Annotated in this window: 48 protein-coding genes (2 of these 48 running past the window's edge); 12 read left to right on the top strand and 36 right to left on the bottom strand. The window is 67.0% G+C overall.

Annotated elements, in window-relative coordinates; all coding sequences use genetic code 11:
• From ACY48M_RS08270 to ACY48M_RS08255, 4 genes are all read right to left on the bottom strand, one after another.
• A protein-coding gene (locus ACY48M_RS08270) for a HelD family protein (RefSeq protein ID WP_462819790.1) crosses the window boundary here: on the bottom strand, window positions 1-475 show its start. It extends 1,781 nt beyond the left edge of the window; the window shows 475 of its 2,256 coding nt (coding positions 1-475); the start codon lies at window positions 473-475; its stop codon lies beyond the left edge, outside the window.
• A gap of 120 nt (window positions 476-595) precedes the next feature.
• Entirely contained in the window at window positions 596-1,795 is a 1,200-nt protein-coding gene (locus ACY48M_RS08265; protein ID WP_462819789.1) for a PrsW family intramembrane metalloprotease, read from the bottom strand.
• Window positions 1,792-2,592: a hypothetical protein gene (locus tag ACY48M_RS08260; protein ID WP_462819788.1), complete on the bottom strand. Its 801-nt coding sequence runs from the start codon at window positions 2,590-2,592 to the stop codon at window positions 1,792-1,794. The genes ACY48M_RS08265 and ACY48M_RS08260 overlap by 4 nt, the downstream gene beginning before the upstream one ends.
• 67 nt (window positions 2,593-2,659) lie before the next feature.
• Window positions 2,660-4,171 carry an aspartate ammonia-lyase gene (locus tag ACY48M_RS08255; RefSeq protein ID WP_462819787.1) on the bottom strand — a complete coding sequence of 504 codons (1,512 nt, stop codon included), beginning with the start codon at window positions 4,169-4,171 and terminating at the stop codon, window positions 2,660-2,662.
• 421 nt (window positions 4,172-4,592) lie between these two features.
• On the opposite strand from ACY48M_RS08255, the gene ACY48M_RS08250 reads away from it, so the two are divergent.
• Entirely contained in the window at window positions 4,593-5,975 is a 1,383-nt protein-coding gene (locus ACY48M_RS08250) for a DUF2510 domain-containing protein (protein WP_462819786.1), read from the top strand.
• A 596-nt stretch (window positions 5,976-6,571) separates the two neighbouring features.
• Here ACY48M_RS08250 and ACY48M_RS08245 read toward each other — a convergent pair.
• From ACY48M_RS08245 to ACY48M_RS08235, 3 genes are all read right to left on the bottom strand, one after another.
• Complete coding sequence (locus ACY48M_RS08245; RefSeq protein ID WP_462819785.1) at window positions 6,572-8,737, bottom strand: DEAD/DEAH box helicase; 2,166 nt, start codon at window positions 8,735-8,737, stop codon at window positions 6,572-6,574.
• Between the two features lie 192 nt (window positions 8,738-8,929).
• Window positions 8,930-10,420, bottom strand: a complete 1,491-nt coding sequence (locus tag ACY48M_RS08240; protein WP_462819784.1) for an FAD-dependent oxidoreductase — start codon at window positions 10,418-10,420, stop codon at window positions 8,930-8,932.
• Between the two features lie 50 nt (window positions 10,421-10,470).
• Window positions 10,471-10,815 (bottom strand): DUF6804 family protein, encoded by a 345-nt coding sequence (locus ACY48M_RS08235; RefSeq protein WP_462819783.1) that lies wholly within the window; start codon window positions 10,813-10,815, stop codon window positions 10,471-10,473.
• A 39-nt stretch (window positions 10,816-10,854) separates the two neighbouring features.
• On the opposite strand from ACY48M_RS08235, the gene ACY48M_RS08230 reads away from it, so the two are divergent.
• Window positions 10,855-12,210, top strand: a complete 1,356-nt coding sequence (locus ACY48M_RS08230; protein WP_462819782.1) for a M20/M25/M40 family metallo-hydrolase — start codon at window positions 10,855-10,857, stop codon at window positions 12,208-12,210.
• 79 nt (window positions 12,211-12,289) lie between these two features.
• On the opposite strand, the gene ACY48M_RS08225 is transcribed toward ACY48M_RS08230, so the two are convergent.
• From ACY48M_RS08225 to ACY48M_RS08195, 7 genes are all read right to left on the bottom strand, one after another.
• Window positions 12,290-12,883, bottom strand: coding sequence for a GDSL-type esterase/lipase family protein (locus ACY48M_RS08225; RefSeq protein ID WP_462819781.1), 594 nt, complete (start codon window positions 12,881-12,883; stop codon window positions 12,290-12,292).
• 109 nt (window positions 12,884-12,992) lie between these two features.
• A complete protein-coding gene (locus ACY48M_RS08220; RefSeq protein ID WP_462819780.1) occupies window positions 12,993-13,901 on the bottom strand; it encodes a glycerophosphodiester phosphodiesterase in 909 nt (302 codons plus the stop codon).
• Window positions 13,902-13,994: 93 nt separating this feature from the next.
• A complete protein-coding gene (locus tag ACY48M_RS08215; protein ID WP_462819779.1) occupies window positions 13,995-14,819 on the bottom strand; it encodes a CAP domain-containing protein in 825 nt (274 codons plus the stop codon).
• 103 nt (window positions 14,820-14,922) lie between these two features.
• A complete protein-coding gene (locus ACY48M_RS08210; RefSeq protein WP_462819778.1) occupies window positions 14,923-15,777 on the bottom strand; it encodes an aldehyde dehydrogenase family protein in 855 nt (284 codons plus the stop codon).
• On the bottom strand, window positions 15,777-17,288 hold the full coding sequence (locus ACY48M_RS08205) for an aldehyde dehydrogenase family protein (protein ID WP_462819777.1): 1,512 nt from the start codon (window positions 17,286-17,288) through the stop codon (window positions 15,777-15,779). The genes ACY48M_RS08210 and ACY48M_RS08205 overlap by 1 nt, the downstream gene beginning before the upstream one ends.
• A 60-nt stretch (window positions 17,289-17,348) precedes the next feature.
• Window positions 17,349-18,377 (bottom strand): deoxyribose-phosphate aldolase, encoded by a 1,029-nt coding sequence (gene deoC / locus ACY48M_RS08200; RefSeq protein ID WP_462819776.1) that lies wholly within the window; start codon window positions 18,375-18,377, stop codon window positions 17,349-17,351.
• On the bottom strand, window positions 18,367-19,362 hold the full coding sequence (locus tag ACY48M_RS08195; protein WP_462819775.1) for a sugar-binding transcriptional regulator: 996 nt from the start codon (window positions 19,360-19,362) through the stop codon (window positions 18,367-18,369). The genes deoC and ACY48M_RS08195 overlap by 11 nt, the downstream gene beginning before the upstream one ends.
• A 152-nt stretch (window positions 19,363-19,514) precedes the next feature.
• Here ACY48M_RS08195 and ACY48M_RS08190 point away from each other — a divergent pair, with 152 nt between their 5' ends.
• Complete coding sequence (locus tag ACY48M_RS08190; protein ID WP_462819774.1) at window positions 19,515-20,429, top strand: ROK family protein; 915 nt, start codon at window positions 19,515-19,517, stop codon at window positions 20,427-20,429.
• Here the strand turns inward: ACY48M_RS08190 and ACY48M_RS08185 are convergent.
• The 5 genes from ACY48M_RS08185 to truB are packed head-to-tail and all read right to left on the bottom strand — an operon-like array spanning window position 20,370 to window position 24,381.
• Window positions 20,370-21,674 (bottom strand): MFS transporter, encoded by a 1,305-nt coding sequence (locus ACY48M_RS08185; RefSeq protein WP_462819773.1) that lies wholly within the window; start codon window positions 21,672-21,674, stop codon window positions 20,370-20,372. The two genes, ACY48M_RS08190 and ACY48M_RS08185, sit on opposite strands and share 60 nt — an antisense overlap.
• Window positions 21,671-22,615, bottom strand: coding sequence for a bifunctional riboflavin kinase/FAD synthetase (locus ACY48M_RS08180; protein WP_462819772.1), 945 nt, complete (start codon window positions 22,613-22,615; stop codon window positions 21,671-21,673). The genes ACY48M_RS08185 and ACY48M_RS08180 overlap by 4 nt, the downstream gene beginning before the upstream one ends.
• A gap of 2 nt (window positions 22,616-22,617) precedes the next feature.
• Window positions 22,618-23,055, bottom strand: coding sequence for a hypothetical protein (locus tag ACY48M_RS08175; protein WP_462819771.1), 438 nt, complete (start codon window positions 23,053-23,055; stop codon window positions 22,618-22,620).
• A gap of 23 nt (window positions 23,056-23,078) precedes the next feature.
• Entirely contained in the window at window positions 23,079-23,447 is a 369-nt protein-coding gene (locus ACY48M_RS08170; protein WP_462819770.1) for a hypothetical protein, read from the bottom strand.
• Window positions 23,448-23,460: 13 nt separating this feature from the next.
• The gene (truB, locus tag ACY48M_RS08165) at window positions 23,461-24,381 is read right to left on the bottom strand and encodes a tRNA pseudouridine(55) synthase TruB (RefSeq protein ID WP_462819769.1); all 921 of its coding nucleotides are present in this window, start codon (window positions 24,379-24,381) and stop codon (window positions 23,461-23,463) included.
• Window positions 24,382-24,423: 42 nt separating this feature from the next.
• Here truB and ACY48M_RS08160 point away from each other — a divergent pair, with 42 nt between their 5' ends.
• Complete coding sequence (locus ACY48M_RS08160; protein ID WP_462819768.1) at window positions 24,424-25,476, top strand: ketopantoate reductase family protein; 1,053 nt, start codon at window positions 24,424-24,426, stop codon at window positions 25,474-25,476.
• A 2-nt stretch (window positions 25,477-25,478) separates the two neighbouring features.
• Here ACY48M_RS08160 and glsA read toward each other — a convergent pair whose 3' ends face one another.
• Window positions 25,479-26,429, bottom strand: a complete 951-nt coding sequence (gene glsA / locus ACY48M_RS08155) for a glutaminase A (protein WP_462819767.1) — start codon at window positions 26,427-26,429, stop codon at window positions 25,479-25,481.
• A gap of 115 nt (window positions 26,430-26,544) precedes the next feature.
• Between glsA and ACY48M_RS08150 the strand changes: the two genes are divergently transcribed.
• On the top strand, window positions 26,545-27,411 hold the full coding sequence (locus ACY48M_RS08150) for an HhH-GPD family protein (protein ID WP_462819766.1): 867 nt from the start codon (window positions 26,545-26,547) through the stop codon (window positions 27,409-27,411).
• 8 nt (window positions 27,412-27,419) lie between these two features.
• Here the strand turns inward: ACY48M_RS08150 and rbfA are convergent, their stop codons facing one another.
• The 4 genes from rbfA to nusA all read right to left on the bottom strand — a co-directional run bounded on the left by rbfA (window position 27,420) and on the right by nusA (window position 32,311).
• A complete protein-coding gene (gene rbfA, locus ACY48M_RS08145) occupies window positions 27,420-27,860 on the bottom strand; it encodes a 30S ribosome-binding factor RbfA (protein WP_462819765.1) in 441 nt (146 codons plus the stop codon).
• A gap of 82 nt (window positions 27,861-27,942) precedes the next feature.
• Window positions 27,943-30,639: a translation initiation factor IF-2 gene (infB, locus tag ACY48M_RS08140; protein WP_462819764.1), complete on the bottom strand. Its 2,697-nt coding sequence runs from the start codon at window positions 30,637-30,639 to the stop codon at window positions 27,943-27,945.
• Window positions 30,640-30,760: 121 nt separating this feature from the next.
• Complete coding sequence (locus tag ACY48M_RS08135; protein ID WP_462819763.1) at window positions 30,761-31,039, bottom strand: YlxR family protein; 279 nt, start codon at window positions 31,037-31,039, stop codon at window positions 30,761-30,763.
• Between the two features lie 243 nt (window positions 31,040-31,282).
• Complete coding sequence (gene nusA / locus ACY48M_RS08130) at window positions 31,283-32,311, bottom strand: transcription termination factor NusA (protein ID WP_462819762.1); 1,029 nt, start codon at window positions 32,309-32,311, stop codon at window positions 31,283-31,285.
• 142 nt (window positions 32,312-32,453) lie between these two features.
• On the opposite strand from nusA, the gene ACY48M_RS08125 reads away from it, so the two are divergent.
• The 3 genes from ACY48M_RS08125 (at window position 32,454) to ACY48M_RS08115 (ending at window position 35,833) form a co-directional block, all read left to right on the top strand.
• Window positions 32,454-33,917, top strand: a complete 1,464-nt coding sequence (locus ACY48M_RS08125) for an alanine/glycine:cation symporter family protein (protein WP_462819761.1) — start codon at window positions 32,454-32,456, stop codon at window positions 33,915-33,917.
• A gap of 96 nt (window positions 33,918-34,013) precedes the next feature.
• Window positions 34,014-34,736: a glycosyltransferase family 2 protein gene (locus ACY48M_RS08120; RefSeq protein ID WP_462819760.1), complete on the top strand. Its 723-nt coding sequence runs from the start codon at window positions 34,014-34,016 to the stop codon at window positions 34,734-34,736.
• A gap of 17 nt (window positions 34,737-34,753) precedes the next feature.
• Complete coding sequence (locus ACY48M_RS08115; RefSeq protein ID WP_462819759.1) at window positions 34,754-35,833, top strand: lysylphosphatidylglycerol synthase transmembrane domain-containing protein; 1,080 nt, start codon at window positions 34,754-34,756, stop codon at window positions 35,831-35,833.
• On the opposite strand, the gene ACY48M_RS08110 is transcribed toward ACY48M_RS08115, so the two are convergent.
• The 5 genes from ACY48M_RS08110 to ispG all read right to left on the bottom strand — a co-directional run bounded on the left by ACY48M_RS08110 (window position 35,830) and on the right by ispG (window position 43,617).
• The gene (locus ACY48M_RS08110; RefSeq protein WP_462819758.1) at window positions 35,830-37,602 is read right to left on the bottom strand and encodes a proline--tRNA ligase; all 1,773 of its coding nucleotides are present in this window, start codon (window positions 37,600-37,602) and stop codon (window positions 35,830-35,832) included. The two genes, ACY48M_RS08115 and ACY48M_RS08110, sit on opposite strands and share 4 nt — an antisense overlap.
• Before the next feature lie 10 nt (window positions 37,603-37,612).
• A complete protein-coding gene (locus ACY48M_RS08105; RefSeq protein WP_462819757.1) occupies window positions 37,613-38,593 on the bottom strand; it encodes an NAD-dependent epimerase/dehydratase family protein in 981 nt (326 codons plus the stop codon).
• Window positions 38,590-41,319: an alpha/beta fold hydrolase gene (locus ACY48M_RS08100; protein WP_462819895.1), complete on the bottom strand. Its 2,730-nt coding sequence runs from the start codon at window positions 41,317-41,319 to the stop codon at window positions 38,590-38,592. The genes ACY48M_RS08105 and ACY48M_RS08100 overlap by 4 nt, the downstream gene beginning before the upstream one ends.
• 20 nt (window positions 41,320-41,339) lie before the next feature.
• Entirely contained in the window at window positions 41,340-42,302 is a 963-nt protein-coding gene (locus tag ACY48M_RS08095) for a 3-oxoacyl-ACP synthase III (RefSeq protein ID WP_462819894.1), read from the bottom strand.
• Window positions 42,303-42,468: 166 nt separating this feature from the next.
• Window positions 42,469-43,617, bottom strand: a complete 1,149-nt coding sequence (gene ispG / locus ACY48M_RS08090; RefSeq protein WP_462819756.1) for a flavodoxin-dependent (E)-4-hydroxy-3-methylbut-2-enyl-diphosphate synthase — start codon at window positions 43,615-43,617, stop codon at window positions 42,469-42,471.
• Window positions 43,618-43,753: 136 nt separating this feature from the next.
• On the opposite strand from ispG, the gene ACY48M_RS08085 reads away from it, so the two are divergent.
• Complete coding sequence (locus ACY48M_RS08085) at window positions 43,754-44,839, top strand: class I SAM-dependent methyltransferase (protein WP_462819755.1); 1,086 nt, start codon at window positions 43,754-43,756, stop codon at window positions 44,837-44,839.
• A 65-nt stretch (window positions 44,840-44,904) separates the two neighbouring features.
• The gene (locus tag ACY48M_RS08080; RefSeq protein ID WP_462819754.1) at window positions 44,905-46,086 is read left to right on the top strand and encodes an acetyl-CoA C-acetyltransferase; all 1,182 of its coding nucleotides are present in this window, start codon (window positions 44,905-44,907) and stop codon (window positions 46,084-46,086) included.
• A 17-nt stretch (window positions 46,087-46,103) separates the two neighbouring features.
• Here the strand turns inward: ACY48M_RS08080 and ACY48M_RS08075 are convergent, their stop codons facing one another.
• A complete protein-coding gene (locus ACY48M_RS08075; RefSeq protein WP_462819753.1) occupies window positions 46,104-47,432 on the bottom strand; it encodes a M50 family metallopeptidase in 1,329 nt (442 codons plus the stop codon).
• Window positions 47,433-47,561: 129 nt separating this feature from the next.
• Between ACY48M_RS08075 and ACY48M_RS08070 the strand changes: the two genes are divergently transcribed.
• A complete protein-coding gene (locus ACY48M_RS08070) occupies window positions 47,562-48,839 on the top strand; it encodes a serine/threonine-protein kinase (protein ID WP_462819752.1) in 1,278 nt (425 codons plus the stop codon).
• A complete protein-coding gene (locus ACY48M_RS08065) occupies window positions 48,836-49,291 on the top strand; it encodes a hypothetical protein (protein WP_462819751.1) in 456 nt (151 codons plus the stop codon). Before ACY48M_RS08070 ends, ACY48M_RS08065 begins: the two co-directional genes overlap by 4 nt.
• On the opposite strand, the gene ACY48M_RS08060 is transcribed toward ACY48M_RS08065, so the two are convergent.
• From ACY48M_RS08060 to ACY48M_RS08035, 6 genes are all read right to left on the bottom strand, one after another.
• Window positions 49,288-50,364 carry a 1-deoxy-D-xylulose-5-phosphate reductoisomerase gene (locus ACY48M_RS08060; protein WP_462819750.1) on the bottom strand — a complete coding sequence of 359 codons (1,077 nt, stop codon included), beginning with the start codon at window positions 50,362-50,364 and terminating at the stop codon, window positions 49,288-49,290. The two genes, ACY48M_RS08065 and ACY48M_RS08060, sit on opposite strands and share 4 nt — an antisense overlap.
• Before the next feature lie 46 nt (window positions 50,365-50,410).
• The gene (locus ACY48M_RS08055) at window positions 50,411-51,385 is read right to left on the bottom strand and encodes an FKBP-type peptidyl-prolyl cis-trans isomerase (protein ID WP_462819749.1); all 975 of its coding nucleotides are present in this window, start codon (window positions 51,383-51,385) and stop codon (window positions 50,411-50,413) included.
• Entirely contained in the window at window positions 51,382-51,858 is a 477-nt protein-coding gene (locus ACY48M_RS08050; protein WP_462819748.1) for an OsmC family protein, read from the bottom strand. Before ACY48M_RS08050 ends, ACY48M_RS08055 begins: the two co-directional genes overlap by 4 nt.
• A 44-nt stretch (window positions 51,859-51,902) precedes the next feature.
• Window positions 51,903-53,489, bottom strand: coding sequence for an o-succinylbenzoate--CoA ligase (menE, locus tag ACY48M_RS08045; protein ID WP_462819747.1), 1,587 nt, complete (start codon window positions 53,487-53,489; stop codon window positions 51,903-51,905).
• Between the two features lie 98 nt (window positions 53,490-53,587).
• The gene (locus ACY48M_RS08040) at window positions 53,588-56,683 is read right to left on the bottom strand and encodes an FtsK/SpoIIIE domain-containing protein (RefSeq protein WP_462819746.1); all 3,096 of its coding nucleotides are present in this window, start codon (window positions 56,681-56,683) and stop codon (window positions 53,588-53,590) included.
• Between the two features lie 90 nt (window positions 56,684-56,773).
• On the bottom strand, window positions 56,774-57,671 hold the 3' portion of the coding sequence (locus ACY48M_RS08035) for an FHA domain-containing protein (RefSeq protein ID WP_462819745.1). It continues 98 nt past the right edge of the window; the window shows 898 of its 996 coding nt (coding positions 99-996); the start codon falls outside the window, past its right edge — the gene reads right to left on this strand; the stop codon is at window positions 56,774-56,776.

Here is a 57,671-nt window from a genome sequence, read left to right as displayed (position 1 = left end):
GATTCCGATCGGCAGTGAGCAACTCCGGGTCGAAGATCTCGTCCTCAACCTTGACGACTTCACGGCCACGCGAGATGAGATGTCGCCTCGCCCGAGCTCCCAGCGGCGTCGCAGCGGTCGCCTGATAGAACGCGCTCGCCTGCGGAACACGCCAGTCGAGCAAGATCGGCCGCTGGTCTTCATCGCGGAGGCCGATGCGGCCGATGTACCGATCGCTCGGCTCATCAACGTCGTCGGATGCCACAACCTGCAGTCGGCCGAAGGCGAGGCGTTCGGTCACATCGCGGAGTTGAGCAATGCGATCTTCGTACAGGCGCGCGAAGGTATCGCGCTCGGTTCGGCTCTGGTGGGTGCCCCCACCGCCCTGGGCACGTACCGCGGCGAGCTGGCGCTCGGCGTCCGCTTTGAGGGCATCGAGGCGCGCGTACAGGCCAGCAACGTAGTCGCGCTCATGGTCAAGACCGTGTTCGATCACTCAGAAGCCCCTCAAAAAATCCGGCCCCTAGTCTATGTCACCGCGACTGCACGCCCCTGTCGTCCACATGCCAGTGGTGCTCTGCAGGCAGCGGGCCCGGTCTCAGCGGCGCTCGCGGCCTCAGCGAGCGGCGGGGGCTTCCATCCGGCGGCGCGCTGCGACGATACGCTCGAGGAGCACGCCCTCGTCATAGTTCGCGGCGGCCCTGTCACGACCGAGCACGATGCGGTGGCGCGCGAACGCGAGTCGGGTGGCGCTGCGAGCGAAGTCGTCGAAAACGTCACCGATGCCGTGGCTCTTTGCCCAGGCCAACGCTGCTCGACGCCCCTGGCCGGTCGAAAGGAAGGCGACCTCCTGCTGGGTGAACCATCCGGCATCCGAATACTCCTGCAGGTGGCGCCGCGTGAGGGTGCGCTCCTGCTTGCGCAGGAAGTACACGATGAAGAAGCCGATCACAAACAGTGGCACCTGTACGACGAAGTAGTAGGCGGTGAAGTCGGTGACGAAGAGGGCGGAGCCGTTCCAGAACGCGTGCAGGAGAATCGCCGGAATGAGGCCGAGCAGCAGCCAGCCGATCATGCCAAAGGCCGATGTGCGCCGCGAAGCGAACCCCATGACGATGCCGATGCAGGCCGTGAACATGACGTGGGCAAACGGCGACATGAGCCCGCGCATGACAAAGATTTCGCCCACGTCGCCCGGACCTTGGGCTTCGCCGATCGCGAGCCCGAAGTATTGAATGTTCTCGGTGAAGGCGAAGCCGACGGCAATCATCGCCCCATAGACGATGCCATCGACAGGCCCGTCGAACTGTCGCCTGATGACCCAAAACAGCAGCAACAGGCCGAACCCCTTGCCCACCTCTTCGACGATCGGCGCCTGCACGACAAGACTGAGAAAGAGTGTCCAAAATCCGTCGCCGGCTCCGACGACAGCGGCGATGAGCTGCACACCCAGGTCGAAGAGCAGCGCGATGGCGACGGATGCCGCGGCTCCCCACAGGAACGCGAAAACGAGAGCACCCTTTGGTTCGGGCTCCCAGCGATCGATCCACGAGATGCCGATGAGCACAATGACAAGCGGCACGATCGCGAGGATGCCCGCCACGATAAAGGTGACCGGCCCGAGGAACGACAGCAGATACACCATGACAGCGAGGGCGATGAGGGAGAGCACGGCGTAGCCGATGACCGCAAGCACGAAGACGGTGTTGTCACGTCGACCACGGCTCGATGCAACAGGCTCGGTCGTGTGCCGAACCGGGGTCGGGTTCTCAGCCGGCTGGGCAGTCGATCTGGGCGCACCGCCGTGCAAGGTCACAGTTGCTGCTCGCGAAGGATGTGCAGAGCCCGGTTGACGCGATCGCTCAGGCCGGCCACCCCGCGATTGGTGCGGCGCTCAAGCTCGTCGATTGTTTGCACGAGTTCTTCACGCTGTCGCCCGTTCACGAGCGCCCACGCCGCCCGCGCCCTGAGCGAGAGCCGGGCCCCGCGAGCGGCCAGCACAATGCTCACAACGGGTGGCACAACCGCGATCACAGCGATGACCGGCCATCCCGCCACGGCGAAGTCTTGCGCGATCGCACCCCAGATGGCGACGAGCGAAAGCGACCCGAGAGCGATGGGGATGATGCGCAACCACCGTGCGATGTCTTCGTGACGCAGCGCCTCTCGGCGATCGATCTCGTCGAGCTCTGCGCGCCAGCGCGCGACATCGTCTTTTGACACCTTGCGCGCCTTTGCATCACTCACACGAAGTCGAAGCACGGCATAACCCTGCACATCGCGCGTGAGGATGCGCACGAGACCGATCACAAGCCCCGTCGCGACCACGATGATGACAGCGAGTGAGAGGAGCACTCCCCCGGCAAGCTGCCAGCCGCTGTCGAGCACCATGCCGGCGCCAACCGCGATACCGAAGGCGGGGATGAGGGCCGAAAGCGCGGCGACCGGGACGACCCAGAAGATTTCGTGAGTGCGGCGGCGCGCAAATTGCACGTTCCGCACGCGCGCCGATCGAACGTCGTACCACGCCGTGCCGGTGTCGGCGATCTGGAACACGAGCGCACTCGACCACAAGACCAACAGCCAGAGCGCCGCATCCCACCACATGTTCACTTCGACAAGCTACCGGGCGGGCGTCACCAAGTCGAGACGGCGCACCGTCAGTGCAGTGCCGCGACCGTCAGCTCCTGGGTGGCTCTGCCTGGCCGCCGCCGAGGTCGGAACGAACAATGATCGGTATAGCCGAGGTCGTTGGCACGAGCCCACTGAGCCGTTCTGGGCTCAGCACGCGTCGCACCTCCTCCTCTGTCATATAGCCGTTCTCGATCACGAGGTCGGCAATCGATGACGTCGTAGTGAGCGCGATGTGCGCGAGCGACGCCGACGCCGCGTAGCCGATGTACGGCGTGAGCGCGGTGACGACGCTCACCGACGTTTCCATCTCCGCGGCGAGACGCTGCACGTTCGGCGTGATGCCGTCGATGCAATTGATACGGAGCGTGCGGCATCCATTGGTAAGCCACGCGAGCGACTGAAGGATGCTGTGGGCAATAACTGGTTCGAACGCGTTGAGTTGGAGTTGGCCTGCCTCCGACGCCGCCGTGACCGTGGCATCCGCACCAACAATGCTGAATGCGATCTGGTTGACCACCTCCGGGATCACCGGATTGACCTTGCCGGGCATGATCGACGACCCGGCCTGGCGCGCTGGCAAGAAGATCTCACCGAGCCCGGACTGCGGCCCAGAGCTGAGGAGCCGAAGGTCGTTGCAGATCTTTGAGAGTTTCACTGCGGCGCGCTTGAGCGTGCCGCTCACGGTCATGAAGACCCCGGTGTCACTCGTGGCCTCGATGAGATCCATCGCGGTGACGGTGTCGATGCCGGAGACCTCCGCGAGATGCCGGCAGACCGCTTCGGTGTAGCGGGGGTGAGAAGTGATGCCGGTGCCGATCGCTGTCGCCCCCATGTTGATCTCGCTCAACAGCGGGATGGTTTCGCGCAGACGGTCGTGGTCTTCGACCAGGGTGTTGGAAAAGCCGGTGAACTCCTGACCGAGCGTCATCGGCACCGCATCCTGGAGCTGTGTGCGGCCCACCTTGACGATGTCGGAGAACTCGATGCCTTTGCGCGCGAATGCGGCCGCGAGCAGGCGGTGCTCGTCGAGCAGGCGCCGGATGCCGAAGACGAGTGAGAGCTTGACGGCGGTCGGATAGACATCGTTCGTGCTCTGGCTGCGATTGACATCGTCAATCGGGTGAAGGAACTGGTATTCACCGCGACCGTGACCCATAAGCTCCAGGGCGCGATTGGCGATGACCTCGTTGGCGTTCATGTTCGTCGAGGTGCCGGCGCCACCCTGAATGACGCCGACCACGAACTGGTCGTGGAGTGCTCCGCCGACGATCTCTTCGCACACCCGGTCAATGACGTCGGCCTTGGCTGCATCGAGCACGCCGATCTCGACGTTCGCGCGGGCTGCTGCCTGCTTCACCCTGGCGATCGCCCTGATCAGGTCGGGGTACACCGAAATGGGGCGCCGAGTGATGGGGAAGTTCTCGAGGGCCCGCGCGGTGTGAACACCCCAATACACCCCGACTGGCACCTCCATGGCACCGAGGGAGTCCCGATCAGTGCGTGTTGGCCCCTCAAAGGGGGGCACTGGGGTTCCCCCAATAGGGGTGACAGACCCCATATTTAGTGGTGTCCCTGCGGCGTCTGCACCATTCACGGTATTCGGCTCCCTCGTCGCCAGCGACTCGGTGCCGGCGCCGCCCTCGAGCCTACCAATCCGGGGTGTTGCAGGGCCATGGCCTCCGGAGCTCGGGTAAGCCGAAACGCGATCTGGCCCTAGGAATCTGCTGACAGAGGATCATGACACCCCCGCCACAGCCCCCGAAAGCGGGGGCTCACGGGCGAAATTGACAGTGTCGCTGAGCCTGCGCTTCCCAGTACTATTCCAGGAGGCACCAAGATTAGTCTTTCTCACACTCCTCATTCACCGTCGCTGGGGAGGGTGGGAACCGTGCCCAAGCAGATTTTCTGGGGGACAGCGGCACACTCCGACCGGAGCGTGCCACAACGAGAGGGTTAGCGCCTTGCTAGATGATGACGTTGTGACCGTACCGGCTGGGTGGTACCCGGATCCGATGGGGCTTCCGCAGCTTCGCTGGTGGGACAACCACTCGTGGACCGAATTCACCTCGGCCGCACGCACGCCGCTGATCGTGCAGGACGAGCCGCGGCTCGCCTACGCCGACGACGACCTGCCATCGCGCCGTTCGCAGCGCGAACAGCGCACGGCGACCGGTGGCGCCCAGCAGGCTCCCATGTCCAAGGCCGAGCTCATGTCGACACTCCGCGAGCTTGAGCCGCCGAAGCCGCAGCAGATCGAGCGCAGTCAGCCTGCGCCGAGCTTCGCGTCATCAGAGAGCGACGAAGCCGAAGCAGCGAGGCTCCGCGCCGAGCAGGAGCACGCCGCCGAGCAGGCCGCCCAGCGCCAGGCCCAGCAGCGCGCCGCCGAACAGCAGGCCGCGCAGCAGCGCGCAGCGCAGCAGCAGGCTTACCAGGCCCAGCAGCGCGCTGCACAACAGGCCGCCCAGGAGCAGGCCTACCAGGCACAGCAGGGCTTCCAGGCCCCGCCGCAGCAGGGCTTCCAGTCTCCGCCGCAGCAGGGCTTTCAGGGCGCACCACAGGCCGACCCCTTCGCTGATTTCATTCGCCCCACCGAGAACCCGCGCCCCGCGAGTTCCTCGGTGAACTATGGCGACGTTCCCGGCTACCAGCAGGCACCAGATGCCGGCCAGTACGCCTACACCGACCCCGCTGCTCAGCACGCCTACGCCCGCGACTACTCGCGTTCGGCACAGCGGCGACTCGACCGGTCGCAGATCATCTACACGCCGCTTGTGTGGTCGCTCGCGATGATCCCGATGGTGCAGATGGTCCTCGTGCTGCTCGCGGTCTCGTCGGGTGCGCAGACGGTGCCGATGGCCCTGCTCATTGCCATCCAGGTGGTTCCGTACCTTGCAGCGGTCGTCATCGCGTTCTTCGACCGTCGCGCACTCTTCGCCGCTGGGCACACCAAGCCCGCGCACTGGGCGCTCGCCTTCCTCACCACACCGATCTATCTCATCGCCAGGTCTGTCGCGACGAATCGTGAGTTTGGCAAGGGCCTCTCGCCGGTGCTCGTCTGGGTCTCGCTCAGTGTGCTCCAGCTTCTCTCGATCATCGCGGTCCCCGGAATCCTCATCGCGGCGATGCCGCAGCTGTTCCAGGAGCAGGTCGAGCAGGCAATCGCCGACGATGCCGCGATCGTCGGCACGGCCCTCGATGTCAGCTGCCCGAGCCCGGCGGTGCAGATCGGAGTGCAGTTCACCTGTATCGGCACAACTGAGACCGGCAACACGGTTGAGGTCAACGTGAGCCTGCAGCGCAGCAACGGCTGGATCGACTGGCGGGTCGACTCGCAGATCTGGCAGTCTGGCGCACTCAACTAACCGAGTTCGCCACCACAGCAGTCCACAATGGGGCCGCACCCACAAGGGTGTGGCCCCATTGTCATGTCCGTCTGGGGCGGTACGGCCGCCTGGGCTGTGTAGGCTGCGTGGGCCGGTGATGCTGGCTGCAGAACGGATGCGGCGGCTGCAGAACGGGTGCACACCGGCTCTGCCCACCCTCGGTTGACAGCGAGCTGATGCCAGCGGGATCGGCCCTCTAGGGCGCGTCTCCCCCGTGTGGCGGCGCTGTCACGCTCGTTGGGGGATCGTGGCGGTTGCCCGCCACGATCACCGCTCCAACGAGACGGCAAGAATCCCGTGCAGAATCCTTCGGATTAGCGGGCCTCTGTCCCTACTGCACGCGCAACGGAGGTTGGGTAGGGGGGCCTTGCTGGTGCCTGTCTGAAATCTGCGGCGAATACCCCCGTATTCCGCAGACCGACCGGCACCGGCCCCCGCTACCCGGATTGCCCCGTGTTGCGTTGTTGCAACTGTAGAGCGCGAGATGCTATGGCGTATGCCCCCACTTCGGGGTGCCCCCGAAGGGGAGTCCGCATTAAGGAGGACACCGCTGATCGGGGGTTTTGTGGTCGGCCTTAGCGGCCGAGGGCCTCGCGAAGGAGCGCGACGAGCGCCTCCACCTGGATCTCAGACGCATCAACGATGGCCTCGTCGCTGCCGTCGAGCGCACGTGCCGCGAGTCCAGCTTTGCTGTCGATGAGGTCGGCGATCTTGGAGTCGATCGTCTGGGCTGCGATGATTCGCCAGGCCGTCACGGGTTCTTCTTGCCCGATGCGATGCACGCGGTCAATCGCCTGGGTTTGCTCGGCCGAAGTCCAACTCAGCTCGGCGAGCACGACGTTCGACGCTGCCTGCAGGTTCAGCCCGACACCCGCGGCGGTGAGTGACGCAACCACAACCGAGACCTCGGGGTCGGTATTGAAGGCGTCAACCTGGGCTTGACGGTATGCGGCGGTCTGATCGCCGCGGATCGACACGGTCTTGAGCCCGCGGCGCGCGAATGTTTCTTCCGCCGTGTCCATGACGTCGATGTGCTTGGCAAAGAAGACGACCTTGCCGACAGACCGCGCCAGTTGCGCTGTGTAGTCCGCAGCGAGCACCGCCTTCGCTTGGCCGATTCGGCGCACCATGGTGAAGACGTTCTCTCCCGACTTCGAGGACTTCGACTCTTCAAGCTCTGCCCGTGCGACCATTCGCATGAGCTCCTCGCTCGGGGTGTCGTGGTCGCTGCCGGCGCGCGACGACACCAAGGACATGAAGCGCGCTCTGAGTCGCTGGCCGAGCTCGCGCTCCGCCTCACGGATGCCGCGGCCGAGATCGTCGTCAAGCTCAACGGGAAGGTCGGCGATGCGCTTCGATGGCAGGTTCGACGCGACGTCGAGCTTCTTGCGCCGCACGATCCCCATGTCGATGACCGACTGACGGGCCTCGGCAAAGAAGCCGAAGTCGGCTGGAGTGAGCCCAGCATCCTCGAGTTTGGCCATGAGTTCGGCCGTTGGCTTCTCCCCGTCGATCCAGCCAAGGAACTGCCAGATGGCCCTGAAGTCTTCGATCGTGTTGATGAGGGGCGTGCCGGTGAGGGCGATCATGAGCGCCTTCGGCCGGAGCGTTCTGATGCTCTCGGCGAGCGAGAGCACGTGCTTTGAGCGCTGCGACTCCCGATTCTTGATGAAGTGTGCCTCGTCGACGACCATGCCCTGGAATCCGAGCGTGCGCAGCCAACCGACGTGCCGATCGAGCACGTCGTAGTTCACGATGACGACATCGGCGTACGCGTCGAGATCTTCACCAGAACCGTGGATAACGGTCGCTGAGCGGTTCGGGGTCCAACGCTCGACCTCACGCGCCCAGTTCATCTTCACCACGTTGGGCACGACGACGAGCAGCGGGTAGGAATTGGTGGCGGATGCCGCAAGCAGCGCCTGCGCCGTCTTGCCGAGTCCCGGCTCGTCGGCGAGCAGATACGTGCGATGCCCCGTGCGGGCACTCGCGACAAACTCGGCCTGATGGTGGAAGAGCTCGAGGCCGCCCGGAACGCGACGGTCGGCGGCTGCAGGCTCGGGAAGGTCCATGCTCGCGACATTGCCGCCCGAGCCATACTCGAACGCCCGGTAGAGGGGCTCGAGGAGCTCCCAGTTCGCGAGACGGCGGGACTGCGGGACGGCTTTCGGTGCCGCGGAGAAATCCGGGGCAAGGAACGGGTTGCTGAGCTGACGGGAAATGACCGACTTTGGCACCACCTGTTTCTCGGCTGCCGGAACCGAAATCGGCGTTTCGGCGGCGATGATGAGCTCGTCGGGGCTGAGCTCGGCACCCGACGCCATGAGCATGTCCCTGCGAAGTTTGCGGGCGGCATCAGAGACGGGGGCATCTTCGGCAAGGAGGGAGATGAGCGAGGTGTCGCGCGCTGCCGACTTCGCGAGAATGGTGGCGACACCGTCGAGCCGCTTCAGCAGTTCAGCGCGGTCGGCATCGCTCGTTTCGGTGTCGTGCTTCGCGCGCGCGCGCTCCTCGCGCATGAGCAACGCGATGACCTGAAACTTCGTGCGATTCGATGGCGACACCTTGCCGCGCTCGGCAGCACCCTCGATCTCCCGAACGGCTCGCGCAAGCACGGGGATGAGGCCTGCGTCGTCGCCTGGCCTGACGCGTCGCTGCGGACTCCGCCTGGCGGAGCCGCGACCGGCGCCGCGCGCCTTGCCGTTGATGGTGTTGCCTTCCGAGCGACCGGAGCGGGCCATGATCCTCCTGAATGTGCGGAGCTGTGGTGTTCGCGCCGGGCGTTCGGAACCCGGCAGCACCGCACCATCCTGGTGCGCCCTTCGAGTCGCTGCGAAGCGGGATCAGCGTCGCCCTCGGGGCAGCGATTCCAGACTCAAGCAACGTGCGGACACGGTCGAGACGGTGAACGGAATCGTCAGCGCATCGCCAGTTTACTGCATCCGACGCAGGTCTCGCACTGCTGGACCTTCGAGTCGCGTGCCATCGGGCGCAAACCTCGAACCGTGCAGCGGGCAATCCCAGCTCAGGTCGGCGGTGTTCCACTTCAACACGCCCCCAAGATGCGGGCACACGACATCGACCCTGGAGACGGATCCGTTGACCATGCAGACCCCGTGCGGTCGGACGCCGGAACCGCGCCCCACCACGCCCTCGCCCTCGCTCGGCGGAGCAAGTGGCGTGCGCCACGCCGTGATCCACCCCCGCGCAAGGTGCCACGCGACCGCGGCGCCAGCGCCCATCACGGCTCCGACGTCGGCGACACTGACGCCGTGGCGATACAGCCGGTGCGCCCACGGCATGTGACCGCCGAGCACGAGTTCAGCGAGCCCGAGGGCTGCCGCGACGGCGTTGGTCATGCCCCACTTGTCATATCCGGTCGCGACGAACACGCGGCCGCGACCGCCGGGCATCGGCCCTACATAGGGAACGCCGCTCACGGACTCATAATCCTGCGCAGACCAGACGTGGGTGCGTTCAGCCCCTGGGAAGTACCGCTGGGTCCACGCCTCAAGGTCTTCCACGCGCTCGCGCTCTGAGGAGGCACGACCGACCGTGTGACCGTTGCCCCCCACAAGGAGAAGCTCGTCGTCTCCGACAGGCGCTGTGCGGAGCGACCGGGTGGAATCATCAAGCGAGAGGTACATCGCGGTAGGGATCGGACCAGGAACCCGATAGGCAAGTGCATATGACCGCAGCGGCGTGAGCTTGGCGAAATGCAGCCCACGATCGAATATCGGGCTGCCGGTGGCGACAATAACGCGACCGGCGCCGACCGCGCCGGTGCTTGTCTCGAGCACTACACCGTCTCGAGTCGAGAGGCCTGTCACCCGCACACCCTCGTGGATGACGCCGCCGTGCGCACGCACGTCTGCTGCGAGCTCAAGCAGCACCCGCACAGGATCGAACTGCGCCTGGTCGGCGAGTCGCATGACGGCGGTGGTGGCAAAGGGAAGCTCCTCTCCCCCATCAGAGGTGACGGGGAGCCCGAGGCTCAACGCGGCCCGGAACTCGCGGCGCACCCGCGCAGCGCCGCGCTCGGTCGTCGCGTAGGTGATGGCATCACGTCGCTGCACCGGCACTCCGTGGTCATGGCAATACCTCAGCAGCCAGTCGCGGCCCTCGCAGTTTGCATCGACATACGCCTGTGCCTGGTCGACGCTGCGGTGTCTGAGCACGGTCGAGAGACGCCGACCCTGCAGGAGCGAGAGTTTGGCCGTCGTGTTGCCGGTCGCGACGGCACCGATCGATCGTGCTTCGAGCACGCCGACCGACAGCCCAGCGCGCGCGAACAGCAGCGCTGCCGTCAGCCCGGTGAGCCCGGCGCCGACAACGACGACGTCGTAGCGCGCGCCAGAGGGCACTGGCGTCGGCTGTGCTGGGTCAGTCCGTGAGCGAGCTTCGTCGTTCCAAAGGGATTCCATGCTGCCTCCGCGCCGTCAAGGGTGTCAGTTGCAGGCTTAGCACGAGCCCCTCACGCTTCGCTGGGCTTCGCACGAACGAGGATGCCAGCGCCGATGAACACCAGCGCGGCGACAAACTGCGCAGCGACCCAACCCTGCCCGTGCCAGTCGATGACCCAGGCTGGATTCCACAGCACGATGACGGGCACAAGCCCGAGCAGCCACCACCAGTGGCCGGCCTGGACGGCAAACACGGCGACAATAGCCGCGAGGATGCAGACCCCGAACCTGATGAAGAGAAACGCGTCGCTCTCGAGGAGCGCGAGGCCGGCAAGCAGCACTATGGCGCCGAGCAGCGCCGGCGCAAAGGCGGGACGCAGTGCAGGAACGGGCTCGGCTGAAGATGGTGTGGGCATGAGTCCCAGGCTACCCGGCGAGGCAATAGAGTCAGATTCGTGACCGCCGACACTGACGCCATCGAGAGCAATCCGGGGCCAGTCGGTCGCCTCCAAACCCTCATCCGCATCCCCACCGTCTCCCGCGTCGACGAATCGGTCACGGAGTGGCACCACTTCACACGGCTCATCGAAATACTCCCGACGCTCTACCCCCTCGTGCACGAGCACCTCGATCGTGAGCTCGTCGCCGGGTACGCCATGCTGTATCGCTGGGCTGGCAGCGAAGACGGCGATCCCGCCGTGCTCATGGCGCACTACGACGTTGTTGCTGCGAGTGACGAGGGGTGGCAGCATCCGCCGTTCTCGGGCGAACTCGTGGGAGACGGCGACGAGCAGCTCATCTGGGGCCGAGGCACGCTCGACGACAAGGGCAGCATGGTCGCAATACTCGAAGCGGTCGAAGGCGCGATAGCGGCCGGAGTGCGGCCACGCCACGACATCTATCTCTCGTTCGGCCACAACGAAGAGACTGCGGGCGACGGAGCGGGCGCCGTCGTCGATCTGCTTGCCTCACGCGGCGTGCACCCCGCCCTCGTGAGCGATGAGGGCGGCGCGATTGTCGAGGGGATTTTTCCGGGAGTCGACGCGCCCATCGCGGTCGTCGGGGTCGCCGAAAAAGGCATCATGACCCTCACCATGACGGTTGAGCAGCAGGGCGGGCACGCCTCCACGCCCCCTCGGCTCGCCGCGCCCGTGCGACTCGCCAAAGCGATCATCGCACTCAACCGCAGGCCGTTTCGGGCCGGCTTCACGGCGACCAACCTTGAGATGATCCGGACGCTGGGGGCGCAGGCCCGCCAACCGCTCAGGAGTGTCTTCACAACCCTCTGGCTCACAAAGCCACTCCTGCTCGCCCTCTTTCGCCGCCTGAGCGATGAGACCGCCGCCATCACCCGCACCACGCAGGTCGTGACCCAGCTCGACGGGGCTCTGGCGGCGAATGCGCTTGCCGAACGCGCCGTCGCAACCGTGAACATCCGCGTTGCCGTCGGCTCATCGATCGCCGAAGCGGTCGAGCACGTGCGTCGCGCCGTCGCCGACCCCCTCGTGCGCATCGACGTGTTCCACCCCTCGGAGCCTTCGCCCGTGTCGCCAACCACTGGCGACGCCTGGGATGCCGTGAAGACTTCGATCGAGCTGACCTACCCCGGCACAATCGTGACGCCGTACATCATGCTTGGGGCGAGCGACAGTCGGCACTTCACGCGCATCAGCGAGAACGTCTACCGCTTTAGCCCGTTCGAGATGTCGCGCGAGGAGCGCGGCACACTGCACGCAAAAGACGAGCGGATTCGCGTCGCCACGTTCGTGCGGGGCATCGAGTTCTACCGGCGGCTCATCGAGCGCCTCTAAGCACGGCGACACTCAGCACGGCGACACTCAGCACGGCGACTCTCAGCTCAGCAGCTCAGGCCGTCGTCACGGGGCGAGGCTACGCCGGCTCCTCGGTCGGGATGATGCGCACTGGCCGGCTCATGGGAGGCAGCCCACGCAGACGCTCCACCCCCGGATGCAGCTCGTCAAGCCACACCTCATAGCCGCTCGCGTTGAGATGCAGGCCGTCATCGGTGAGTTCGGGGCGCAGCGCGCCATCGTTCGTCGCCATGCTCGGCCAGAGGTCGAGGTAGTTCGCCCGCACGGTCGCGCAGAACTGACGGAGGTGAATGTTGGCATTCTGGATCGACGGGGCGAACTCGACGCCACGCGGCAGGATTGACTGCAGCAGCACGCGGACACCGGGGAGTTCGCGACGGAGGTGCACGAGCACGACCTCGATGTTGCGCACGAGGTGCTCGACCGAGCGCCGCAGACCGAGGTCATTCGTGCCGATGAGGATGTAGATTTCGTCAGGGTCGGACGCCACAATGTCGTCGACTATGGCAAGCACATCGTCGGTCGTGTAGCCGGGCACACCGAAATTCTTGACCTCAGAGTCGGGAAACCAGGTCTCCCAGTCACCATTCGCGGTAATGCTGTCCCCGATGAACGCCACCCTCTGCACGTCGTCCTCCTGTCGCTCGCCCAAGGCTGATTCTTCGACGGTACGCCCTGGCGCCCCTGCCCGCATCACTCTCGCCAACCTTCGAGCCCATCCTGCCCGTGATCGCTGAGAGAATGCAGGTTGCGTGCCGCGCTCAGGTGCCGGGTGCCGTGTCGGCGAGCCATCCGTCAAGCGAGCTCGGGGTGTCGGTGATGATGCCGTCGACCCCCTTCGCGAGCGCTTCAGACCAGCTCTCCTCCTCATTGAGCGTATAGAGCAGGATGCCGAGACCCGCGTTGTGCATCAGGTCAACCGTCTCCGGTGTCTCGGCGAGCGCTGCGGGGTTTGTGACAATGGCGATCGCCTGGTGTGTGTGCACGTCGGCGACGGGGTCGTCGGACAGGGCGCGCGCCAGGACAAGACGCGGGACATCCGGAGCCGCCTCCAGAAGGGCCTGCAGCGTCTCCTCTTCGAAGCTAGCGGCGACGAGCTGGTGCAGCACCCCGTGCTCCGGGACGAGCGCCGCGATCGCCGCCACCTCGTCGGCGCTCCACACCCCCTTGAGCTCGATCATCGCCTTCTTGCGGGAGTCGGCGAGGAGGGCGAAAAACTCCGCGAGGGTCGGGACCCTCGCCCCCGCGTGGGCCGCCGAATACCAGGATCCTGCGTCGAGCGCCTTGAGCTGCGCGAGGGTGAGCTCGTCGACTCTCCCAGAACCGTTGGTCGTGCGATCCACTGTTGCATCGTGCATAAGCACCGGCACGCCATCGGCGCTGAGTCGCACATCGACCTCGACGAACGTCATGGTGCCGCCGAGGGCAAACTCGACGGCAGCGATCGTGTTCTCCGGCGCCTGCGACCGGTCACCCCGGTGACCGGCGATGAAGGCCGCCTCCCCTGGTGCCCGAAGACTTCCGAACATTGAGGCAGCGTGCGTGCGGGTTGCGGCTGGCCCGAGCACGAGTACGAGTACAAGGCCGACCGTGATCGCTGCTGCGAAGAGCCCCCGCCGGCTCTGCGACGTGAGCAGGGGTCGTTCAAGCAAACGGAGGTGTGTCGACATTGACGTCGCTCCTGGATCGGTTCGCCTCGACGGGTCGCGAGGTGCTCCCCACCCTAGCGCGGGTCGTTACCGTTTCGTTATATTGCAGTGCCCCTATTCGGGGGTACCTGCGGCGTCGTCGGAAACCCGAGTGCGAACGAACCACAGCGCGGTCAGCACGGCCGTGAGCGTCACGACACCACCGGCGATTGCGAGCTGCGGCGCGCCGGCCGCTGCGGGCGAACTGGATGCCGACGGGGCGTCGGCCGACACACGCTCGAATGCCGTTGGCGCCTCGTCAAGGCTTCGGCCGTCACGATCGGATGCCAGCTGCAGCGCCGCCGAGGCGTCGCGCTCCCCCGATGCAGCATCAGCTACAGCGTCAGCCGTCGGCGCCGCAGGCTCGGGGGCCGGGGCAGCAGCGGGGGCTGGTGCCGGCTCGGGGGCGGGCGCTGCGGGGGCGGGCTGAGGCGCCGGCGCGGGAGTGCTCGCATACTTCGCGAACACCTGTACAGACCACGTCGTGCCGCCGGCAGAAATATGTGCGATGCCGACATCCGTGAAGTCGCCAAGGATGTTGGCGCGGTGCCCTGGCGAGTTCATCCACCCGCTGTGCACCGCCGCACCGCTCGCATAGCCCTGTGCAACGTTCTCCCCTGCGGCCTGCCAGCCTGCCGGAATCTGCGCAGAGTACGAGGGGTTGTGCGATAACGTGCCGTTGGCCGCCATCTGCTGCGCCCAGGCGAGTGCGACCGCCGAAAGCGAGCCGTTGAGCGACAGCGGGGCGAGCCCGGCCGCAGCCCGACTCTCATTGGCCAGAGCGTGGATCGTTCCCTCTTCAGCGGCATGCGCCGGAAGGGCGAATCCGACCCCACAGAGCACGCACACGAGCGCGGCAAAGACACTTGCCAGGATGCGTGCGAAGACTCCGCGCATCATGCCCCCTCCACATAGGTGCCCCAAGACCGTTGAACGGGAAACGACCTTACTCGACCGATCGGCACGCTGTCTGTGTATTGCCCGAAGTCGCGCGGCCTCCCGGTCAGATGAGCGACTTCGTATGCCAGACCGTCTTCGTCTCCGTGAAGAAGACAACCCGCTCGAGCGCGGGCGCAGGAATCCCATTCTCAGGCCGTCGCACCCGCTTGAGGGTATCGGCCGCGGCGATCTCAAGATCAACCCAATCGAGGCTGCCCGCGCCGGCAAGATCAATCGCATTGACGTCGGCGTGACTCGCGAGCCACGGTGCAACCTCGGCCGCTGAACCGGTGAGCACATTGACGACACCGCCGGAAACGTCGCTCGTCGCGAGCACCTCGGCGAGGCTGATCGCACTCATGGGGTGACGCTCGCTCGCGAGCACGACGACAGCGTTGCCAGCGACGAGCGCGGGGGCCACGACACTCGCGAGACCGAGCAACGACGACTCCTGCGGCGCGACGATCGCAACGACGCCCGTGGGTTCGGGCACGGAGAGGTTGAAGTACGGGCCACTCACGGCGTTGCCGTTGCCCGCGACCTGGCCATACTTGTCGGCCCACCCCGCGTACCAGACCCAGACGTCGATCGCGGCATCGACCTGACGCCCGGCATCCGCCGTCGACGCACCCTCCGACCGCACGATCTCGTCGACGAACTGCGCGCGGCGGCCCTCGAGGAGTTCGGCGATGCGGTAGAGCACCTGACCGCGGTTGTACCCGGTCGCACCGGCCCAGCCGTCGTGCGCCTTGCGGGCTGCCACGACGGCGTCGCGCGCATCCTTGCGGGATGCCTTCGCGGCGTTCGCGAGGAACTCACCCTTCGCGGTCTCGACGGCGTAGGTGCGCCCGGACTCACTCCGCGGGAACTTGCCGCCGATGTAGAGCTTGTAGGTCTTGGGAATGCTGAGGTGCGACATCACTTGACGCCCTTCCTGGTCGACTTCTTCGAGGTGGGGAGCGCCTGGGCCGGCGAGGTGACGGCCGCGTCCCACCCGGAGGACTCGAGGTAGGCGGCGAGGCCGTGACGCCCGCCCTCGCGGCCGTAGCCCGACTCCTTGTAGCCGCCGAATGGGCTCGCTGGGTCGAACTGGTTGAACGTGTTGGCCCAGACGACACCGGCGCGCAGCTTATCGGCGACCGCGAGGATGCGGCTGCCCTTGTCGCTCCAGATGCCGGCGGAGAGCCCGTACGGCGTGTTGTTCGCCTTCGCGATCGCCTCGGCGGGCGTGCGGAACGTCAGCACCGAGAGCACGGGGCCGAAGATCTCGTCACGTGCGATGCGGTGACTCTGCGACACGTTCGTGAAGATCGTCGGCGCGAACCAGAAGCCCTTCTGCGGCAGCTCGCATGCGGGAGACCAGCGTTCGGCGCCCTCCTGCTCGCCGATCGCACTCAACTCGCGGATGCGCTCGAGCTGCGCACGCGAGTTGATGGCACCGACATCCGTGTTCTTGTCGAGCGGATCGCCGACCCGGAGCGTCGAGAGGCGTGCCTTGAGCCGGTCGACGACGTCGTCATGGATGTTCTCCTGCACGAGGAGCCTGCTGCCGGCGCAGCACACGTGACCCTGATTGAAGAAGATCCCGTTGACGATGCCCTCGACCGCCTGGTCGATGGGCGCGTCGTCGAACACGATGTTGGCGGCCTTGCCGCCGAGCTCGAGCGTGAGCTTCTTCGCCGTACCGGCGGTCGAGCGCGCGATGGCCCTGCCGACCGCGGTCGAGCCCGTGAAGGCGACCTTGTTGACATCGGGATGATTCACGAGCGCGGCTCCCGTGTCGCCGGCCCCCGTGATGATGTTCACGACCCCCGGCGGCAACTCGGCCTGCTGCAGGATCTCGGCGAAGATGAGCGCCGAGAGCGGCGTGGTCTCCGCGGGCTTGATCACGACGGTGTTGCCCGCCGCGAGGGCCGGGGCGATCTTCCACGCGAGCATGAGCAGCGGGAAGTTCCACGGGATGACCTGGGCGGCGACACCGAGCGCGCGCGGGTTCGGTCCGAGCCCCGCATGATCGAGCTTGTCCGCCCAGCCGGCGTAGTAGAAGAACCACGCGGCCACGAGGGGCACATCGACATCGCGACTCTCCTTGATGGGCTTGCCGTTGTCGAGGCTTTCGGCGACGGCGAGTTCGCGTGCCCGTTCCTGCACGAGTCGCGCGATGCGGAAGAGGTACTTGCCGCGGTCGGAGCCCGACATGCGGGACCAGGTCGAGTCGTAGGCCGTGCGGGCCGCGGCGACGGCACGGTCGACATCCGCGGCGTTCGCGCTCGCGATATCGGCGATGTGCGCCTCGGTCGCTGGCGAGATGGTGGCGAAACCTTCACCGCGTCCGTCGACGAACTCGCCGTCGATGAAGAGACCGTAGGCGTCGCGGAGGTTGAGGATGCTCGTCGATTCGGGAGCGGGGGCGTATTCGAGGAAGTTCATTGTGATCCTTGTTTGAGGTTTCGATACCGCCCTGGCGGGCGTACTCAACCGGCGGAAGTCTTAGGCGACGGTGACGTAGTCGGGGCCCGAGTAGTGGCCGGTAGCGAGCTTCTGTCGTTGCAGCAGCACATCGTTGAGCAGGCTTGAGGCGCCGAAGCGGAAGAGGTGCGGTTGCAACCACTCCTCGCCGACGACCTCGGCGACCGCGACGAGGTACTTGATGGCATCCTTCGTCGTGCTGATGCCGCCGGCGGGCTTCACTCCGACGCGTTCGCCCGTAAGTCGATGCCAGTCGCGAACGACCTCAAGCATGCTCACCGTGACCGGAAGCGTCGCGGCGGGCTGCACCTTGCCCGTGCTCGTCTTAATGAAGTCGCCCCCGGCAAGGATTGACAGCCAGGATGCCCGGCGCACGTTGTCGTAGGTGCCCAGCTCACCCGTCTCAAGGATGACCTTGAGTTGCGCGTAGCTGCCATCCGCCTTGCGGCACGCCTCCTTCACGGCAACAATCTGGTCGAACACGAGCCCGTAGCGGCCGGAAAGGAACGCGCCCCGGTCGATGACCATGTCGATCTCGTCGGCGCCGGCGGCCACTGCGTCGCTCGTGTCGGCGATCTTGACGGCGAGCGACGAGCGCCCGCTCGGAAACGCGGTGGCGACGGCCGCGATAGCGATGCCACCGTCATCCGGATCGCCGTGATTCGCTCCGAGCGCGGCGACGGCGTCTGGAACCATGTCGCCGTAAACGCAGACGGCGGCGACCCGCGGCGTGGTGGGCTCGGCAGGGTCAGGCGTGACAGCCTTCGAGACGAGCGAGTGGACTTTGCCCGGGGTGTCGGCGCCCTCGAGCGTCGTGAGGTCGATGAGGGAGATGATCTTGTCGATCGCCCACACCTTCGACGTCGTCTTGATCGATCGCGACCCAAGCGAGGCGGCCCGCGCCTCAAGGCCGACGGCGTCGACCCCCGGGATGCCATCGAGATAGCGCTTGAGGCTCGACTCGGTGAGGTCGGAACCGATGAGTCGCACCGCCCGCTCGGCCGGGGCGAGGGCGAGGGCGACGGCCTTCGTGGAGGTGTCAGGCGACATGGTGTGCTCCTGCTTTGTAGCGTTCATGAGCGTGGGCTGATGGGGTGTCGTGGGTGAGCGCGGTCGCGGTCGCCTCGTCGGTGACGATGACCGAGCAGAGCCCGCTTGAGACGACTGCGCGGGCGATCGGATGCTTCGCCTCTCCCGCGATGACGAGCACCGACGTGGTCGCGGCACGCAACACGTCGTGCCCGATGCCGACCGTGCGCGCATCAAGGACCGGGTCGACGATGGCACCGGAGGCGTCGATAAAGCGGCCGACGACGTCGCCGACGGCGCCGCGGTGGACGAGCTCGTCGACATCGGTGCCCGTGAGATAGCCGCTGTCAACGAGCACGCTGCTCTCGCCAGCGACACCGGCACTGAAGAGGAAGGCCGTCGCGCTGCTCGCGAGCTGCATGACGCCAGCGACGGTGCGGTCGGACTCGATCGCGGCCTTCGTGGCGGCGTGCTCAAGAATGGCGGGGCTCGGCAGCAGAATGGCCTGCCCGCCAGCCTTCTGCGCGATCATGGCTGCGGTTGAGGCCGCGCTGCCGGCATCACTCCCGGGCGTTGCGCTGAGGGAGATCCCGCCGTTGATCTGCACGACGCGCACCTCGTTGGCCCAGCCGATCGTGAGCCTATCGGCGACCGCGCTCAAAGTGCGACCCCAGCTGATGCCGAGCACGCGCGGCACAGGCCGGAGTGCCGCGAGGTAGTCGGCGGCGGCACGGGCCACGCTCGCCTGCGCCTCGTGATCGTCTGCCGCGGGCACGACGATGGCGTCGTTGAGCCCGAAGCGCTCGCGAAGCAGGCGCTCAAGGCCGAGTCGGCGGGCACGGGGGTGCACGATCTCGATGCGGACGATGCCGCGCTCTCGCGCTTTGGCGAGGAGTCGGCCGACCTTCCACCGTGTAGTGCGGAGGAGTGCGCCGATCTCATCCTGCGTCTTGCCGTCTTCGTAGTAGAGCTCGGCGGCGCGCACCATGAGGAGTTCATCAGTCATGTTCGCGGCACTCTCCCTTCGGGCGCGTCGGCCTCACGCAAGGCTACGCGCCCGTCGCGACCGCTACAACATCCGTAGCTCTTTCTGCTCATATGAGCACAGGCTCCTGTCGGAGCAGTGCCCGCGCGGCAGGCGAACGCTACGCTGACGCCATGGCAGTAGCCCTCGCCGTCGACTTCGGCGGCACCAAAGTCGAGGCGGCCCTCATCGATAGCGACGGCCGCATCATCGACTCGAGTCGACACCGGATGCCGACCGGCGCCGCAGCCTCATCATCCAAACTCATCGAGGCCGTCGAACGGACCGCGGGTGCGGCACTCGCAGCGCTCCCCCGCCATGAGACGCTCCTCGGCGTCGGAATCGGCAGCGCCGGCCCCATCGACGCCCCTGGCGGCCTCGTCAGCCCACTCAATGTGCCGGCATGGCGCGGGCATCCCCTCCGAACCCAACTCGAAGCCATCGTGCCCGACGTGCCGGTACGCCTCGAAATGGACGGCCTCTGCATCGCCATCGCCGAGCACTGGATCGGCGCAACGCGCAACACCGACACCAGCATGGGCATGGTCGTCTCAACAGGCATCGGCGGCGGACTCATTCTCGGCGGTAGGCCAAGCCCCGGCCCCTCGGGGAACGCCGGCCACATCGGCCACGTCGAGGTCGGTGGCTTCGACGACCGCTGTGCGTGCGGCGGCACCGGATGCCTCGAAGCCATCGCCTCCGGACCCAACACGGTCTCCTGGGCCAGACGCGAGGGCTGGAGCGGTCGCACAGGCGAGGATCTCGCCGCCGACCACGCGGCGGGGCACCCCGTCGCCCGTGCCGCCGTTGAGCGTTGCGGCCACGCCATCGGTCGTGCCATCGCCTCGGCCACGGCGCTGTGCGACCTCGAAGCCGTCGCGATCGGCGGCGGCTTCAGCCGTGTGGCTCCCGCGCTCTTCGATCACATCCGCGACGGCCAGCACTCACGGGCGGAGTGGGACTTCATCGCCAAAGTGCGCGTGCTGCCGTCAGGCCTCTCCGGCGACGGGCCCCTCATCGGTGCGGCCGCCCTCATCCACCGCGCCTGACCCGCGCCCGCGCTGCATCCTCGCGAGGTCGTCCTCGAGCATGACGGGGTGCCGCAACTGCCAGCCAACAATGATTGTCGCGAGGGCCGTCGCGATGAGGTAGTAGAGGGGCAGATCCCAGCCACCACTCACATCGTGAAGCAGGGCAAACAGGAATGGCCCGAATCCCGCGACCGAATACCCGACCCCCTGCGCAAACCCGCTCAGCGCGACAGAGCCCTCCTGCGTGCGCGTGCGCAGGTTGATGAGCGTGAGCGAGAGAGGGAACGTAATCGCACCAGAACCCGCAATCACAACCCACACCCACGGTGCCGCCGTCGGCGCCACGAGCAAGCCCGTGTATCCGAGCACAAAAAACAGGATGCCCGCAAACAGCAGCGTCGACACATTGCGGAGGCGAGCGGCGAGCACAGGGATCACCAGCGCCGCCGGCACACCGATGAGGGCATACACCCCGAGCATCGCGCCCGCTTCGGCCCGGCTCACCCCCGCCGTCTCGACGAGGAGCAGCGGCAGCCACGCGAACGCCGAATAGACGTGCGCCGACGAAAGCGCAAAGGTGAGGGCCACCGCCCAGGCCACCTTCGAACGCCAAATGCCCGGCGGGATGCGGGGTGCCGCAAGCGGAGCGCTCGACCCATCACCCGCGAGCGCACGCCGGTGCCGCACCAGGATGACCGCCCAGGGCACGAGACACACGACGGCCGCGACGGCCCACACAGCGAGCGAGAACCGCCAGCCAGAAGCATCCGTCACCGGGGCGGCGACCGACGACGGCACCGCGGCGCTCAGCGAGACGAGGCTGACATAGATCGCCGTGACAAGGCCGATGCGGTCGGCAAAATAGCGTTTGACGAGGGGAGGCAACAGCACATTGCCGATGCCGGCACCCGCGAGCGCGATGACCGTGCCGAGGAGGAGCACCCAGAAGGACGGGCTGGATGCCCGCAGCACGTGCCCGACGATCATCGCGATGATCGAAATGAAGAGCAGACGCTCGATGCCAACTCGCCTCGCGATGGCGGCACCGAAGAGCGCCGAAGCGGCAAACGCGATCGGCGGGACGGTGCCGAGGATGCCGAGCTCAATCGACCCGAGCGACACGTCCTCTGCGATATCGCCCGCGATGGGGGCGATGGCCGACACCGCGGTGCGAACGTTGAACGCGACGAGCACAATGCCGAGAAGAGCGGCAGTGCGACCTGCCCACAGAGGCAATGGCGCGCGCTGCCCCGTGGTGGTCACGGCGACGACGGGAGCGCAAGCACCCGCCGCGTGTCGGCCACATCGCGACCGAGCTGCTCGATGAGCGCCTCAATCGTCGTGTACTTGACCATGCCCCGAAGCCGCTCGATGAACGCAATCTCGACGGTCTTGCCATAGAGATCGATGTCCTGATCGAGCACGTAGGCCTCGACCTGGCGCTCCGGCACCCCCGTGAACGTCGGATTGTTGCCAACCGAAATCGCCGCGGGGTAGGTTGTGCCATCGACAGTCAGGGTGCCGGCGTAGATGCCATCGGCGGGGATAAGCCCCTCAGCGCCCGGCCTGAGATTCGCGGTCGGAAAGCCCAGCTCACGGCCCCGCCGCTCCCCCGGAACAACAACCGACCGCACTTTTGCCGGCGTGCCGAGCAGTTCGGCAGCCTTCGCGACGTCACCCTCCGCGAGCGCCTCACGAATCCACGTCGACGAAGCCCGGCGGCCCTCGCTCGCCCGAACGTCCTCGACCAAGCGCACGTCGAAGCCGTGCAGGCGGCCGGCCGCTTCGAGTGACGCGAACCTGCCCCCGCCCCGATGGCCGTATCCGAAGTCCCTGCCGACAAAGACCGTGCGAACGTGCAGCGCCCCGACGAGCACGCGCTCGACAAACTCCTCTGGGCGCAGCTCTGCAAACTCCGCATCGAACGAGAGGAGCAGGGTTGCAGCGACACCGGCGTCAGCAAGCCGCTCCACCTTCTGTTGCGTGCTGCTCAGCGCCTCGGGAGCGCGCGGAGGGTCAAGCAGGGCAAGCGGATGCCGGTCGAACGTCACGACCGTCGGCACGAGTGATTCTTGCTTCGAGATGGTCAACAGTTCGGCAATCACGGCGCGATGACCGGCATGCACGCCATCGAACTTGCCGATCGTGACGGCACTCGGGCCGAAATCGCTCGGCACCTCAGCGAGGGAACGGAAAAGCTCCATGATCACCCCACCTCTGCCGAAGCATCCGCCGACACCGAAGCAGGCTCGCGTCGCCTCGCCAGCCACAGCAGCCCGAGAATCGGGAGCACGAGCGGGATAAACGCGTAGCCAGCACCAAACCACGACCAGACGGAGGGGTGGTCGAAGAGATCCGGCACCATGAGGCTGAGTGTGCCGACTGTGAGAACGCCACCAAGCTCAAAAATGATTGCGATGAGCGCGACGCGATACCAGAACGGCCCGCGCCCGAGCAGCGCTGCGGTCGCCGCAATGTAGACCACCCCGGCCACCGCCGACAGCGAGTATGCGAGGGGTGCCTCATCGAAGCGCTCAATGATCTGCACGGCCGACCGTGCCGTCGCCGCCAGCGCGAGCAGCGCGTAGACAGCGATCAGCACGCGACCAACGCCGACCGCGCGCGAAGAAGAATTGGGAGACATCACCTCAAGATTAGGCGATCGACTCAGCCACCCTGCACGAACCAAATCTCGTGCATGCGCCACACCATCACCGCGACCGACAGGCAGACAACCCCGAGGATGACGTTGCTCCAGCGATTTCGCTCCACCAGCGCCCAGAATGCGGCGAGCGGGGGCAACAGCACCGCCGAAATGAGGTAGGTCCAGAATTCGAGCAGGCTTCCGGTCGCGATGTTGCCGACGGCCGGTGCGATGAGCGAGACGACAACCTGGCCGAGAAGCAGCACAAAGACGACGACGCTCGAACCGAGCGTGAAATCGTTGGGCAGCTTGCCGATGAGCCCGACAACGACGCAGAAGAGCCCCGCCGCGACCGCGACCACAATCTGGAGCATCGTGAACCATTCGACCATGCTCACAATCCTTTCAGGAACCGGTCGGAAAATTGACCAGCACGCGAGCCATGCCATCGTCGATTGCCACCAGCCCCACGAGGTGCCCATCGGGCGCAATGACCGCGATCGGGCCATCACCCGCACCCGCGCCGGGGTCGACAGCGACGCGACGGCCGTGCTCGAGCGACCGCACCGTTTCGGCGTCGACCTCGACGGTGGGCAGAATCGCCCCGGCCACGGCCGCCGGATCACGCACGAGCGGCACGATATCGACATCGACCCCACGCTCCGGCATCACGAGGGCGTCGTCGACCGAGAACGGACCGACCCTCGTGCGGCGGAGTGCCGTGAGGTGGCCGCCAACACCGAGCGAGGCCCCCAGGTCACGCGCGAGAGCCCGAATGTACGTGCCCGAGGAACACACCACGCGAACATCGAGATCGACCGCACCGTCGGCGATGCGCACGGGGCCGAGCAGGTCAAACGCCGAGATCATGACGGAGCGGGACGCGAGCTCAACCTCCTCGCCGGCCCTTGCGAGCGCATACGCTCGCTTGCCGCCGACCTTGATGGCACTCACCGTGCTCGGAACCTGGGCGATGGACCCCGTGAGCTCCGCGATACCCGCAGCGATAGCCGCCGGATCGATGGCTGAGGCATCCGTCACCGAGACAATCTCGCCCTCAGCATCGTCGCTCACGGTCGCGACGCCGAGTCGGATGGTCGCCGTGTACTCCTTGTCGAGGCCGACCAAATAGGTGAGCAGACGCGTCGAACTGTTGATGCCGAGAAGCAACAGCCCCGTCGCCATGGGGTCAAGGGTTCCCGCATGGCCGACCTTGCGCGTGCCAGCGAGCCGCCGGGTGCGCGCAACGGCATCGTGGCTCGTGATGCCCTGGGGCTTGTCGACGAGCAAGATGCCCGACAGTGCGGCGTGGTCGGCGGTACTCATCACACGACAACGCTACCCGGCCAGGCGGCCTAGGCTTGGCCCATGCGGATCGCGGTGATCGGTGCCGGCGCCATGGGAGGCGTCATCGCGGCATTGCTCGACCGTGCGGGGCACGACGTCGAAGTGACCGCACGCGGGGCCGGCCTCGACGCAATCCGGCAGCACGGCATCCGGCTCTCTGGCGCGTGGGGCGACCACGTCGCCACCGTTGTGGCCGGCACGACCCTCACGGCGCGCCCCGAGCTCGCCATCGTCGCGACCAAGGCGATGGATGCCGCGGCCGCCGTGCGAGCGAATGCGACACACCTCGACGGCGCCCCCATCATCGTGCTGCAGAACGGCATGGGTGGGCTCGAAGCGGTCGCCGCCGAGCTCCCCCGCTCGGCGACGATCGGCGCACTCTCGCTCATCGCCGCGACCTACCGTGGCCCCGGCGACGTCGCCGTCACGACGGCGGCCGGCACCTGGCTCGGCGTCATCGACGGTGTCGGGCACGGCAGTGACCTCGACGTCGCCCGCGCGGCAGCGAACGTGCTCGCGCAAGCGATCCCCGTCACCGTCGTCGAAGGCTTCGCTGGCGCCCGCTGGACCAAACTCATCATCAATCAGCTCAACGCCCTGCCCGCCGTGACGGAGCTCAGCGTGCAGCAGGTCATCGACCACGACGGTCTGCGCCGCTGCATGGCTGCGAGCATGCGCGAGGCCGCCACCGTCGCCCTCGCCGGCGGAACCCGGTTCGTCGAGATCAACGGGGTCACCCACGAGCAGCTCGCCGCGCTCGCGGGCGGCACCATCGCCCAAGCGGAATCGCTGCCACGCCAGCTGCGCGACTATCTCGGCGACGTGCCCAACCCTGGCTCGACCTTGCAAAGCATCCGTCGCGGCCAAGCAAGCGAGATCGACCATCTCAATGGTGCCGTCGTCGCGGCCGGGAAGGCCGCCGGCGTGCCAACCCCGGTCAACGCGGCCCTCGTGCAACTCGTGCACGACGTCGAGGTGACGGGCGCACACCGCGGCGCGGAAGAGACCGTGGCGGCGCTTCGCCCGCTCATCGGTGACGGGGTGCCGCAGAGCGCTGGACCAACTGGCCGCTGAGGCTACTCCGCGCTGAGCTCCCGAGCGAAAACGTGCAGGCCGAGGTCGTCGGAGAGCTGCTCACACGCGAGCACGCCCCGCACACTGTTGCCGACCTCATCGAGCGGAGGGCTATACACGCCGATGCCGAAGCTGCCCTGCACCGAGGCGATGAGCCCACCGGAGACCCCCGACTTCGCCGGAAGCCCCACCCGACGCAGCCACTCCCCCGAACCGTCGTACATGCCGCACGTCGCCATGACGCTGAGCACGTCGGTTACGACGCGCGTCGGCACGACCTGTTCGCCCGTCATCGGGTTGCAGCCGCCCAACGCGAGCGTCGCGCCCATGATGGCGAGCACCTCCGCGTCGACGACGATGGAGCATGCCGCTGCATACACTTCGAGCGCGTCATCGACATCGACATGCAGGGTTCCGGCTGACCGCATGAGATACCCGAGCGCGCGATTGCGATCGCCATTGAGCTCCTCCGACAGGGCAACCTCCCCATCGACCCGCAGCTCACGCCCCGCGAACCCGGAAAGACCGGCGACGATGCGCGCAAGACGCTCATCGGGCCCATCACCATCGACAAGACTCGCGGTGAGGAGGGCACCGGCGTTCACCAGAGGGTTCGGTGGGCGGCCAGTGTCGCCCTCGAGCCTCACGGCGTCAAAGGCCTCGCCCGTCGGTTCCGTGCCGACTCGATCCACCACATTGTCGTAGTCATCGCAGAGGGCAAGCGCATAGACAAATGGCTTCACGGCCGACTGCAGCGAAAACTCGGCAGTCGCGTCGCCCACCGACCGCAGCGTGCCATCGGCAAAGGCAAATGCGATGCCGAATGACGACGGATCGGCCTTCGCGAGCTGAGGGATGCTGTCATCGACTTCGCCCTCCTCACTCGATCGCAGGCGGTCGAGGAGCGCCTCGAGATCGTAGTCGGCGGCGCGATGCGCAATCGGATTCGGCATGAGGCCAGTCAAGCACCGGATGCCGAGTCGCAGCAGTGCACGAGCACAGCAGTGCAGCGCAGCACGGCAACGTTTGGCATCGAGCATCCGCGCCGCCGCGTCAATCTAGGCTTGCATGGTGACCATCAGCAGCGCCGTGAACGAGTGGTTCGCCGTGCACGGACGCGACCTGCCGTGGCGGGCGCCAGGCTTCACGCCGTGGGGCAGCCTGGTGAGCGAAATCATGCTGCAGCAGACGCAGGTGGCGCGGGTGATTCCCCGTCTTGCACAGTGGCTCGAGCGGTGGCCAACACCGTCTGCGCTCGCCGCATCGCCGGCCGGTGATGCCGTCCGCGCCTGGGATCGCCTCGGTTACCCGCGCAGGGCCCTCGCGTTGCACGCCGCCGCCACCGCCATCACGGAGCGGCACGGTGGCATTGTGCCCCACGACGTCGACGAGCTGCTCGCCCTGCCGGGGGTCGGTGACTACACGGCACGGGCGGTCGCCGTCTTCGCCTACGGTCAGCGGCATCCCGTCGTCGACACCAATGTGCGTCGCGTCATCGCCCGCGCGATCGGCGGACACGCGCAGGCAGGCCCCCCATCGACGCGGCGCGATCTCGCGGCGATGGAAGCACTCCTGCCAGCGGATGTCGCGGCATCCTGCATCACGAACGCCGCCGTCATGGAGCTTGGCGCCATCGCGTGCACCGCGAGGGCACCGCGCTGCGACGACTGCCCGCTTCGCATGCAGTGCGCATGGCGGGCCGCAGGGTACCCCGACTATGCAGGGCCGAAGGCGCGGGGGCAAGCGCGCTTCGAGGGCAGCGACCGCCAAGTGCGCGGCATTGTCATGCGCGAGCTTCGAGCCGCCGACATTCCCGTCGGCGAAGCAGAGCTTGCGCCGCTGTGGCCGGATGCTGCACAGCTCGAGCGCGCCGTGCGCGGTCTCGAGCGCGACGGTCTCATCGTGCGGGTCGACGGCGGCTACGAGCTGCCGTAGGCGAAACGCTAGTCCTCGTCGTCGCCGATCACGCGGGGCTTGACGTACGGGTCTTCGTCGCCCGCATAGCGCGCCGACGCCTTCTGCTGTTCAATCTCGGTGTCGCGCTTGCGCGCCTCCGCCAGCAGATCCTCGATGTGCTTCGCGTTCTCCGGCACGGCATCGGCGATGAACTCGAGCGACGGGGTGAGCCGCGAGGTCAGGTTCTTGCCAACCTCGGTGCGCAGCATCCCGGTCGCCGATTTCAGGGCGGCAGCCGAATCGGTGCGCTCCTCGTCGGTGCCGTAGACGGTGTAGAAGATGCTCGCGTGCTGCAGGTCACCCGTGACGCGCACGTCGGTGATCGTGACAAAGCCAAGTCTCGGGTCGCGAAGCCCGCGCTCAAGTCGGCGCGCGACGATCTGCTTGATGTGGTCGGCCATGCGTGCCGCCCGTGTCGGATCGACCATTGACATTCCTCTTTCGTGCTGTGTGGAAGGGGACGGGGGCCGCCAGGCATTACGCCCGGCGGCCCCCATCGCCGAAGCCCGACTATGTGCGGGGCTTCTCCTTCATTTCGATCGTCTCGATCTCGTCACCGATCTGAATGTCATTGAACTTGCCGAGACCGATACCGGCCTCGAAGTCCGTCTTGACCTCGGTGACGTCGTCTTTGAAGCGGCGCAGTGACTCGATGGCGAGGCCATCTGCCAGCACGACACCGTCGCGGATGACGCGAGCTTTGGCGTTTCGCGTGATCGTTCCCGACCGCACGATGACACCGGCGATGTTGCCGAACTTGGAGGAGCGGAACACCTCGCGGATCTCGGCGACACCCGACTGGACCTCTTCGAACTCCGGCTTGAGCATGCCCTTGAGCGAGCTCTCCACGTCGTCGAGGGCGTTGTAGATGACCGAGTAGAACCGCACATCGACACCCTCGCGGGCCGCACGCTCGCGGGCCTTCGGGTCGGGGCGCACGTTGAACCCGATGATGATCGCGTTGTCGATCGTCGCCAGGTTGACGTCGCTCTCCGTGACACCACCAACACCGCGGTGGATGATGCGCAGCTGCACCGAATCGTCGACCTCAATCTCCATGAGCGATTCTTCGAGCGCCTCGACGGCACCGGAGACGTCACCCTTGATGATGAGGTTGAGCGACTCGACCTTGCCATCTTCGAGGGCCTTCGTGAAGTCCTCGAGGCTGATGCGCTTGCGGCTGCGAGCGAGTGTCGCGTTGCGCTCGACCGCTTCACGCTTCTCAGCGATCTGGCGAGCCATGCGGTCGTCGTCGGTCACGATGAACGTGTCACCGGCGCGGGGCACCGAGGTAAGTCCGAGCACCGCAACGGGGCGGGCGGGGGTCGCCTGGGCGACCGTCTCACCGTTCTCGTCGAACATGGCTCGCACACGACCGTAGGCCGTTCCGGAGACGATGGGGTCTCCGACGCTCAGCGTTCCCGACTGAATGAGCACGGTTGCGACGGCACCGCGGCCCTTGTCGAGTCGGGCCTCGATCGCGACGCCACGAGCATCCTTGTTTGGGTTCGCCCTGAGGTCGAGCCCGGCGTCAGCCGTGAGGAGCACGGCGTCGAGCAGACGATCGATACCCACATGGTTGAGCGCGGACACGTCGACGAACATCGTGTCGCCGCCGTACTCCTCGGCAACGAGACCGAACTCGGTGAGCTGCTGGCGCACCTTGGCGGGGTTTGCCCCCTCCTTGTCGACCTTGTTCACCGCGACGACGATCGGCACGCCGGCCGACTGTGCATGGTTGAGTGCCTCGACCGTCTGCGGCATGATGCCGTCGTCGGCCGCGACCACGAGGATCGCGATGTCGGTGACCTGCGCACCACGGGCACGCATGGCCGTGAAGGCCTCGTGACCGGGGGTGTCGATGAAGGTGATCTTGCGCTCGATGCCCTCGTGCTCGGCGATAACCTGGTAGGCACCGATGTGCTGCGTGATGCCACCGGCCTCGCCGGCGCCGACGTTCTCGTTGCGGATCGCATCGAGGAGCTTCGTCTTACCGTGGTCGACGTGACCCATGACGGTCACGACGGGCGGACGCGCCACGAGCACGGATTCGTCCTCGTCCTCGAGCTCCTGGTCGAGGTCGATGTCGAAGCCCTCGAGGAGCTCCTTGTCTTCGTCTTCAGGCGACACGATCTGGATCTTGTAGCCGAGCTCGTCGCCGAGCACCTCGAAGGTTGCCTCATCGAGCGACTCCGTTGCCGTCGCCATCTCACCGAGGTGGAACAGCACGGTGACGAGGTTGCCGGGGCTCGCATCGATCTTGTCGGCGAAGTCCGTGATGGATGCACCGCGACGAAGCCGCACAACCGTGCTGCCGTCACCGCGGGGAACACTCACGCCACCAAGCGACGGGGCCTCCCGCAGCTCGAACTCGGCGCGCTTCGTGCGCTTCGACTTGCGCGCCTTGCTCTTGCCGCCACCGCGACCGAACGCACCGGCCGTGCCACCACCGGGGCCGCGACCGCGACCGCCACCACCGGCGGGACGGTTCGGGCCGAAGCCCGTGCCCGGTGCGCCACCAGGCGCACCACCGGGACGGAAGCCACCGGCACCAGCCGGACGACCAGCGCCACCCGCGCCACCGGGGCGAAAACCACCGGCACCGGCCGGACGACCAGCACCGGCAGGGCGCGGTCCACCCGGGCGCGGCGCACCGGGACGGGGCGCTGCTGGGCGCGGGATGTTGCTCGGGCTCGGAGGACGGGTGTTCATGCCCTGCGTGCTCGCATATGGGTTGTTGCCTGGGCGAGGCGCGCCGGGACGCGAAGCCCCTGGACGCTGCATACCCTGCGTGCTCGCGAAGGGGTTGTTGCCCGGACGTGCTGTACCGGGGCGGGGCGCCGACGACGCATCGTCGGAGGCCGGAGCCTCCTTCGGCGCTTCGGTGGGTGCCGCGGCGGGAGCCGGAGCGGGAGACTCAGCGGCCGGAGCCGGTGCCTCAGGCGCTGCCGGAGCCGCGGGGGCCGGAGCGGCCGGCTTCTCAGCCGTCGGCTTCGGCGCTGGCTTCGACGCTGGCGCCTTCTCCTCCTTGGCCGGGGCCTTCACGCCGTCGGCCTCGAGGGCGGCGCGCAGCTTGCGCGCCACAGGGGGTTCGATGCTCGAGGAGGGTCCCTTGACGAATTCGCCAAGCTCCTTCAACTTCTCGAGTGCTTGCTTGCTTTCAATGCCGAGTTCTGCTGCTATCTCGTGCACGCGTGGTTTCGCCACAATTCTCCTGTCTCGGGCCCTACCCCGGACGGGAGCAGGCCATTACATACGGACGGGTCTCATTTCGAGCCGCTCATTAGTTGTCACGCATTGTGTGTCACTGTTTCGTTCAGCCGTTTCGTTAGGGGGCCGCATGGGGCGGCTCCGACTGGTGAAGTGCAAGAACTGCCGGCAGCACCTTCGATGTGTCGAGCGCCTCAGAAACCCGGAGCGCCCGCCCGAAGGCCCGACGTTTGAGAGTTTTTTCGACGCACTCCACAGTGGGATGCACCCAGGCGCCACGACCGGTGAGGGAGGCGGAAGCATCCACCACTACGACGCCGCTGCGAGCCACACACCTCACAAGGGAGGAGGCGGATGCTCGCGTGCGACAGCCGAGGCACGTTCTTACGGGTTCCATACTACCCCTCGATGCTGGGCAGCGGCTGCCCTAACGTGTCGCCGATCAGTCTTCGAGGATGCTGTCCGGCTGGATGCTGCCCGATACGTCCAGCCTGCCGAACGCTGACGCGTCCGTCCGTGCTGCGCGCGCATCGCCATCCAGTCAGTCTTCGAGGATGCTGTCCGGCTGGATGCTGCCCGATACGTCCAGCCTGCCGAACGCTGACGCGTCCGTCCGTGCTGCGCGCGCATCGCCATCCAGTCAGTCTTCGAGGATGCTGTCCGGCTGGATGTCGATGCGCGCGCCCGTCAGCTTTGCTGCGAGACGGGCGTTCTGGCCCTCTTTGCCGATCGCGAGCGACAACTGGTAGTCGGGGACGAGGGCGCGAACCGCCTTCGTCGCCTGATCGATAACGAAGGAGGAGCTCACCTTCGCTGGCGAAAGCGCGTTCGCAACGAACGTCGCGAGGTCTGGTGAATAGTCGACGATGTCGATCTTCTCGTTGTTGAGTTCTGCAGTGACCGCGCGGACGCGCTGACCGAGTTCCCCGATGCAGGCACCCTTCGCATTGATGCCCGGCTCGTTCGCCTTCACCGCAATCTTCGTGCGATGCCCGGCCTCACGGGCGAGCGAGACGATCTCGACGATGCCGCTCGCGATCTCGGGAACTTCGAGCGCGAAGAGCTTGCGCACGAGCGAGGGATGCGTGCGCGAGACGGTGATCTGCGGGCCCTTGAGCCCCTTGCTCACGCTCGTGACATAGACGCGGAGTCGACGACCGTGCGCGTAGTCCTCGCCGGGCACCTGCTCCTCGGGAGGAAGGATCGCTTCGATCGTGCCAAGGTCGACATGGATCATCCGCGGATTCGGGCCCTGCTGCACTATGCCGGCGACAATGTCACCCTCGCGACCCTTGAACTCGCCGAGCACGGCATCGTCGGCGATATCGCGGAGGCGCTGGTTGATGACCTGCTTTGCCGCGAACGCCGCAATGCGGCCGAAGTCGCTCGGGCTGTCGACCGACTCACCAATGACGGTGCCCTCGTCGTCATACTCCGGCACGAACACCGTGACGTGACCCGTTTTGCGGTCGAGTTCGACCCGGGCGCGCGACACCTCGTGGAGGTCAGGCTTTGCACCCTGCTTGCCCTCGCCGGAGGCAGAATCGGTCGGCGCCGTGTGCTTGAGGTAGGCCGTGAGGATCGCCTGCTCGATGATCTGAACAAGCTCCTCGAAGGGAATCTCGCGTTCGCGTTCCATGAGCCGCAATACGCTCAAATCAATGTCCACCGAGGGCCTCCACTATTCAGATCTCTGCTCGCGCAACCACACGCAAGTCCTCGACTACGGTACCGGAGTCGCGCACGAATATCCGCCGAAGTGCAGAAGCATGCTTGCCTCATGACCCCCCTCCGGGGGTACTCTGAGCCGCATGGACGAGCTCGAGAGCATCATCGGTGCAGCCGGCGGCCAACTCTGGACCTGGGCGGTGCTCCCCGTGGTGGTGCTGCTCGGGCTGTACTTCACCTTCCGCACCGGAGTCGTGCAATTCAGACTCATCCCGCAGATGTTCCGCACGCTCACCGACAGGACGCCGACCGACGGGGCCGGGCGGGCGCAATCGGTGAGCGCATTCCAGGCCTTCACCATCTCGGCGGCCTCGCGCGTCGGTGTCGGCAACATCGCCGGCGTCGGCACCGCCATCGTCGTCGGCGGCCCCGGTGCCATCTTCTGGATGTGGACCATGGCCTTCATCGGCGGGGCCTCGAGCTTCGTGGAGTCCACCCTTGGGCAGCTCTACAAGACGAAAGACCAAGACGGATTCCGCGGCGGGCCCGCGTACTACATCGAGCGCGGCCTCGGCGCACGCTGGGCGGGCATCGTCTTCGCGGTCGTGCTCATCGTGTGCTTCCCCTTCGCCTTCAGCTCGCTCCAGGCCAACACCATCACGGCGACCGTGACATCGACGACCGGGAGCGAGGTCGCATGGCTACCATGGGTCATCGGCATTGTGCTCGCCCTGCTCACCGCCCTCGTCATCTTCGGCGGCGTTCGTCGCATCGCCAGCGTCACCCAGTCGCTCGTGCCCGCCATGGCGATCATCTACCTCATCCTCGGGCTCATCATCGTTGGCCTGAACTTCGGCGAAATCCCCCGCGTGTTCGGCGAGATCTATGCCGGTGCGTTCGGGTTCCAGCAGATCGCGGGCGGCGCGATCGGCACGATCATCCTCACGGGCGTGCAGCGTGGCATGTTCTCCAACGAGGCAGGCCTCGGTTCGGCGCCGAATGCCGGCGCGAGTGCCGCCGTGACCCACCCCGTGAAGCAGGGCCTCGTGCAGACCCTCGGCGTCTACTTCGACACCTTTCTCGTCTGCTCCATCACGGCCTTCATCATTCTCGTGACGTCACCAGACCTCGCGGGGCTCGAACGCGGCATCGGGCCGACACAGGATGCGCTTGTGAACTCCCTTGGATCGTGGGCGTCTGTCGCGCTCACGATCGTGATCTTCTTGCTCGCGTTCAGCTCGATCCTCGGCAACTACTACTACGGGTACTCGAACATCGAGTTCATCACGGGCAATCGCGCCGTGCTCATGGGCTATCGACTGCTCGCAGTCCTCGCCGTGCTCGGCGGCTCCGTCGCCTCCACCTCGCTCGTCTGGACAGCAGCCGACGGCATCATGGGGGTGATGGCACTCATCAACCTGATCGCGATCGGCCTGCTCTCTGGCATCGCGTTCAAGATGCTGAACAACTACAGCGAGCAGCGCAAGGCGGGCAAAGACCCCGTATTCACGCAGGACCAGGTTCCGGGGCTCAAGAACGTGGAGTTCTGGCAGGACGCCGACACCGTGACCGGTCCGATCGCCCTGCCGAAGGCGGCGAAGCGCTAGGACGTCCGCCGAGCGCCCGAAGCGATCACTCGCGCGCCCTGGCATAGAGTGGGATGCAGTGTGCCGCGCCCGCAGCTCGGCCGGATTGGAGCGTCGGTGGCCGCGTTGAGCGTCGTGATTCCCGTCTACAACGAGGCTGCGGTCATCCGCTCCTGTCTCGACGCCCTCGTGCATCAGGACCGCCCGCCCGAGCAGATCATCGTGGTCGACAACAACTCGACAGACGAGACGGTGGAGATCGCATCCAGCTATCGCACGGTCACAGTCATCTCCGAACAGCGCCAGGGGATCTCCTACGCTCGGACGAGCGGCTTCGACGCCGTGACCACCGAGATATTCGCGCGGATCGATGCCGATACCGTCGTCGCGCCAGGCTGGGCCGACACCATCCGACGCTCGTTCCACGATCAGCCACACCTCGATGCGATCGCAGGAGCCGCCGGCGTGTACGAGCTCTCGCCTCCGGGTCGCTTCTGGGTCACGTGGCACTACGCAGGGTTTCGGCGCTGGCACGAGCGAAGCATCGGCGTCAAGCCCATGATGTACGGGTTCAATTGTGCGTTGCGCACCACGGCGTGGCACAGGATTCGCGGGATCGTGAGCGTTGATGATGCCACCGTCAGCGAGGACGTCGACATCACGATCTCGCTGCTCACGACCGGGCACCAGATCGCCTATTGCCCTGAGCTCGTGGTGAAGTGTCGCCTTCTCCGTTCGCTCGTGTTCAAGAAGCTCTCGACGTACTACAACACCGACAGCCTGACCTTGGGCAAGCACGGGTATGGAAATCCCGCACGGCGGGCGGCACCGACCGGATGAGGTCGATTCGACTGTGGTTGAGCATCGCAACCGGCGTCATATTGGTGCTCATCATCGTGGGCGCCTGGCCGCAGATCAGCGATGCGATCGGGTACCTCGGCCAGGTGAATCTCTGGGTGCTCTCGCTGTTGCTCCCCGTGCAGTTCGCGAGCTATTTCGCTACGGGAGAGGCGCTCTTCTCATACCTTCGCGGGAGAGGCACGCTCATGGGGCTTCGCCCCCTCACGGCCGCACGAATGTCCCTCGAGTTCAATTTCGTCAACCATGTGTTGCCCAGTGGTGGTGCAGCAGGGTTCTCCTACACCGGCTGGAAACTCAGTCACTTCGGGGTCAGCGGCGGCAACTCGACGATGGCGCAGCTCATTCGCTTCGCGCTCACGTTCACCTCCTTCGTGTTGTTGCTCGCCGCGGCCCTCGTGTCGCTCGCCGTGACCGGCCGGGCGAACCTCCTCATCTGCCTCGTCAGCGGAGCGATCATCCTCGCGACGATCACCTCCATCACGCTCTTCCTGGTGCTGGCGGGGAGTGAGCGACGGCTCAAGGGCTTCTCCACTCGGATATCACGCCTCATCAACACCGTGGTGCGCCGCCTGACCTTCGGGAGGAAGGGGCAGCTCATCCCCGAGGCGACGATCAGTCGCTTCGCCCACGATCTGCACACGGACTACCTGGAGATGACGCGCGCACGGCGAGTGCTGATCGTGCCATTCCTCTGGTCCCTGGTGGCGAATCTCGCCGATATCGCGCTCTTCGCCGTCGCCTTCATCGCTCTCGGATACCCGCTCGATCCTGCCGTCGTGATGATCGCGTATGGACTCTCGAGCATCGTGAGCATCGTCATGATCACCCCGGGAGGTGCCGGCCTGTACGAGGCCGCGATGATCGGCTTCCTGTTGTCCGCGGGCGTCCCACCGGAAGTAGCGATCGCCGGGACACTGCTCGCGCGCATCGTCCTGCTCGCTGGCACGATCGTCTTCGGCTACATCTTCTATCAGTTGACGCTGCTGAAGCACGGGACGCGACCACCCCTGACGGGAGTGAAGAAACCGCGCAGCTGGAGCGCAGCGCCCGACGATTCGCCCTCGGACTCGCGCTAGACGCCGAGGGCGCGGTATGCCTCGACCAGAGCGGTGACCGGCGTGGGGGTCTTGACCCCCGTGCGACGATCCCAAAGTTCGACCGTGCCCTCAGCGGCACCCTTGCCGACCACCACGATGATGGGCACACCGAGCAACTCGGCATCGCCAAACTTGACGCCGGGTGAGACCTTGCGCCGATCATCGAAGAGCACATCGGCGCCGGTGGCCTCGAGCTCGCCGACCAACTGCTCGGCGACCCCGTACACCGTCTCATCCTTCGTCGCCGCGACAACGTGCACATCGAACGGCGCGACCGTTCGCGGCCAGATGAGCCCACGACCGTCGTTGTTTGCCTCGGCAATGGCCGCGAGCGCGCGCGTCACGCCGATGCCATACGACCCCATCGTGACGGTGACGAGCTTGCCGTTCTCGTCGAGCACCTTGAGTCCGAGCGCTTCGGCATACTTGCGGCCGAGCTGGAACACGTGCCCGAGCTCCATGCCACGGGCGAGCTCGACCGGCCCCGAACCATCCGGAGCCTCATCGCCCGCGCGGACCTCGGCGATGTCGGCGAGACCGTCGGCCGTAAAATCGCGACCCGCAACGAGGTTGAACACGTGTTGCTGGTCGACATTCGCCCCCGTGACCCACTGGGTGCCGTCGACGACGCGGGGGTCGAGGAGAAAACGGATGCCGGTGCTCGACGTTTCGCCGAGCACGGCGCCATCGGCAGACCACGGGCCGATATAGCCCTTGACGAGCAGCGGATGCTTCGCGAGCTCCGCCTCGGAGGCGGCATCCACCTCGGCCGGCGCGAACGCGACCTCGGCCCGCTTCAGGTCGACCTCGCGGTCGCCGGGGAGCGCCACGACGACGAGCTCGCGCGTGCCGTCGAGGTTCGTGAGTGAGAGCACGACGTTTTTGAGGGTGTCGGCCGCCGTCCACGGGCGGTCAGCGCGCGGGTGGCGCTCGTTGATGAGGGTCACGAGGGTGTCGATCGTGGGAGTGCCGGGCGAATCGAACACCTCGGCCGCGGCGAGGCCCTCGATCGGCAGCGCCGCGGGCGCGGTCGTCGTGAAGGCTTCGACGTTCGCGGCGTAGCCTGCCGCGGAGCGCACGAAGGTGTCTTCGCCCACAGGTGTCGGGTGCAAGAACTCTTCGCTGCGCGAGCCGCCCATCGCTCCAGCATCCGCCTTGACGATGACGACCTCGAGGCCGAGCCGCGCGAAGATGCGCTCGTAGGCGTCGCGCTGGGCCTGGTAGCTTGCGTCGAGCCCAGCGTCGGAGGCGTCGAACGAGTACGCGTCCTTCATCGAGAACTCGCGGCCGCGAAGGATGCCGGCGCGGGGCCGGGCCTCGTCGCGATACTTGTCCTGGATCTGGTAGATCGTCAGCGGCAGGTCCTTGTAGCTCGAATACAGGTCCTTCACGAGCAGCGTGAAGACCTCTTCGTGCGTCGGGGCGAGCAGGTAGTCGGCGTCTTTGCGGTCTTTTAGCCTGAAAAGGGCGTCGCCGTATTCCTCCCAGCGACCGCTCGCCTCATACGGTTCACGCGGCAGGAGCGCGGGAAAGAGCACCTCTTGGGCCCCGGCCGCGGCCATCTCCTCACGCACAACCTGCTCGACCTTACGACGCACCTTGAGCCCCAGCGGAAGCCAGGCGAAGATGCCGGGGGCCTGGCGACGGATATACCCGGCGCGCACGAGCAGGCGGTGGCTCGCGACCTCGGCGTCGACCGGATCTTCACGAAGGGTGCGGACAAAGAGCTGAGAGAGGCGTGTAGACACGAGAACTAACTTACTCGCGCGGCCGCCGACCGTATGACGCTGCGAGCCGTGCGAGCCCCTCATCAATCGTCACGGTGGGCGCCCAGTCGAGCGCGAGACGCGTGTCACGCTGGTCGAACCAGTGCGCTGTCGATAGCTGCTCGGCGAGAAACCGGGTCATGGGAGGTTCATCGGCACCGGGGCGTACCGCCCACAGCCCCTCGATCGCGAAGCCCGCGACCCGCGCCGCGGCGGCGGGCACCCTCCATCGCGGGGGCGTGACACCGGCAGCCCGGCAGATTCCCTCAAACAGTTCGGCGATCGTGCGGGGCTCACCATTTGTCACAACGAACGCTCGCCCGTGCGCCGACTCGGCCCTCTCGAGCGCCGCGACGACGGCGGATGCCGCGTTGTCGCGGTACGTCGTATCGATGAGTGCGGCGCCCGAGCCGAGCAGGGGAAGCCTGCCCTGGCGAGCCCGCTCCACAATCCGGCCGATGAGCTGTGTGTCACCGGGCCCCCACACGAGGTGCGGCCGCACCGCAACGACCGCGAAGTCGTCGGCATCGGCGGCGAGCGCCAGCAGCTCGCCGCGAGCCTTTGTGCGCGCGTAGTTGCCCCGAGCGTGTGCCGGGTCGGCTGCGCCAGCCCCCTCCCCCATGATCGCAGCGCCAGTGTGGGCAACCGAGGGTGAAGAGACCTGCACGAAGCGCGAGACACCGGCGCGACGCGCCGAGTCGAGCAGTCCGCGCGTGCCATCCACATTGACGGCAACGAACTCGGCGAGCGGGCCGGTCATCGACACCTTTGCTGCGAGATGCACCACCGCATCCACGCCAGCGGTCGCGCGGTCGCGAGCCGCCGCATCCGTGACACTGCCGAGCAGGTCGTCGGCACCGTCAACCCCGGACGGGCCGCGCTGGAAGGTGCGCACCTCGTGCCCAGCCGCGAGCATCGCCCTGGCCACATCGCCACCGAGCGCACCGCTGGCACCCGTCACGAGCACTCTCACGCCGGCCGCCGCATCCGCCCGCCAGCGAGCACCCCGTCGGCCCACGCCGCGAGGGCGGCCCGATCGATTTTGGAGTTGTGGCGAATATCGGTCGGCAGCTTCGGCACCAGCAGCACCGCGGCAATCGGCAGACCGGTGGTCTCGCGCACGACCGCCGCGAGATCGGCGCTCCCCACCCGGCACCGATGGATGGTGGGAGTGACTTCGGCCACAATGACGAGCTGTTGGGCACCGCGCGGGCCGACACCAACGGCAGCCGCGCGGGCGATCTCGGCGACGCGTTCGGCACCCTGCTCGATGCCGACAGGGGTGAGCACCGCATCGGCCGTCACGATCACGTGCGGCAGTCGGCCCTCGACCCACAGCCGGCCCTCTGTGTCGAGGTGACCGACGTCGCCCGTGCGATGCCAGCGACCCGACTCCGTCGCCTCCGGCACTTCGCTCGCGATCTGGGTGGCCCAGAGCCGGTCGTAGTGGTCTTTGAGGTGTGGGGCCGAGACCACAATCTCACCCGTCACCCCCGGCCGCTCGCTCGGTAGCCCCGTCGCCGCGCCGTGCTCATCGAGGGCGCTGATGCGCACCCTGGCTGCTGCGGTTGGCACACCGACACAGACGCCGCCAGCATTGCCGCCACCACCGCCAGCACCGCCGACCTCGGATGCTGCGTGGATGCCGTCGAGCGTGATGTCAGTGAGCAGCAGGCCCTCCGTCATGCCGTAGGGGGTGTGGATCGTCGCGGCGGGCACGAGCCGCGATACGCGGTCGAGCAGCGGCGCCGAGAGCGGGGCACCGGCCGAGAGCAGCGTCGAGACGCGAGCGAGCGCCTCCCGCTGGCCGGCGTCGAGGCGGTCTGAGGTCCTGAGCACGCTCGCAAGCGCCGCCGGCGACGCAAAGACGATGCGCGCATCGACGGCGACGACGGCATCGGCGACTGCCGCGGCCGTGAGGGTTGCGGGCGCCGTGACATCCATATCCGGCGTCGCCGAGGTCGCGCCGAGCGCAGGACCCAGCAGCGCAAACGGGGCGAAGCCCGCCACGAGCCCCGTGCCTGGGGTCACGTCGTACTGTTCGCGCAGCACGGCGGCCAGCGCTGAGAGTTGCCCGTGCGTGTAGGCGACACCCTTGGGCGGCCCCGTTGACCCCGAAGTGAACAGGATGGCGGCGAGGTCACCCGGCGATGGCGCTGCCGGCAACCGCGGGTCGCTCCGGCCGAGCTGCGCCAACTCGCTGAGGCTCGCCCTCACGCCGAGGGCCCTCGCGACCGGTGCACTGAGGCGGCGAGTCGAAAACTTCTGACCGGGCCATCCGAGCGCCCGCGCGGCAACGAGGGCCTTCTCGATGCCGATCACATGGTCGGGGCGCGAGCCCTGCACCGCCCGCCCGAGCGCAGCAACCCCCAAACCAGCATCGGCGACGACAACGATCGCGCCAATGCGCAGGCATGCGTAGAGCACCGCGGTCAGGTCGGCACCTGCCGGCACCAGCACCGACACCCGGTCACCACGGCGCACACCGTGCGCCGTGAGGCCCGCCGCAAGCTCATCGACCCGGCGTGCCAGCAACCGCCAACTCACCGTGCGCGGGCCGCGTCGACCGCGCGGCGCCAGCTCCACGAGCGCGGCCCCGCCACTCTCGCGGAGGGAGTCGAGCATCGACCAGAGCGGCGGATGCTGCCACTTCGCAGGGCTGTCTTCTGGGGCGTTCGCTGGAGCGTTCTCTGGCGCATTTTCTGACGCGATCCCTGGAGCATGTGACGCCACGGCCGCGGCGCGCTCGAGCACTCGCGCGGAGGCGAGCCAGTGGAGCACCGTCGGAGCATACTCGCGGTCTTCAGCGACGAGGTGGCCGGCCCCCTCGAAGCGATGAACGTCGGCGTGCGGCATCCGCTCGAGCAGATCGGCCAGGTAGCGATCGCTGAAGATCGGATCACGTGGCCCCCACAGGAACAGCGCGGGAACCTCGAGCGAACGCACCCCCTCGGCGATGCGCTCAAGCTCACTGAAGCTCGCGTGCCGAGCATCGACCGGAATGTCGGCGACAAAATCGCCAATTCCACGGCGCAGGGCGGCGCTGCCGTACGGGGCCGCATACGCCGCCCGAACATCGTTCGGCAGACGCGGATGCGCGAGCCCAAGCGTGACGGCGAGAAACGCCGGGGACTGCACCGTGCTCGACCGCAGCAGCGGTCGCTGCAATGCCAGGCGCAAGGGAGCCGGAATCGGGGTGCCGTCGGGTTGGTGCACGGCGGTGTTGAGCGACATCACGCCAGCAAGCAGCTCGGGGTGGTCGACGGCCCAGCCGAGCGCGATCACCCCGCCCCAGTCATGCCCGAGCGTGACAACCGGCCCAGCAAGACCGAGCGCGTCGGTGAGGTCACCGAGGTCGGCGACGCGATCGGCAAGCCGCCGCGGTGTTCCGGTGCGCTCCGAAAACCCCATCTCAAGCTGATCGACCGCGATGACCCGCCATGCCTCGCTGCCGGATGCCGCGGCATCCGTCGCCGCCGACACGAGCGCGCGCCACAGATACGACCAGGTCGGATTGCCGTGCACGCACAGAATCGTGCCGACCGGCGTGACCCCGAGCTGCTCGAGGCGCTGAGCGTTGTCGAGCACATGCCAGGTGTGCAATTCGGCGTGATGGTCGGCCCGCGACGATGCCGTGACGAGCCGAGAGAACGAAGGGTCAAGGCCCGGCAAACCGCTCGGCGGAAGCGCGGCCGGCATCCGCCCGGCCTCGGTGCGACTCACCAGGCGATCTCGGTCATCGCGGTGTTGAGGCCGGAGCCAACGCCCATGCACAACACGCGGTCGCCGCGGCGCAGCTGCGGGGCCTCCATCGCGAGCGTGATCGGAAGCGATGCGGGGCCGACATTGCCGAGCGTCGGATACGTCACAGGCACCCTGGCACGGTCAAGCTTCGCGGCCTTGATGATGCCGCCAGTGTGCACGGCAGACACCTGATGCGTGATGTAGCGGTCCATGTTTGACCAGTCCCACTCGCGCTTCGCCTCGTTCCACGCATCCATCACGAGCTCCATGCCGCTCGCGAGCAATCGCTTCGCATCGGTGAACATGCCCTTGACGTCGCCGACGCAGAGATTGTGGTGCTCGGTAGCGGAGCGGGTGATGCCGCCAAGGATGCGGTGCCCCTCAGGGTGCAGATCGCTCGGGCCGAGCACGGCCGCAGCGGCGCCGGAGCCGAGCGTGAGACTTGCAAACTCCTCCACGAACTCCGCCTTCGTCAGCTCCGAGCCGGAGAGACGCTCGAGTGTGTTGACGTGCAGTTCGTCGGCGTCTTCACCATCCACGATGACCGCGTACTTGATCTGGCCAGACTCAATCAGCTGGGCCGCAAGCGTCATGCCGTTGACAAACCCGAGGCACGCGTTCGTGATGTCAAAGTTCAACGCCGACGACGGCAGCCCGAGGCCGTGGTGGATGCTCACCGCGACCGACGGCTCCAAATGTTTGCGGGTCACCGAGGTGTTGATCATGAGGCCCACCTCGGAGCGGTCGACCCCCGCCTCATCGAGGGCGCGGGATGCCGCATCCGTCGCCGCCTCGGCGAAGTTCATGCTCGAATCCCACTGCCGTCGCTCAAGCACGCCAGCGACCCGCTGCAACAGCCCCCTCGGCAGATGCAGTCGGCGCAGCGACGCGCTCAGGCGGTCGTCGATCTGCTCTGACGTCACCACGATTGGCGCCATCGTCGTGGCAACCGCCAAGAGAGACGTATTCTCGTGGCGGAATGTGGCATTGCCCCGGATGGCGGTCACAGGATGGCCTTTCGCGGAGTGCTGCTCATATCGGTCGACGTTATGTCGAGCCGCCTCAAAGTTTGCTGGACGTCACCTGAGCGAAACACGATGCGGGCTACGCCGTCACAACCTGAGGGGTGCCGGACTCGCTCGCTGGCATGTCTGCCGCGAGTCGGCCAGCCTCCTCGATGAGGGTTGCAACGATCTCCGACTCCGGCACGGTCTTGATGACCTCTCCCTTGACGAAGATCTGCCCTTTGCCGTTGCCTGACGCGACACCGAGATCGGCCTCGCGGGCCTCACCCGGGCCGTTCACGACACAGCCCATGACCGCGACGCGAAGGGGAACTGTCACATGCTTGAGCCCCTCGGTGACCTCTTCAGCGAGCGTGTAGACGTCTACCTGGGCTCGGCCGCAGCTCGGGCACGACACAATCTCAAGCTTGCGCTCGCGCAGGTTGAGCGACTGCAGAATCTGCAACCCGACCTTGACCTCCTCGACGGGAGGGGCGCTGAGCGACACCCGAATCGTGTCGCCGATGCCCTCCGAGAGGAGAATGCCGAACGCGGTCGCCGACTTAATGGTGCCCTGGAACGCCGGGCCAGCCTCCGTGACGCCGAGATGCAGCGGCCAGTCGCCGCGCTCCGCAAGGAGGCGGTAGGCCTTCACCATGATGACGGGGTCGTTGTGCTTGACCGAAATCTTGAAATCGTGGAAGTCGTGCTCCTCAAAGAGACTCGCCTCCCAGACCGCACTCTCGACGAGCGCCTCCGGCGTCGCCTTGCCATACTTCTGCAGCAGCCGGGGGTCGAGCGAACCGGCATTGACACCGATGCGGATGCTCACACCCGCCTCCTTCGCCCGCTTCGCGATCTCGCCCACCTGGTCATCAAACTTGCGGATATTCCCAGGGTTCACGCGCACCGCGCCGACGCCAGCATCGATTGCCGAATACACGTAGCGGGGCTGAAAGTGGATGTCGGCGATCACCGGGATCTGGCTCTTCTTCGCAATGATCTTGAGCGCATCCGCGTCATCCTGATGCGGCACGGCGACCCGAACAATGTCGCACCCGGACGCCGTGAGTTCGGCGATCTGCTGCAGTGTCGCATTGATGTTCGTGGTCTGCGTCGTCGTCATCGACTGCACGCTCACGCGGGCGTCGCCGCCGACCAGCACGTTGCCGACCGCAAGCTGACGAGTCTTGCGGCGCGGAGCGAGGATTTCGGGGATTCTCGGCATTCCGAGGTTGATGGCAGCCACGGGCTAAGTCTACGCGCGGTGCGCCTGAGCGACCGCCGACCTGAGGGTTTGCTCAATACCGCCCCGGTGTGGCCTGAGAGCGAGTAGTTTGCTGCCACAGCGCCGCTCGACCCGACGACGCCAGCGAGGAGGCATCATGTCTGCGAGCGTCGACCAGTTCGCAGAGCGTGTCTTCGACGCCGCGCTCGGTGCCATCGACATCTATGCCGTGCACATCGGCGATCGACTCGGGTACTACCGCATTCTCGCGGGCGGGCGGGCGCTCACCTCTGCGGAGCTCGCCGCAGCATCCGAAACCTCCGAGCGGTATGTGCGGGAGTGGCTCCAACAGCAAGCGACAAGCGGAATCCTCGAGGTCGACTTCGCCGATGATGGCGAACGCTACAGCCTTCCAACTGCGCACGCCGAGGTGCTCACCGATCCCACGAGCAGCGCCTATCTCGCACCGCTCGCGCGAATGCTCACGACGGCCGGCGCAAAGATCGACGCAATCGTCGAGGCCCACCGCACGGGAGGCGGGGTGTCGTGGGACGCGTTCGGGCCCGGCATGCGTGAGAGCCAGTCCGACATGAACCGCCCGTACTTCGAGAATGACCTCGCCGGGGTGCTCGCCGAGATCCCGCACCTTCACGAACGGTTGTCGCGTCCTGGCGCGAGAGTTGCCGATATCGGATGCGGCGGCGGTTGGTCGTCGATCGCCATCGCGAAGGCCTACCCGCACTCGGTCGTGCGCGGCTTCGACATCGATGAGCCATCTATCGCCATGGCGCGCGAGAACGCCGTCGTGGCGTCGCTCGACGATCGCGTGTCGTTCATCGCGGGCGACGCCGGCAGCGCTCCTGCTTCGACGGCAGGCACAGACACCGGCACAGACGGCCCGTTCGACGTAGTCTTCGCCTTCGAATGCGTGCACGACATGCCCCAGCCAGTTCCGGTGCTCCGGGCGATGCGTCGGCTGGCGGGAGACGACGGCATCGTGATCGTCATGGACGAAGCGGTCGGCGAAGAGTTCACGGGCCGCGGTGACGAGACCGAGCGCCTCATGTACGGCTTCAGCCTGCTCGTCTGCTTGCCGGACGGGCTCTCCTCCGCGCCATCCGTCGGCACCGGGACTGTCATGCGACCATCGCTCCTCAGTTCTTATGCAATCGAGGCGGGATTCGGCGGGATGCTCGCCCACGCCGATTCCGGATTCTTCCGCTTCTACGAACTCACCAATTGACCTCGCGCCCCGGCGGCGCTTGATACTGTCGAAGCGCCACCGCCGCACGCCGAGGAGCTCCGCACATGCCCAATGATGTTGTCATCGTCGCCGCCGCCCGCACCCCTCAGGGCCGCATCCTCGGCCAGCTCGCACCGCTCACCGCCGTGCAACTCGGCACGGTCGCCGTCTCCGCCGCCATCGCGCGATCGGGACTCGCAGCGGATGCCGTGGAGGCCGTCATCTTCGGCCAGGTGCTCCAGGCGGGTGCTGGGCAGAACCCCGCGCGGCAGACCGCGATCGCCGCCGGCATCGGCTGGGACGTGCCCGCCGTCACCGTGAACAAAGTGTGCCTCTCGGGCCTGCACGCCATCATCGACGGCGCCCGGCTCATCCGTCTCGGAGAAGCCGACGTCGTCGTCGCGGGTGGCCAAGAGTCGATGACAAACGCGCCGCACGTGCTGCCCGGATCACGCAAAGGCTGGACCTACGGCAGCATGAGCGCGGTCGACAGCGCGGCACACGACGGACTCACCGACGCCTTCGACAACGAATCGATGGGGCTCTCGACCGAGCGGCACAACGGCCGGCTCGGTCTCACTCGCGCCGAACAGGATGAGGTTGCGGCGGGCTCGCACCAGCGGGCCGCCGCCGCGCAGAGCGCTGGTCGCTTCGCCGCCGAAATCGCACCGGTCGAGATTCCCGGCCGCAAAGGCGACGTCACCCTCGTCACGGAAGACCAGGGCGTGCGCGGCGACAGCACGGCCGACACCCTCGCTCGCCTGCGCCCGGCGTTCACCGACGACGGCACCATCACGGCAGGCAACTCCTCCCCACTGAGCGACGGTGCCGCCGCCGTCGTGCTCACGAGCCGCGCCTACGCGGAACAGCACGGCCTCACCGTGCTCGCCGTCGTCGGGGCGTCTGGTCAGACGGCCGGCCCCGACAATTCGCTGCACTCTCAACCATCGCGTGCAATCGCGTCGGCACTCGGCAAAGCCGGGTGGGCGGCATCCGACCTCGACCACATCGAAATCAATGAGGCATTTGCTGCCGTCTCGGTGCAATCGATGCGTGACCTCGGTCTCGACCCTGCGCGAGTGAACCCGCACGGTGGGGCGATCGCGCTCGGCCACCCCATCGGCGCATCCGGGGCGCGGCTCGTCGTGCACGCGGCGCACGAACTCGCGCGGCGCGGCAGCGGCAGAGCTGCCGTCGCCCTCTGCGGTGGGGGCGGCCAAGGCGATGCGCTCCTGTTGAGCCTGTAGCGGCGCCGAGCAGCGCCCTAGAACAGGCTGATGGGCTTGACGATGTCCGCGTAGATGAGCAGGGCGCTCATGCCGCCGAGCAGAATGACGACCGTCAGGGTGAGCGGGATGAGCTTCGCGGTATCGACGGGGCCGGGGTCACGTCGGCCGAACAGTTTGGCGAGGCGACGCCGCAGCCCCTCCCACAGCGCGCCGGCAATGTGCCCGCCGTCGAGCGGCATGAGCGGCACCAGGTTGAAAACAAAAAGGGCGACATTGACGGAGGCGACAAGGCCCAGAAGATAACTCACGCGCTCGAGCACCGGAATCGTGTCGATGCTCGTGATCTCCCCGGCGATGCGACCGACACCGACCACCGAGAGTGGCCCATTGGGGTCGCGCTCCTCCGTGCCGAATGCGGCCTCGGCGACATCGATGAGGCGCTGCGGCAGGTTCAGGATGACCTCCGTCACCGCGACCGTATTCTCCCAGACCTGCGGGAACGCATCGGTGACGGGCTGCGGCGTGAGCTGGTAGGCGGCGCTGATGCCGACCATGCCCACGTCCTCCGTGAGAAGCTCGCCGTCGGCACCTTCGATGGCGACACCGTCGTCGTCGTAGACGTAGCGTTCCGTCAGCAGCGGGGTGATCTCGAGCTCATGCTCAGTGCCATCGCGCTCCACAACAAGCTCGAGCGTGATGCCGGGTGACGCACGGAAGATCGCACTCGCAGACTCCCACGACTCCACCTGCTCGCCGTCAATACTGACGAGACGGTCGCCCGGCAGCACACCTGCCTCTGCCGCTGGGGCAAGCGGGTCATCCGCCGCGCACTCCTGCTGCTCACTGCTCGCCGCAACGACACATTCGCTCACCGTGCCGATCGTGGTGCTCGGCTGCTGAACACCGATCCCACCGAGCACGATCATGAACAGCACCGTCGCGATGACGAGGTTCATGAACGGCCCGCCGAGCATGATGACAACACGCTTCCACACCGGCAGGCGGTAGAAGGCCCGCTCATCCTCGCCCGGCGCGATAGTGTCGGCGCTCGCATCGCGCGCATCCTGCACGAGGGTCTGGAAGAAGCCAGTGCTCGCCGCGCGACCGTGCTCTTCGCCCTTGACGGGCGGATACATTCCCGACATGGAGATGTAGCCCCCGAGCGGGAGCGCCTTCACCCCGTACTCCGTCTCGCCGCGCCGGCGCGACCAGAGGGTTGGCCCGAAGCCGATCATGAACTGGCCCACCCGCACACCAAAGAGCTTCGCTGGCACGAGATGGCCGATCTCGTGGAGCGCGATCGACACCGCGAGGCCGATGACGATGACCAGAATGCCGACGACGTACAGGAGGACTGATTCCACCGGCAAAGAATAGCGGTGTCACTCCCTGTGGAAGCTGCATGCCTGCCGAGCACGGGGCCTCCCCCTGTGGACAGACTGAGAGCCGGACTATCATTGCCCGCGACCCAAGTTCGACAACGATGAGGCGACATGACCACGAAGCAGAGCGACGGTGTTGTGCTCGGCGGGCGATATCACATCCACGAGGAGATCGGCAGCGGCGGCATGTCCACCGTGCACCGGGCGATTGACGAGTCACTTGGACGCGCGGTTGCGGTGAAAGTCTTTCGGCACGGGCTCACCGATGCCGAAGGTCTCGCGCGCCACCGCGAAGAGGTACAACTGCTGGCGAGCCTCAGCCATCCCGGTCTCGTCACCCTCTTCGACGCCGCCACCGACGACGATGCGGACTGCGCCTTTCTCGTGATGGAGCTCATCGAGGGCCACGACCTGCGCACGCGACTCGAAGCCGGCGCGCTGCCAGCGGCCGAGGTGGCGCTCATCGGACGGCAGCTCGCCGAAGCCCTCGCGTACACGCACGCACGCGGCGTCATCCACCGAGACGTCAAGCCTGGCAACATCCTTCTGCCGGAGCGCACCGGCGAACACACCGGCCCCCCGGCGAAACTCGCCGACTTCGGAATCGCTCGGATCGTCGATGGCGCACGACTCACCGCGACAGGAACCGTCATCGGCACCGCCGGATACTTCTCACCAGAGCAGGCCCTCGGTCGCGAACTCACGGGGGCGAGCGATGTGTACTCACTCGGCCTCGTGCTCCTCGAATCACTCACCGGCGAGCGCGCATTCCCGGGCTCGGCAGCAGAATCGATGGCGGCACGGGTCACGCGCGACCCCAGCATCCCCACCACCCTCGATGCGCAGTGGACCGAACTGCTCACCAGAATGACCGCGCGAGACCCCGAGCAGCGCCCGGGAGGCCTCGACCTCGCCGAAAGACTGGGGATGCTCGCCGCACTGCCGCCCGTGACATCGCACGGCACCGCGACCGAGCGACTCGACGCGACGAAACAGTACGAGCCCGCCGCGACCGAGCCCTACGTCCCCGCTGCCACCGGCGCAACCGAGCCCTATGCCCCCGAGGCGACCGGCGCGGCCGCGGCGACACCGGCAGCCGCGGCGACAGCGGCAACCGCCGTGCTCGAGAGGGCCGGCTCTGGCTCTAGCTCTAGCTCTGGCTCTAGCTCTGCTTCCGTCTCCGCCGCTGCGGCCCCCGCGACAACCTCACCCCGGCGGCGGCGCATCATCCTGCTCAGCCTGATCGGCGTCGCAGTTCTCATCGCCATCGTCGTGGCAGTGAGTCTCGCGCTTCGCCCTGGCGAGGCGGGGCCCGCCATCGAGTACCCCGCCGTCGAGGGTGAACTCGGCGAAAGCCTCGAGCAACTGCAACGGAGCGTAGAACCATGATGCGAACAACGACTCACCACCGGCCCCGCCGAAGCGTTGTCTTCGGGATTGCCGCTGCGATGATCACCATCGGCCTTGTCGGGTGCGCCCCTGCCAGCGATTATGACGCGGATGCCGCCGAACGCCTGCAGACCCGCGTGCAGAGCGTCACAACGGCCGCTGCCTCCGCCGACCCCGCCAGCGTGCTCGCGCACCTCGAAACCCTCGAGGTCGAGTTGCAGGATGCCCTCGCGCGCGGCCAGATCACCCAGGCCCGCGTCGATTCGGTGTCGGCTGCCATCGCGATGGTCCGCGCCGATGCCGAAGCCGCGCTGGCCGCGCTTCAGCCGGCACCCGAACCGGCTCCGAGCGACGATTCGGATGGCGATTCGGACGATGATTCAGACGAGGACTCCCGTGGGTCAAACGGGAACAACGGCAACAAGGGCAAGAAAGACCGCGACGACGACTAAGTGGCGATGATGCGGTCAGCATCCGCACGGGCGTGCCGCTCCGCCGCCAGCACGCCCTCGAGCGAGAGTTCTGCCCCGCTGTGCGCATCGACGACCCGCCTCACCACCTCGAGAATGTCGAGGTAGCCGATCGCCCCCGCGTGGAAGGCCTGCACCGCCTGCTCGTTCGCGGCATTGAACACTGCAGGGAACGTCGAACCCGCACGACCCACCTGCTTCGCGAGATCGACGGCCGGAAACGCGACCGTGTCGAGCGGCTCAAAGGTCCACTCGTGCGCGACCCGCCAGTCGAGGGGCACCCCGACTCCCGGCACCCGATTGGGCCAGTCGAGCCCGAGCGAAATCGGCAAACGCATGTCTGGCGGTGACGCCTGCGCGATCGTCGATCCGTCGACAAACTCCACCATCGAATGCACGACCGACTGCGGATGCACCGTCACCTCGATGTCGTCAAAGGGCACCCCGAAGAGCAGATGGGCTTCAATAACTTCAAGGCCCTTGTTGACAAGGGTGGAAGAGTTCGTGGTCACCACGAGACCCATATCCCACGTCGGATGCGCGAGCGCCTCCGCCGGCGTCACCCCCGCGAGCGACTCCCTTGAGCGCCCGCGGAACGGCCCACCCGACGCCGTGAGCACAAGCCGACGCACCTCGGCCCTGGACCCAGAAACGAGTGCCTGTGCGATTGCGGAATGCTCGGAGTCGACCGGCACGATCTGACCCGGAGCCGCAGCATCCTGCACCAACGCCCCGCCGACGATAAGGCTCTCCTTGTTGGCGAGGGCGAGCGTCGCACCGACTCGCAGTGCAGCGAGGGTGGGGCCGAGACCGACCGAGCCAGTGATGCCGTTGAGCACAACATCTGCCTCGACCGACTCGATGAGGCGCACCGAGTCATCGGCGCCAAGCGCGGTGTCGGCAACCCCAAACCTCGCCGCCTGCTCGGCGAGCGCATCAGCACTGCTGCCCGCCGTGAGGCCGACCACCTCGAAGCGATCACGATTCGCTTCGATCACCTCAAGCGCCTGCACGCCGATCGATCCGGTGGAACCGAGAATGATGACGCGGCGCATGTGACTCCTTCTTGGCGAAGCCGAGCTCCGCTGCGGCGGGTGAAAGCTAGGTCGTCGCGAGAATATCGACGATGTACACGAGCGTGTCGGTGCCGGTCACCGATGATTGCGCATCCCCGGTGCGACCAAAGCCGAGCTCGGGCGGCACGATCGCCATCACGCGCGACCCCACCGACTGCCCCACAAGCGACTGCGACACACCCGGCAGCAGGTCGCTCATGGCCGTGCGTTCGACGCTCGGATCACTCCAGTTCTCAAACACCGTGAGCCCGTTGCGCCAGAGCATCGCGCGGTAGCGGATCACAAGTTCGGAACCGTCACGCACGACCGGTCCCGACCCGGTGACAATTGTCGAGGTGACAAGCTGTGTCGGTGCCGGGGTCGACGGCATGGTGGCCACGGGAGAGCCATCGGCAGACGACTCGACGAGCGGCAGGGCGGGATCCTGCGGCTGCTCCTCGCCGTCGGCGGCGTCGAGCGCGAGCGACACGATGTCAAAGACGTAGACGATGAATTCGCCGCTCCCGACCCCCACGGCGGCGGCCTGCGCGCCAATGCCGTCGTCAGGATGCACCACTGCGGCGATGCGCGACCCCACGGTTGAGCACAGCAACGCTCGGCGCACCCCGGGCGCGGCAGATTCAGTGTCGAGCGTGATGAGGGTGCGACCGATCCCCTGTGCTCCGTAGCCCGTCGACTCGATCTGCTCGCCCGAGGTCCCGTTGAACGCAACGAAATCGACCGTGACGATCGAGTCGGCGGTCACGACAGGCCCGTCGCCGGCGACGAGCACTGAGCGCTCGGTGGTCAGCGACGAGATCGGTGTCGGAAAGGTGACCTCCGGGCGCGAGAACAGTTCACCCTCGGCCGAAACGCTCAGCGAGGCGCCGCCCTCTGGCGCACAGCCCGACGCCGCGTCGCTCTCGGCATCGGGTGGGCTCTGGCATCCCGTGAGCACGACGGCACTCACGGTGACCACTGCGAAGAGGCGCGCTGCTCGGCGGAGTGAAGCGGCGATCATGCGTCTGCCACGACAATGCGCGGCGCATGGCCGACCGGAAAGTTGACGGATGCCGCAATGAAGCACTTCTCGCTCGCCTCAGCGTGCGCAGCGAGCGCCGCATCCACCATGCTCGCGTCGGCAACCGTGACGACCGGATGCAGCGTCGCCGAAACGAACTGCCCCCCACCGGCATCGTTCTGGCGCATCACCCCGACGGCGGCGTCGGTGTATGCCGTCACGACGATGCCGTGGGCAACCGCGACATGGAGATAGCTCAGCAGGTGGCACTGGCTCAGCGCCGAAAGCAGCAGCTCCTCCGGGTTCCAGCGTGAAGCATCCCCATGGAAGACACGATCTGACGAGCCCTCGATCGCCAGCTTGCCCACCGCTGTGAGCGTGTGATCACGGCCGTACGCCCGGTAGTCACTCGTGCCGGTGCCCCGATTGCCCGTCCACTCGATATCAATGGCGTAGTGGTGTTCGAGGTTCACTCCCCCAGCCTACGGCGCACCGACGACTCTGTCTGCGCTGGCCGTCAGCGCCCGTAACGCAGACGCAATTCAGCCTTGCGGATCTTGCCGCTCGCGGTGCGCGGAAACTCATCGACGAACACGACATTCTTTGGCACTTTGTAGCGAGCAACGCGGCCCTGCAGAAAGTCACGCACCGTCTCTTCGCCCAGCGCGTGGCCGTCTCGGACGCTCACAATCGCCCACGGCACCTCACCCCAGCGGTCGTCTGGGACACCGATGACGGCGACATCCGCGACGGCGTCGAGCTCTCGGATGGCCTGCTCCACCTGGGCGGGATAGATATTCTCCCCGCCCGAAATGATCATGTCTTTGAGACGATCGGAGATCGTGAGAAACCCGTCGTCATCGGTGTACCCGACGTCACCCGTGCGGAACCAGCCGTCCTCGGTATAGGAGTCCGCCGTGGCATCCGGCCGGTTCCAGTATTCGCGGATCACGTTCGGGCCGGCCACCTGGATCTCGCCAGGTTCGCCGACCTCCGCCTCGGAGCTCTGCTCAGTGACGACGCGCATGCTGGTGAAGAAGTGCGGCTGGCCCGCGGTGCCCGCCTTCTCTCGACTGCGCTCAGCCGGGATGCTCGTGACGCCCGGCGATGTCTCCGTCATGCCGTATCCGCCCGAGAAGGCGAGTCCGCGCTGCTCGTACGCCTCGATGACGCGCATCGGCACGGCAGAACCCCCGCAGGTGAGTTGGCGGAGCGAAGAAAGGTCGGCCTCGGCCCACTGCGGATGCTCGCTCAACAACTGGTACGTCGTCGGCACGCCGCTCATGCTCGTGACGCGGTGACGGGCGATTACCTCGAGCGCCCGGCCGGCGTCGAAGCGCGGTTCAAGCACGAGCGTGCCGCCCTTGAGCAGTGTCGGCAGCACGCCCATCCCGAGCGATGCGACGTGAAACAGCGGCGAGATCATGAGCGAAACCTCACCGCTGAGGTAGTCGTAGTCGACGAGCACGTTGATGGCATTCCACGTGAGATTGCCGTGCGTGAGCAGGGCACCCTTCGGGCTTCCTGTTGTGCCAGACGTGTAGAGAATGATCGCGGGATCTTCGAGGGACACCTCGACATCGATCCGTTCGGGCACTGCCTCGGCGATCACGAGATCGAACTGCTCGACGACGGCCTCGGACTCCCGTTGATCGTCGTCGAACCCCAGCGACGGCAGCGACGCCGTGATCGGAGTTCCGAGTCCGCTGTCGTCGACGACGATGCGGTGTGTGACGGGGCTGTCGATGATTGCCGCCGCAGCCACCGCTTCGAGCGACTCGGCGTGGATGAGGATGCGGCAACCGGCATCGTTGAGCCCGAAGTTCGCCTCCGGCGCGGCGAGGCGCGCATTGAGCGGGACGAACACGGCCCCGAGCGTCGCGGTCGCGAAGAGAGTCTCGAGGAATGCCGGGTGATTCTCGCCGAGGTAGGCGACCCGGTCTCCTCTCGCGATGCCACGTTGGCGCAGCGCGACCGCGAGGCGCTCGACACGCTCGAGAAGTTCGGAGTAGGTCGTCGTGCGCTCAGCGAAAATCACGGCGGCCTTGCCCCCTGATTTGCTCCGGCGTCGTTCGAGCCACGAGCCGATGCCCTGATTCAACATTGAATCCACCTTTCGCGGCGGCCTTCGCGGCCAGTGCGCACATCTTCGCCCCGACGGTGTGACGGGAATTTACACGGTATTTTCAATCATTGACTTTGTCAACTAATGCCGAGTGGAATGCCAACCCTCACAACGTCGCCGTGCGGCATCAGCATCCATCCTCCCCCGGGCACGCCGGAGAGCGGGGGTGGCGGAACGGTCACTCCCGAGATCAGCCGAAACTCTGACGGCGTGCAGCGGTCGAACACCACGGGGCCGCGAAACCGGAGCGCGCCGAGGGCCGTCCACGCGGCCTGCCACGTGATCGGATCGCCGATGGCGATGGGAGCGCCACCGGCGCCGAGCAGCGCAGTCGCCTCGGACGGGCTACACACCCGTCCACCAAGACCCAAGCGTCGGAGCTCGGCGACGATCGCTGCGGGCCGAGCCGTCACGATCGCGAAGGGTTCGTCTCGCTCGAAGTGTGCTGGCGTGCGGGAGCCCCCGTGATCTCGCTGGCTAGCGTGGGCGTCGGCGTGTGCGTCTGGGTCGGCGGGCGCTCCCGCCGTGGCCACCTGCACTTCGGCGCCGCGCCACCGTCCTCGCCCGGGCGGCGCCGTCGGGGCGTAGTCGGCGCCGTCGCCGCCAGCGAGGACATGGTCTTGTCGGGTTGGCATGCGCAGTACGAGCCGCTGGCCGAAGAGCGGCGTGAGTGCCTGGAGACCCGCCACGAGCTGCTGCGCGGATGCGGCCACGCTACAGCCGAGCGACGACCCTTCGCGGAGAAGGGTGGTGACGGCGTCGAGGAAGCTTGGCACGGCGTATTCCGGCATCCGGCCAACGATCGAGTCGAGATCGTCAATGACGATGATCCCGTACTCTCCGCCGAGGCCGTCCCGAGCGAGGGCCGTGACCGTGTCCCATGCTGGCTCGATCTCACGACTGACGCGGATGACGGGCATGCCGGCTGCTGCGGCCGCCGCCGCGATCGCCTGGGTGGCGCCCGACTTGCCCGCGGCGTGCCCGCCAACCACGAGAAGATTCCCCTCGCGGACCGGATTCCACAGGGCGAGGGGCTGGCGCTGCTCCTCGGGGAGATCCAGCAGACCAAAGGCGATGCCCTCGGCGTCGGCCTCCTCGATCGGCAACTCCGTGAGCTGCAGCGTGCTGGGCAGCGGGCTGAGCCACGGGCGCCGCGGTGGCGAGGAGTCGTAGGCACTCGCGACGGTCGACGCGAGCGCCGCGGGGGCGATAGCGACCTGGACGAGCACCGGCGATGCCCCGGCAACACTCACCAGGCAGCGGCCAACCGGATCTCGTGGGAGCGCTGCTGCAGCGTCGCTGCCGATGACCGCCACGCTGTCGTGACTCGTGCCAACCCTGAGCGAGAGCCGAAGGGCGCAGTTCGCCATGACGGCGTCGCGCAGTGCGGCGCCCGGCCGCTGTGTGCACAGAATGACATGCACGCCGAGTGAGCGGCCCCGTGCCGCAATGTCGGCGAAGACCGCGTGAAGCTCGGCAAACTCCGAGATCATGGCTGCGAACTCATCGACGACCACCACGAGCCGCGGCAGCACGCCGGCATCGAGATCATCGATCGACCGGCCGCCGTTCGTGGCGATGACCCGCTCGCGATGGCGGAGTTCCGCACGCAGGCTCGCGAGCGCTCGGACCGCAGCCGCCTGATCGAGATCGGTGATGAGTCCGACACAGTGCGGCAACATCGACACGGCATTGAACGACGCTCCGCCCTTGAAATCGACAAGGAGAAACGTGACCTGGGCGGGTGATCGCACTCTCGCCATGGCGAGGATCCACGCGATGAGAAGCTCGCTCTTGCCACTCCCAGTCGTTCCGCCGACCACCGCGTGAGGCCCGTCAGCAACAAGGTCGAGCGAGACCACCCCGCCACCAGCCACGAGGAATGCAGCGGGCAGCACCCCGGCGGCCGGGTCATCCCACACCTCGTCAAGCAGCGCCTGCGTCGGTGGAGCCGCGGCGAGCGATGCGAACCCCTCGGCGTCGGCCGCCGCCGCGAGGGTCGTCGCAAAGGCTGACGCTTCGCGCTCCGACACAAACTCCGCACGGAACGCCGGTGGCACGACGGGCACCCCGGCGGGGCCGAGGAGGCCGAGATTCGGATGTCGCAGCACCCGAATCTCGGCCCCAACGACCTCCACCCCGATGCGACACTCCCGTGGAAGCGCCCACGCCGATTCGGTGACGACGACCGGTATTCGGAGCACCTCCCCGCCAGGGCGTGCCGCCCACCGTTCCTCCTGCCCGGCGACGAAGTCGAGACGCGACCCAGAAAACTCGGCGGCACCCGCGCCGGTCTCGGCCCCCACAGCTGGCCGGTGTCGCGGATGAGGAAGCAGCGGGTGCCACGATTCGAAGCCCCCATCGATCGAGAACTCGCCGGGCGGGAGTGCGTCCGCCAGTTGCAGCACGATGGAGCGGGCGGCAGCGAGCGCCGTGACTCTCGGTCCGCAGATGCCGATGCCGAGCGTCGCGTCGAACGAGATCGGAGCGCCGCCGAGGCGCGCCGCTCGATGCGTGAGCTGCCGAAGCTCCCGCTCGACGAGTTCATCGTCTGCGACCCGTGGTGGCCTGCGACGAACCCTAGCCCGGCGGTGAACCCTGGCCCTGCCGCGGACGCTGGCCCTCCCGAGAGTCGGGCCGACATCCGGTGCTGTGTCGGCACTGTCTCCCCGCCGACCAGGCTCATCAGCGGGGTCCGCGTCGAACTCCCCAACATGCCCATCGAAGGTCGCCGCTGCGCCCGTCATGCGCACCCCGCTCGCCTCGACGCCAACACCGACCACGACCGGAACCACACCCCCCGAGTACCGCCATCGCTCCGCGTCGTGCAGCGCCGGAGGCAGCAGGGCGGCAGCTGACCGGGACCGTCGCCACCGATCGGCGCGGAGCCGATCGTGCTCGCGATCGATGCGAACGACCGTCGCCGCGGCATCCGCAGTGAACCTCGCCCGCTCCCGGCGCGAGCGGCGCCGCCCCTGCACGCGAGCGTCGATGACACTGCCGATCGCGACGAGCGGCCCGAGCACGGCAAACATGAGCGCGAAGAGCGACTGCGTGATCGCCCACATGGCGAGCGATGCGATGACCGGGGCGAGCGTCGCGAGCAGAGGAAACGTGTATGGCGCTGGTGGCTCTGGAAGGCGCGGCAGGGGGATGTCTCGAGGCTCGGTCACTCGGCAACATCACCACGAGCTTTGCCGCGGGAGGACCCGATCAGTTGTCGCGGTTGACGACGCTGCGGATCAATCGCGGTGGAGGACCCGTCAGCTCACGATGAAGAACTGCTCGCCGATCTCGACCCGGCTGCCCCGGAGCACGCGGACACGCTTCTCGGGATGACACCGCCTCGGCTCGGCCGCCGGCTCGTTGAGCACCGTGCCATTGCCGGAATAGCGATCCTTCACCCAGAAGACCCCGCCGTCCTGGCCGAACTCGAGGTGCGTCTTCGACACGGAACGCCCAGAATCGAGCACGCGGACGAGCTGGTCGAAGAACTCACCGGGCTCCGGCTTGGGGTTTCGGCCGATGAGCCCGCTGCCGTAGACCGTGACGCTCTCCCCCGTGCTGAACTGCAACACGAAGCGCTGACCGGTGCGCCGCGCCACAATGCGGGTTGCCTCGACGTCGTCATCGCGGGGTGGCGCGGGGGCGACCGCTGGTGGAACGGAAACGACCGCTGGTGGAACAGGAACGACCGGCGAAGTCGCAGGTGCGGGTGCTGGCACGGGCGGCACCACAACCGACGCTGCGGGCGCGGGGGTCGACCCCGGTGGCGACTGCACGAGGATCGGCATCGTCGGCAGTGGCGGCGCCGGGCGCACGACGGGTGTGCTTCGCGTAAACGCGGCAGAGACTGACTGCGAAACCGAGCCGCACTCTCCGCAAAAAATGTCACCCGGACCCATCTCGGTGCCGCACTGCTCGCAGGCAAGAGGGTTGCGGACAACATTCGCGAGGGCCTCCTCCGCCGCACTTCGGGCGGGCGCGACAGGCGGCGCAGGCGCAGCAGGCGGCGCAGGTGCGGGCGGGGCAGCAGCGGCAGGCTCAGCACCGTCAGGCACAGCGACGTCAGGCGATTCGGTGGCGATTGCGCGAGCCGCGGCATCCGCCGTGTCTTCGAGCGACAGCGCCCAACCGTGCCCGCGAAGGGGCGGGCCATCG

Source organism: Homoserinimonas flava (assembly GCF_054969005.1).
The sequence above is the reverse complement of the archived record's forward strand: the minus strand, read 5'-3'. Positions and strand labels throughout refer to the sequence as shown.

Excerpts from the sequence above, each read along its gene's own strand:
- ACY48M_RS08255 (WP_462819787.1), bottom strand. The coding sequence starts at position 4,171 with ATGGGGTCTGTCACCCCTATTGGGGGAACCCCAGTGCCCCCCTTTGAG.
- ACY48M_RS08245 (WP_462819785.1), bottom strand. The coding sequence starts at position 8,737 with ATGGCCCGCTCCGGTCGCTCGGAAGGCAACACCATCAACGGCAAGGCG.
- ACY48M_RS08240 (WP_462819784.1), bottom strand. The coding sequence starts at position 10,420 with ATGGAATCCCTTTGGAACGACGAAGCTCGCTCACGGACTGACCCAGCA.
- ACY48M_RS08235 (WP_462819783.1), bottom strand. The coding sequence starts at position 10,815 with ATGCCCACACCATCTTCAGCCGAGCCCGTTCCTGCACTGCGTCCCGCC.
- ACY48M_RS08220 (WP_462819780.1), bottom strand. The coding sequence starts at position 13,901 with ATGTCGACACACCTCCGTTTGCTTGAACGACCCCTGCTCACGTCGCAG.
- ACY48M_RS08215 (WP_462819779.1), bottom strand. The coding sequence starts at position 14,819 with ATGATGCGCGGAGTCTTCGCACGCATCCTGGCAAGTGTCTTTGCCGCG.
- ACY48M_RS08210 (WP_462819778.1), bottom strand. The coding sequence starts at position 15,777 with ATGTCGCACCTCAGCATTCCCAAGACCTACAAGCTCTACATCGGCGGC.
- ACY48M_RS08205 (WP_462819777.1), bottom strand. The coding sequence starts at position 17,288 with ATGAACTTCCTCGAATACGCCCCCGCTCCCGAATCGACGAGCATCCTC.
- deoC (WP_462819776.1), bottom strand. The coding sequence starts at position 18,377 with ATGTCGCCTGACACCTCCACGAAGGCCGTCGCCCTCGCCCTCGCCCCG.
- ACY48M_RS08195 (WP_462819775.1), bottom strand. The coding sequence starts at position 19,362 with ATGACTGATGAACTCCTCATGGTGCGCGCCGCCGAGCTCTACTACGAA.
- ACY48M_RS08190 (WP_462819774.1), top strand. The coding sequence starts at position 19,515 with ATGGCAGTAGCCCTCGCCGTCGACTTCGGCGGCACCAAAGTCGAGGCG.
- ACY48M_RS08180 (WP_462819772.1), bottom strand. The coding sequence starts at position 22,615 with ATGGAGCTTTTCCGTTCCCTCGCTGAGGTGCCGAGCGATTTCGGCCCG.
- ACY48M_RS08175 (WP_462819771.1), bottom strand. The coding sequence starts at position 23,055 with ATGTCTCCCAATTCTTCTTCGCGCGCGGTCGGCGTTGGTCGCGTGCTG.
- ACY48M_RS08170 (WP_462819770.1), bottom strand. The coding sequence starts at position 23,447 with ATGGTCGAATGGTTCACGATGCTCCAGATTGTGGTCGCGGTCGCGGCG.
- truB (WP_462819769.1), bottom strand. The coding sequence starts at position 24,381 with ATGAGTACCGCCGACCACGCCGCACTGTCGGGCATCTTGCTCGTCGAC.
- ACY48M_RS08160 (WP_462819768.1), top strand. The coding sequence starts at position 24,424 with ATGCGGATCGCGGTGATCGGTGCCGGCGCCATGGGAGGCGTCATCGCG.
- glsA (WP_462819767.1), bottom strand. The coding sequence starts at position 26,429 with ATGCCGAATCCGATTGCGCATCGCGCCGCCGACTACGATCTCGAGGCG.
- ACY48M_RS08150 (WP_462819766.1), top strand. The coding sequence starts at position 26,545 with ATGGTGACCATCAGCAGCGCCGTGAACGAGTGGTTCGCCGTGCACGGA.
- rbfA (WP_462819765.1), bottom strand. The coding sequence starts at position 27,860 with ATGGTCGATCCGACACGGGCGGCACGCATGGCCGACCACATCAAGCAG.
- ACY48M_RS08135 (WP_462819763.1), bottom strand. The coding sequence starts at position 31,039 with ATGGAACCCGTAAGAACGTGCCTCGGCTGTCGCACGCGAGCATCCGCC.
- ACY48M_RS08125 (WP_462819761.1), top strand. The coding sequence starts at position 32,454 with ATGGACGAGCTCGAGAGCATCATCGGTGCAGCCGGCGGCCAACTCTGG.
- ACY48M_RS08100 (WP_462819895.1), bottom strand. The coding sequence starts at position 41,319 with ATGCCGGCCGCGCTTCCGCCGAGCGGTTTGCCGGGCCTTGACCCTTCG.
- ACY48M_RS08095 (WP_462819894.1), bottom strand. The coding sequence starts at position 42,302 with ATGGCGCCAATCGTGGTGACGTCAGAGCAGATCGACGACCGCCTGAGC.
- ACY48M_RS08085 (WP_462819755.1), top strand. The coding sequence starts at position 43,754 with ATGTCTGCGAGCGTCGACCAGTTCGCAGAGCGTGTCTTCGACGCCGCG.
- ACY48M_RS08080 (WP_462819754.1), top strand. The coding sequence starts at position 44,905 with ATGCCCAATGATGTTGTCATCGTCGCCGCCGCCCGCACCCCTCAGGGC.
- ACY48M_RS08070 (WP_462819752.1), top strand. The coding sequence starts at position 47,562 with ATGACCACGAAGCAGAGCGACGGTGTTGTGCTCGGCGGGCGATATCAC.
- ACY48M_RS08065 (WP_462819751.1), top strand. The coding sequence starts at position 48,836 with ATGATGCGAACAACGACTCACCACCGGCCCCGCCGAAGCGTTGTCTTC.
- ACY48M_RS08060 (WP_462819750.1), bottom strand. The coding sequence starts at position 50,364 with ATGCGCCGCGTCATCATTCTCGGTTCCACCGGATCGATCGGCGTGCAG.
- ACY48M_RS08055 (WP_462819749.1), bottom strand. The coding sequence starts at position 51,385 with ATGATCGCCGCTTCACTCCGCCGAGCAGCGCGCCTCTTCGCAGTGGTC.
- menE (WP_462819747.1), bottom strand. The coding sequence starts at position 53,489 with ATGTTGAATCAGGGCATCGGCTCGTGGCTCGAACGACGCCGGAGCAAA.